The 56,750-nt window shown below is 60.4% G+C and carries 53 protein-coding genes (1 of these 53 running past the window's edge); 24 read left to right on the top strand and 29 right to left on the bottom strand.

Annotated elements, in window-relative coordinates; translation table 11 throughout:
• The 4 genes from VWZ87_RS00820 to tviB all read left to right on the top strand — a co-directional run.
• Window positions 1–878, top strand: the 3' portion of a protein-coding gene (locus tag VWZ87_RS00820) for a pyridoxal phosphate-dependent aminotransferase (RefSeq protein ID WP_416535355.1). The gene continues 310 nt to the left of window position 1, outside the view; 878 of the gene's 1,188 nt are visible here — the last part of the coding sequence; its start codon lies off the left edge, out of view; it ends in the stop codon at window positions 876–878.
• The gene (locus VWZ87_RS00815; RefSeq protein ID WP_416535354.1) at window positions 875–2,530 is read left to right on the top strand and encodes a 5-guanidino-2-oxopentanoate decarboxylase; all 1,656 of its coding nucleotides are present in this window, start codon (window positions 875–877) and stop codon (window positions 2,528–2,530) included. Before VWZ87_RS00820 ends, VWZ87_RS00815 begins: the two co-directional genes overlap by 4 nt.
• Window positions 2,531–2,533: 3 nt before the next feature.
• On the top strand, window positions 2,534–3,316 hold the full coding sequence (locus VWZ87_RS00810) for a dimethylarginine dimethylaminohydrolase family protein (RefSeq protein WP_416535353.1): 783 nt from the start codon (window positions 2,534–2,536) through the stop codon (window positions 3,314–3,316).
• A 122-nt stretch (window positions 3,317–3,438) separates the two neighbouring features.
• On the top strand, window positions 3,439–4,710 hold the full coding sequence (gene tviB / locus VWZ87_RS00805; protein WP_416535352.1) for a Vi polysaccharide biosynthesis UDP-N-acetylglucosamine C-6 dehydrogenase TviB: 1,272 nt from the start codon (window positions 3,439–3,441) through the stop codon (window positions 4,708–4,710).
• 25 nt (window positions 4,711–4,735) lie between these two features.
• On the opposite strand, the gene VWZ87_RS00800 is transcribed toward tviB, so the two are convergent.
• Both VWZ87_RS00800 and VWZ87_RS00795 read right to left on the bottom strand, forming a co-directional pair.
• Entirely contained in the window at window positions 4,736–5,644 is a 909-nt protein-coding gene (locus VWZ87_RS00800) for a MurR/RpiR family transcriptional regulator (protein WP_416535351.1), read from the bottom strand.
• 106 nt (window positions 5,645–5,750) lie between these two features.
• Window positions 5,751–9,611, bottom strand: coding sequence for a PEP/pyruvate-binding domain-containing protein (locus tag VWZ87_RS00795; protein ID WP_416535509.1), 3,861 nt, complete (start codon window positions 9,609–9,611; stop codon window positions 5,751–5,753).
• A 392-nt stretch (window positions 9,612–10,003) separates the two neighbouring features.
• Here VWZ87_RS00795 and VWZ87_RS00790 point away from each other — a divergent pair, with 392 nt between their 5' ends.
• Together VWZ87_RS00790 and VWZ87_RS00785 are read left to right on the top strand one after the other, a co-directional pair.
• Window positions 10,004–10,885, top strand: a complete 882-nt coding sequence (locus VWZ87_RS00790; protein WP_416535350.1) for a PhnD/SsuA/transferrin family substrate-binding protein — start codon at window positions 10,004–10,006, stop codon at window positions 10,883–10,885.
• A 20-nt stretch (window positions 10,886–10,905) separates the two neighbouring features.
• Window positions 10,906–13,188 carry a response regulator gene (locus tag VWZ87_RS00785; protein WP_340547729.1) on the top strand — a complete coding sequence of 761 codons (2,283 nt, stop codon included), beginning with the start codon at window positions 10,906–10,908 and terminating at the stop codon, window positions 13,186–13,188.
• A 148-nt stretch (window positions 13,189–13,336) separates the two neighbouring features.
• On the opposite strand, the gene VWZ87_RS00780 is transcribed toward VWZ87_RS00785, so the two are convergent.
• Genes VWZ87_RS00780 through VWZ87_RS00770 form a run of 3 tightly spaced genes read right to left on the bottom strand, consistent with a single transcriptional unit; the run spans window position 13,337 to window position 15,389 of the window.
• Complete coding sequence (locus VWZ87_RS00780) at window positions 13,337–14,134, bottom strand: metal ABC transporter permease (RefSeq protein WP_340547728.1); 798 nt, start codon at window positions 14,132–14,134, stop codon at window positions 13,337–13,339.
• Complete coding sequence (locus VWZ87_RS00775; RefSeq protein ID WP_340547727.1) at window positions 14,131–14,910, bottom strand: metal ABC transporter ATP-binding protein; 780 nt, start codon at window positions 14,908–14,910, stop codon at window positions 14,131–14,133. The genes VWZ87_RS00780 and VWZ87_RS00775 overlap by 4 nt, the downstream gene beginning before the upstream one ends.
• Window positions 14,907–15,389, bottom strand: coding sequence for a Fur family transcriptional regulator (locus VWZ87_RS00770; protein WP_340547726.1), 483 nt, complete (start codon window positions 15,387–15,389; stop codon window positions 14,907–14,909). Before VWZ87_RS00770 ends, VWZ87_RS00775 begins: the two co-directional genes overlap by 4 nt.
• A 96-nt stretch (window positions 15,390–15,485) precedes the next feature.
• Here VWZ87_RS00770 and VWZ87_RS00765 point away from each other — a divergent pair, with 96 nt between their 5' ends.
• Window positions 15,486–16,490 (top strand): zinc ABC transporter substrate-binding protein, encoded by a 1,005-nt coding sequence (locus VWZ87_RS00765; RefSeq protein ID WP_340547725.1) that lies wholly within the window; start codon window positions 15,486–15,488, stop codon window positions 16,488–16,490.
• On the opposite strand, the gene VWZ87_RS00760 is transcribed toward VWZ87_RS00765, so the two are convergent.
• The 7 genes from VWZ87_RS00760 to VWZ87_RS00730 form a co-directional block, all read right to left on the bottom strand.
• A complete protein-coding gene (locus VWZ87_RS00760) occupies window positions 16,484–17,785 on the bottom strand; it encodes an NAD(P)/FAD-dependent oxidoreductase (RefSeq protein ID WP_416535349.1) in 1,302 nt (433 codons plus the stop codon). The genes VWZ87_RS00765 and VWZ87_RS00760 overlap by 7 nt on opposite strands.
• A 171-nt stretch (window positions 17,786–17,956) precedes the next feature.
• Window positions 17,957–19,075: a molybdenum ABC transporter ATP-binding protein gene (gene modC, locus VWZ87_RS00755; RefSeq protein WP_416535348.1), complete on the bottom strand. Its 1,119-nt coding sequence runs from the start codon at window positions 19,073–19,075 to the stop codon at window positions 17,957–17,959.
• Window positions 19,069–19,767, bottom strand: a complete 699-nt coding sequence (modB, locus tag VWZ87_RS00750; RefSeq protein ID WP_416535347.1) for a molybdate ABC transporter permease subunit — start codon at window positions 19,765–19,767, stop codon at window positions 19,069–19,071. The genes modC and modB overlap by 7 nt, the downstream gene beginning before the upstream one ends.
• Before the next feature lie 9 nt (window positions 19,768–19,776).
• Window positions 19,777–20,592 carry a molybdate ABC transporter substrate-binding protein gene (gene modA, locus VWZ87_RS00745; RefSeq protein ID WP_416535346.1) on the bottom strand — a complete coding sequence of 272 codons (816 nt, stop codon included), beginning with the start codon at window positions 20,590–20,592 and terminating at the stop codon, window positions 19,777–19,779.
• A gap of 187 nt (window positions 20,593–20,779) precedes the next feature.
• A complete protein-coding gene (locus VWZ87_RS00740) occupies window positions 20,780–21,334 on the bottom strand; it encodes a chemotaxis protein CheD (RefSeq protein WP_340547720.1) in 555 nt (184 codons plus the stop codon).
• A 24-nt stretch (window positions 21,335–21,358) separates the two neighbouring features.
• Window positions 21,359–22,297 carry a CheB methylesterase domain-containing protein gene (locus VWZ87_RS00735; RefSeq protein ID WP_340547745.1) on the bottom strand — a complete coding sequence of 313 codons (939 nt, stop codon included), beginning with the start codon at window positions 22,295–22,297 and terminating at the stop codon, window positions 21,359–21,361.
• Window positions 22,298–22,453: 156 nt separating this feature from the next.
• Window positions 22,454–24,886 (bottom strand): methyl-accepting chemotaxis protein, encoded by a 2,433-nt coding sequence (locus tag VWZ87_RS00730; protein WP_416584201.1) that lies wholly within the window; start codon window positions 24,884–24,886, stop codon window positions 22,454–22,456.
• Between the two features lie 389 nt (window positions 24,887–25,275).
• On the opposite strand from VWZ87_RS00730, the gene VWZ87_RS00725 reads away from it, so the two are divergent.
• Genes VWZ87_RS00725 through VWZ87_RS00695 form a run of 7 tightly spaced genes read left to right on the top strand, consistent with a single transcriptional unit; the run spans window position 25,276 to window position 30,168 of the window.
• Window positions 25,276–25,563, top strand: coding sequence for an STAS domain-containing protein (locus VWZ87_RS00725; protein WP_340547718.1), 288 nt, complete (start codon window positions 25,276–25,278; stop codon window positions 25,561–25,563).
• Entirely contained in the window at window positions 25,560–25,934 is a 375-nt protein-coding gene (locus VWZ87_RS00720) for a response regulator (protein ID WP_340547717.1), read from the top strand. Before VWZ87_RS00725 ends, VWZ87_RS00720 begins: the two co-directional genes overlap by 4 nt.
• 1 nt (window position 25,935) lies before the next feature.
• On the top strand, window positions 25,936–28,071 hold the full coding sequence (locus tag VWZ87_RS00715) for a chemotaxis protein CheA (protein WP_416535507.1): 2,136 nt from the start codon (window positions 25,936–25,938) through the stop codon (window positions 28,069–28,071).
• The gene (locus tag VWZ87_RS00710; protein WP_340547715.1) at window positions 28,055–28,543 is read left to right on the top strand and encodes a chemotaxis protein CheW; all 489 of its coding nucleotides are present in this window, start codon (window positions 28,055–28,057) and stop codon (window positions 28,541–28,543) included. Before VWZ87_RS00715 ends, VWZ87_RS00710 begins: the two co-directional genes overlap by 17 nt.
• Window positions 28,540–29,403 carry a CheR family methyltransferase gene (locus VWZ87_RS00705; protein ID WP_340547714.1) on the top strand — a complete coding sequence of 288 codons (864 nt, stop codon included), beginning with the start codon at window positions 28,540–28,542 and terminating at the stop codon, window positions 29,401–29,403. Before VWZ87_RS00710 ends, VWZ87_RS00705 begins: the two co-directional genes overlap by 4 nt.
• Before the next feature lie 37 nt (window positions 29,404–29,440).
• Window positions 29,441–29,827, top strand: a complete 387-nt coding sequence (locus tag VWZ87_RS00700) for a response regulator (RefSeq protein WP_340547713.1) — start codon at window positions 29,441–29,443, stop codon at window positions 29,825–29,827.
• Window positions 29,828–29,862: 35 nt separating this feature from the next.
• Complete coding sequence (locus VWZ87_RS00695) at window positions 29,863–30,168, top strand: hypothetical protein (protein ID WP_340547712.1); 306 nt, start codon at window positions 29,863–29,865, stop codon at window positions 30,166–30,168.
• Between the two features lie 93 nt (window positions 30,169–30,261).
• Here VWZ87_RS00695 and VWZ87_RS00690 read toward each other — a convergent pair whose 3' ends face one another.
• The 9 genes from VWZ87_RS00690 to VWZ87_RS00650 form a co-directional block, all read right to left on the bottom strand.
• Window positions 30,262–31,650 (bottom strand): PepSY-associated TM helix domain-containing protein, encoded by a 1,389-nt coding sequence (locus tag VWZ87_RS00690; RefSeq protein ID WP_416535506.1) that lies wholly within the window; start codon window positions 31,648–31,650, stop codon window positions 30,262–30,264.
• 59 nt (window positions 31,651–31,709) lie between these two features.
• Window positions 31,710–32,090: a DUF2946 family protein gene (locus VWZ87_RS00685; protein WP_416535505.1), complete on the bottom strand. Its 381-nt coding sequence runs from the start codon at window positions 32,088–32,090 to the stop codon at window positions 31,710–31,712.
• Between the two features lie 115 nt (window positions 32,091–32,205).
• The gene (locus VWZ87_RS00680) at window positions 32,206–33,429 is read right to left on the bottom strand and encodes an NnrS family protein (protein WP_416535504.1); all 1,224 of its coding nucleotides are present in this window, start codon (window positions 33,427–33,429) and stop codon (window positions 32,206–32,208) included.
• A 32-nt stretch (window positions 33,430–33,461) separates the two neighbouring features.
• A complete protein-coding gene (locus VWZ87_RS00675) occupies window positions 33,462–33,632 on the bottom strand; it encodes an NnrT protein (protein WP_416535503.1) in 171 nt (56 codons plus the stop codon).
• Between the two features lie 65 nt (window positions 33,633–33,697).
• Window positions 33,698–33,880 (bottom strand): protein NnrT, encoded by a 183-nt coding sequence (locus VWZ87_RS00670; RefSeq protein WP_416535502.1) that lies wholly within the window; start codon window positions 33,878–33,880, stop codon window positions 33,698–33,700.
• Window position 33,881: 1 nt separating this feature from the next.
• A complete protein-coding gene (locus VWZ87_RS00665; protein ID WP_416535501.1) occupies window positions 33,882–35,819 on the bottom strand; it encodes a nitric oxide reductase activation protein NorD in 1,938 nt (645 codons plus the stop codon).
• 4 nt (window positions 35,820–35,823) lie between these two features.
• Entirely contained in the window at window positions 35,824–36,618 is a 795-nt protein-coding gene (locus tag VWZ87_RS00660) for a CbbQ/NirQ/NorQ/GpvN family protein (RefSeq protein WP_416535500.1), read from the bottom strand.
• Window positions 36,619–36,620: 2 nt separating this feature from the next.
• The gene (locus VWZ87_RS00655) at window positions 36,621–37,979 is read right to left on the bottom strand and encodes a cbb3-type cytochrome c oxidase subunit I (protein ID WP_340547704.1); all 1,359 of its coding nucleotides are present in this window, start codon (window positions 37,977–37,979) and stop codon (window positions 36,621–36,623) included.
• A gap of 12 nt (window positions 37,980–37,991) precedes the next feature.
• Window positions 37,992–38,444 (bottom strand): c-type cytochrome, encoded by a 453-nt coding sequence (locus VWZ87_RS00650; RefSeq protein WP_340547703.1) that lies wholly within the window; start codon window positions 38,442–38,444, stop codon window positions 37,992–37,994.
• Here VWZ87_RS00650 and VWZ87_RS00645 point away from each other — a divergent pair.
• Window positions 38,443–38,802, top strand: a complete 360-nt coding sequence (locus VWZ87_RS00645; RefSeq protein ID WP_416535499.1) for a DUF1858 domain-containing protein — start codon at window positions 38,443–38,445, stop codon at window positions 38,800–38,802. The genes VWZ87_RS00650 and VWZ87_RS00645 overlap by 2 nt on opposite strands.
• Window positions 38,803–38,857: 55 nt before the next feature.
• On the opposite strand, the gene VWZ87_RS00640 is transcribed toward VWZ87_RS00645, so the two are convergent.
• A complete protein-coding gene (locus tag VWZ87_RS00640) occupies window positions 38,858–39,547 on the bottom strand; it encodes a Crp/Fnr family transcriptional regulator (RefSeq protein WP_416535498.1) in 690 nt (229 codons plus the stop codon).
• A gap of 296 nt (window positions 39,548–39,843) precedes the next feature.
• Between VWZ87_RS00640 and nirK the strand changes: the two genes are divergently transcribed.
• The gene (gene nirK / locus VWZ87_RS00635; protein ID WP_340547701.1) at window positions 39,844–41,067 is read left to right on the top strand and encodes a copper-containing nitrite reductase; all 1,224 of its coding nucleotides are present in this window, start codon (window positions 39,844–39,846) and stop codon (window positions 41,065–41,067) included.
• Between the two features lie 38 nt (window positions 41,068–41,105).
• Window positions 41,106–41,864, top strand: a complete 759-nt coding sequence (locus tag VWZ87_RS00630; protein WP_416535497.1) for a formylglycine-generating enzyme family protein — start codon at window positions 41,106–41,108, stop codon at window positions 41,862–41,864.
• A gap of 2 nt (window positions 41,865–41,866) precedes the next feature.
• Here VWZ87_RS00630 and VWZ87_RS00625 read toward each other — a convergent pair whose 3' ends face one another.
• Together VWZ87_RS00625 and VWZ87_RS00620 are read right to left on the bottom strand one after the other, a co-directional pair.
• On the bottom strand, window positions 41,867–42,475 hold the full coding sequence (locus tag VWZ87_RS00625) for a TetR/AcrR family transcriptional regulator (protein ID WP_416535496.1): 609 nt from the start codon (window positions 42,473–42,475) through the stop codon (window positions 41,867–41,869).
• Window positions 42,476–42,572: 97 nt separating this feature from the next.
• Window positions 42,573–43,580, bottom strand: a complete 1,008-nt coding sequence (locus VWZ87_RS00620; protein ID WP_416535495.1) for an AraC family transcriptional regulator — start codon at window positions 43,578–43,580, stop codon at window positions 42,573–42,575.
• Between the two features lie 155 nt (window positions 43,581–43,735).
• Here VWZ87_RS00620 and VWZ87_RS00615 point away from each other — a divergent pair, with 155 nt between their 5' ends.
• Together VWZ87_RS00615 and VWZ87_RS00610 are read left to right on the top strand one after the other, a co-directional pair.
• Window positions 43,736–44,176 carry a cupin domain-containing protein gene (locus VWZ87_RS00615; protein WP_416535494.1) on the top strand — a complete coding sequence of 147 codons (441 nt, stop codon included), beginning with the start codon at window positions 43,736–43,738 and terminating at the stop codon, window positions 44,174–44,176.
• Between the two features lie 131 nt (window positions 44,177–44,307).
• On the top strand, window positions 44,308–45,816 hold the full coding sequence (locus VWZ87_RS00610) for a flavin-containing monooxygenase (protein ID WP_416535493.1): 1,509 nt from the start codon (window positions 44,308–44,310) through the stop codon (window positions 45,814–45,816).
• A gap of 55 nt (window positions 45,817–45,871) precedes the next feature.
• Here VWZ87_RS00610 and VWZ87_RS00605 read toward each other — a convergent pair whose 3' ends face one another.
• Window positions 45,872–46,456, bottom strand: coding sequence for an MOSC domain-containing protein (locus tag VWZ87_RS00605; RefSeq protein ID WP_416536902.1), 585 nt, complete (start codon window positions 46,454–46,456; stop codon window positions 45,872–45,874).
• A gap of 103 nt (window positions 46,457–46,559) precedes the next feature.
• Complete coding sequence (locus tag VWZ87_RS00600) at window positions 46,560–47,117, bottom strand: MarR family winged helix-turn-helix transcriptional regulator (protein ID WP_416535491.1); 558 nt, start codon at window positions 47,115–47,117, stop codon at window positions 46,560–46,562.
• Window positions 47,118–47,200: 83 nt separating this feature from the next.
• On the opposite strand from VWZ87_RS00600, the gene VWZ87_RS00595 reads away from it, so the two are divergent.
• The 5 genes from VWZ87_RS00595 to VWZ87_RS00575 all read left to right on the top strand — a co-directional run bounded on the left by VWZ87_RS00595 (window position 47,201) and on the right by VWZ87_RS00575 (window position 53,180).
• Window positions 47,201–47,968, top strand: a complete 768-nt coding sequence (locus VWZ87_RS00595) for a hypothetical protein (protein WP_416535490.1) — start codon at window positions 47,201–47,203, stop codon at window positions 47,966–47,968.
• A gap of 243 nt (window positions 47,969–48,211) precedes the next feature.
• Window positions 48,212–49,117 carry a LysR substrate-binding domain-containing protein gene (locus VWZ87_RS00590; protein WP_416535489.1) on the top strand — a complete coding sequence of 302 codons (906 nt, stop codon included), beginning with the start codon at window positions 48,212–48,214 and terminating at the stop codon, window positions 49,115–49,117.
• Window positions 49,118–49,206: 89 nt separating this feature from the next.
• A complete protein-coding gene (locus VWZ87_RS00585; RefSeq protein WP_416535488.1) occupies window positions 49,207–50,361 on the top strand; it encodes an aromatic ring-hydroxylating oxygenase subunit alpha in 1,155 nt (384 codons plus the stop codon).
• 15 nt (window positions 50,362–50,376) lie between these two features.
• A complete protein-coding gene (locus VWZ87_RS00580) occupies window positions 50,377–50,616 on the top strand; it encodes a hypothetical protein (RefSeq protein ID WP_416535487.1) in 240 nt (79 codons plus the stop codon).
• A gap of 143 nt (window positions 50,617–50,759) precedes the next feature.
• Window positions 50,760–53,180 carry a GcvT family protein gene (locus tag VWZ87_RS00575; RefSeq protein ID WP_416535486.1) on the top strand — a complete coding sequence of 807 codons (2,421 nt, stop codon included), beginning with the start codon at window positions 50,760–50,762 and terminating at the stop codon, window positions 53,178–53,180.
• 71 nt (window positions 53,181–53,251) lie between these two features.
• Here the strand turns inward: VWZ87_RS00575 and VWZ87_RS00570 are convergent, their stop codons facing one another.
• The 3 genes from VWZ87_RS00570 to VWZ87_RS00560 all read right to left on the bottom strand — a co-directional run bounded on the left by VWZ87_RS00570 (window position 53,252) and on the right by VWZ87_RS00560 (window position 56,661).
• Entirely contained in the window at window positions 53,252–54,259 is a 1,008-nt protein-coding gene (locus tag VWZ87_RS00570) for an Ldh family oxidoreductase (RefSeq protein ID WP_416535485.1), read from the bottom strand.
• Window positions 54,260–54,322: 63 nt separating this feature from the next.
• Entirely contained in the window at window positions 54,323–54,973 is a 651-nt protein-coding gene (locus tag VWZ87_RS00565; protein ID WP_416535484.1) for a DUF3726 domain-containing protein, read from the bottom strand.
• Complete coding sequence (locus VWZ87_RS00560; RefSeq protein WP_416535483.1) at window positions 54,970–56,661, bottom strand: hypothetical protein; 1,692 nt, start codon at window positions 56,659–56,661, stop codon at window positions 54,970–54,972. Before VWZ87_RS00560 ends, VWZ87_RS00565 begins: the two co-directional genes overlap by 4 nt.
• Window positions 56,662–56,750: the final 89 nt, after the last annotated feature.

The raw sequence follows: 56,750 nt of genomic DNA, 5'->3' as shown, positions 1-56,750 counted from the left end.
CGCTTTATGCGGTGCTGATGGGTGTGGCCCAGCACGGGGACGAGGTTCTGGTCGGCGATCCGATGTATGCCACCTACGAAGGAGTAATCCGGGCAAGCGGTGCCGATATGGTGCCCGTAGCGCTTCGGGCCGAGCATGGTTTTCGGATGCAGGCCGATGATATCGCCGAGAAAATCACGCCGCGCAGTCGCGCTATTCTGCTGACGACACCGCATAATCCGACCGGGTCAATTCTGACTGTTGAGGACCTTGATGCGATTGGACGACTGGCCGAGGCGCATGATCTATGGATCATCTCTGATGAGGTCTACGAACAGCTGGTGTTTGAAGCGGCGGAGTTTGTCTCGCCGCTGGCGCGGGCGGCCTTCTCGGAGCGGGTGATCGTTGTCTCCTCGATTTCCAAATCCCATGCCGCACCCGGATTCCGCAGTGGCTGGTGCATTGCCAGTAAAGCCTTCTGCGACGGCTTGCTGCCGCTGTCGGAAACAATGCTGTTTGGTAACCAGCCCTTCATCGCGGATATGACCGAGCAGGCCGTGCGCGACGGATCACCGGTGGCGGCGGGGATGCGCAGGCGATTTGCCATACGTGCGGCGAAACTGGCAGAGCGGCTGCACCGCGACACGGCATTGCAGGTTCACAGCCCGCAGGCAGGTATGTTTGCGATGATTGACGTCTCGGCCACCGGTATGGATGGCGATGCCTATGCGCAGGATCTGCTCAGACGGGGTGGGGTTGCGGTGATGCCGGGATCCTCTTTTGGTGACAGTCTGCGGAGCTGGGTCCGGGTGGCGTTGACGATTGAGGATGAGGCATTTGACCGCGCGCTGACGCGGATCGTCGATCATGCCAGCCAGCGATCGGCGGAGGTGGCATGAGCAGGCCCGCCCAAGACGCGGCACCGCACACCGTCGGCGAAGCGCTGGTTGAGGCGCTGGCAACACGGGGCGTGCGCCATGTTTTCGGCATTCCCGGTGTGCATACGGTAGAGCTTTACCGTGGGCTGGCGCTCTCGGACCTGCGCCATATCACACCGCGTCACGAGCAGGGGGCCGGGTTCATGGCCGATGGCTATGCGCGGGTTTCCGGCCGACCGGGTGTGGCCTTTGTGATCACCGGACCGGGGCTGACCAATACGCTGACGCCGATGGCGCAGGCGCGGGCGGATTCGGTGCCGATGCTGGTGATATCCGGGGTCAACGCGAGCGGCTCTCTCGGTCAGGGGCTGGGCCATCTGCACGAGCTGCCGGATCAACATGCGCTGGCGCAGCTGGTTGCGCTGAGGTCCGAGCATGTGGCGGCGCCGGAGGGTCTGGCGCGGGCGCTCGATCAGGTTTTTGCACCGGTTGACGGCAGCGCGTTGTCACGCCCGGGTCCGACCCATCTGCAGGTTCCGCTGGATGTTGCAGGGGCGGCGGCGGTCCAAACCGGCCAGTCGTCGGCAACTGATGTGAACAGGGCAGGGCCGTCCGCCGCGGATCTGGCCGCAATCAAGCAGCGCCTGTCGACAGCACAGCGCCCGGTGATCCTGGCAGGCGGAGGCGCGCGGTTCTGCGCCGATCAGTTGCGCCAGCTGGCGCAGCATCTGGGCGCGCCGGTGATCCAGACCGTTAATGCGCGTGGGGTGCTGTTTGATCATCCGCTGTCGGTGCCCGCAAGCCCCAGCCTCGCCTCGGTGCGGGGGCTGATCGAGACGGCGGATATGGTGCTGGCGCTGGGAACCGAGCTGGGGCCGACCGATTACGATATGTATGCCAGCGGAGTGATGCCACAGATGCCGGGGTTGATACGGGTTGATCTCTGCGCTGAGCAGCTGGCCCGACACCCGGCTGAGCTGGCGATCCATGCGGATGTGGCGGATGTTCTTTCTGCGGTTCTCGCCGATCTGCCGTCAGTTGCCAGCCCCTCCGGCGACTGGGGCCTCACACAGGCGGGTCTGACCCGCGCGGCAGCCTGGGAGGAAATCGGCGAGGGTTACCGCGCGCAGGTCGAGGTGCTGAATGCGCTGCGCGCAGCAGTTCCGGGGGCAATCATCGTTGGCGATTCTGCGCAACCGATCTATGCGGGCAATCTCTACTACGATCATGACCGCCCAGGGGGCTGGTTCAATGCGGCCACCGGCTATGGTGCGCTTGGTTATGGCATTCCGGCCGCGATCGGCGCCGCCGTTGCGGCACCGCAGACGCCGGTTATCTGTATCGTCGGCGATGGTGGCGCACAGTTTTCCCTGCCCGAGATCATGACAGCCGTGGATGAAGCCTTGCCGATCACGTTCATCGTCTGGAACAACCACGGCTATCAGGAAATTGCCCGGTCAATGCAGGAGGTGGGCGTGGCTGTGGTGGGCTGTGATCCGACACCGCCGGATTTCGCTGCGGCGGCGCGGTCCTTCGGGATCTTGCATCGGGCGGTTTCCGCCGATCCGCAAGAGGTTGCCGCGGCCATCAAAGACCGCGCCGCGCAGGCAGGCCCCAGCATCATCGAGATCATCACGCCCAAATACGTGCCGACACAGGCTACAAAGGACTGAGACATGACAAACCCAACATATGAATTCTCCCGCGCCATCACCCGCCGTCCCGCGTCCAGTATCACCGACGGCCTGCGGGCCGAGGATATCGGTACGCCCGATCTGGACCGGATGCTGGCCGCTCATGCCGATTATGTTGCCGCACTGAAAAGCACGGGCGCCGAGGTGATCGAGCTGCCGCCGCTCGAGGCCTTTCCCGATGCGGTGTTTGTTGAGGACACCGCCCTCTGCCTGCCCAAGGGCGCGGTTCTGATGCGCCCCGGCGCGCCGTCACGTCTGGGGGAGGTGGCCGAGATGGCACCGACCCTGCGGCAATGCTACGGCGAGCTGCGCGAAATCAACGGCCCCGGCTTTATCGAAGGCGGCGACATTCTTGTGACGGACCGCGAAATCCTTGTCGGTCGTTCAGCGCGGACCGATGCGGCCGGCGTGGTGGAACTGGCAGAGATCGTGTCTGACTGGGGCCACAGCCTGCGCGAGGTTTTCACGCCAGAGGGCGTGCTGCATTTCAAGACCGACTGTTCGCTGATGGATGGTGAGACCATCCTTGCCACCAAACGGCTGGACGCATCGGGCTGTTTTGAGGGCTACCGCGTGCTGCATGTCGCCGAGGGCGAAGAGGCTGCGGCCAATGCCATCCGCTACAACAATCTGGTGATCATGGCGGCAGGTTTCCCGCGCACCGCCGAGATGCTGGATCGCGAAGGCTATGAGGTTGTTCAGATCAGCAATACCGAGTGCGCCAAGCTGGATGGCGGCATGTCCTGCCTGTCGCTGCGCTTCTGAACTGGCCCAAAGAGTGGATCTCTCCCGGTTTCGGGAGGGATCTGGCCAGATGAGGTTGAAACCTGGCGCCGCCGCCCCTTATGAAAGGCAATCGGGCAGACAAAGACCATTGAGGCGGCGGTATGAGCGGGACAGAACGGATTTGCGTGATCGGGCTTGGCTATGTCGGTCTGCCGCTGGCGGTGGAATTTGGCCGATCGCGCCCGGTAGTGGGCTTTGACATCAGCGACGACCGGATTGCGGCGCTGCGCTCAGGGCAGGACAATACCCGCGAGATCAGCGCCGAGGCGCTGGCGGCTGCGTCGCATCTGACATTGACCAGCGACCCGGCAGAGATTGCCGATTGCACGATCTTTATCGTCACCGTTCCAACACCGATCGACAGCAGCCGTCGCCCGGATCTGACGCCACTGCTGCGGGCGTCTGAAACGGTTGGTGGCGTGCTCAAACCCGGCGATCTGGTGATCTATGAATCCACGGTCTATCCCGGCGCCACCGAGGAGGACTGCGTCCCGGTTCTGGAGCGCGTGTCCGGGCTGAAATTCAATCGCGATTTCTTTGCAGGCTACAGCCCCGAGCGGATCAATCCCGGCGATAAGACGCGGCGTCTGCCGGATATCGTCAAGGTGACCTCCGGCTCAACGCCTGAAATTGCGGCGCGTGTCGATGCGCTCTACCGTGAGATCGTGACGGCGGGCACCCACCAGGCCGAGAGCATCCGCGTCGCCGAAGCGGCCAAGGTGATCGAGAACAGCCAGCGCGATATCAACATCGCTCTGATCAATGAGCTGGCCAAGATTTTCAACCGCATGGATATTGATACCGAAGCAGTGCTGCGTGCTGCCGGAACCAAGTGGAACTTCCTTAACTTTCGTCCGGGTCTGGTCGGGGGCCATTGTATCGGGGTCGACCCCTATTACCTGACCCACAAGGCAGAGCAGCTGGGCTATCACCCCGAGATCCTGTTGGCAGGGCGGCGGCTGAATGACGGCATGGGAGCCTATGTGGCGAGCCAGATGGTCAAATCCATGCTGAAACGCAAGATGGCCATTGCCGATGCGCGGGTCCTTGTGATGGGGTTGACCTTCAAGGAAAACTGCCCCGATCTGCGCAATACACGGGTAATCGACGTGGTGCGCTGCCTTGAGGAATACGGTCTGACGGTGGATGTGCATGACCCCCATGCCGATCCAGATGAGGCGCGGCAGGAATACGGCGTCAATCTGGTGACAACTCCGCAGCCAGGGGCCTATGACGGTTTGGTTCTGGCGGTGGCCCATCAGGAATTCCGCGATATGGGGGCCGCGCAGATCCGGGCCTTGGGTCGGGACCATGCGCTGCTGTACGATCTGAAGTATGTGCTGACGCCGGACCAGTCCGACCTGCGGCTCTGACCGGCCGATCAGGCTCTGAAGCGGGCTATTTCGGGACCTTTGGCAATTTGCCGCCGCGCCAATAGGCGCCGGTGTCTTCCCGCAGGGTCTCGTAGGTGCGGAACCTGTCCTGCGCCGCCTCTCCTCCGGCATCGACCAGATGGGTCAGCAGACAATCAAGCACTGCCATCGCGCCGCCATAGCCACCAAAAGGATGCAGCGTATTGTCGGCCACCAGCAGCAGGTGGTCGGGCTGCAATCCGGGCGCGATTACCTCGCTATCTGAGATGAGGATCAGCGTCGCGCCTTTGTTGCGCGCCTGTCTCAGCGCCTGCAGCGTCTCCGATGAATATGGCGCGAAGGTCATGGCAATCAGGCAGTCCCCGGCGCCGATATCCATCAGCTCGTCCACGGCGGTGCTCATGTGGCGCGGCGCCAGATCAAGCCCCGGCAAGGCCATTCGTCCGACGTAGTGGAAGTAATAGGCCAATGCGTAACTGGCGCGGGTTGCAGTAACATAGCATCGTCGCGCCGAGGTCAGCGCCGCAACGATGGCCGCAGTGCGCCCGGGGGTCATCAGGCGCAGCGAGCGGGCGACGATGTTCACCTCATTGCGGGCGATGCGACCGTGGCGGGTGGTTTCGGGAGCCTGTTCCAGCCGATCGAGCCAGCCAAGGCCCAATCCGCCCTCACGCTCGGTTGTCAGCGCGGCCCGAAAGGGCGCGCGCAACGCCTCGAAACTGTCAAATCCAAGATGTGCGGCCAGTCGCACCAGAGAATTCGCGCTGACCCCTGCCTTGGTCGCCGAGACACGGATCGGATCAAGACCAAAGTCGCCGGGGGTGTCGATGATGTATTTCGCCGCCGCCGAGAGGGCGGGGGGCAGGCTGTCGATCTCGGTCTTCAGCTGGTCGAGCAGGCGATGGGTCTGTCGGGGATCAAGATGCTGGTCCATGGCCACAGTTCAGACCGTTTGCGCGAAAAGATGCAAGATGGAACATATGTTCTGCCCCTGCCTTTGAGACCGGAAGGGTCAGGCAGGGGCAAAAACGGATGGTGGATCAGGCCGAGACCTGTTGCAGATCCGGCGTCTCGCTCGGGTTGATTGAGCCGTCCTCGCCAACCATGATCAGCTCACCATGGGACAGCTGGTCGAGCCCCTTGCAGGCCACCAGCATCAGGATGTTCTTTTCCCGCGCGACAATCGCCATATGGCTAAGCCAGCCGCCCACCTCACTGAGGACAGCGCCGGAGCGCTGGACATAAGGAAGCCAGGCCGGGTTGATCATGCGACATGCCAGGATGTCGCCGTCCTGAAACCCGTCAAAGACCTCCGGGCCGATGGCGGTTTCGTCTTCAACCCAGAATACGCGGGCCTCCACGGTGCCGCTGCCGGCGACACAGGTGCCGCCCAGATGCCCATCAGCGGACCCCGCCTGCACGCCGAGCGAGAGCAGCTCGCAGTCACGCAGGGTGAGGCTGACATCGGTTGGCGCCGAGGCCTTGCGCAGATCTTCGACGTGTTTGCGGCTGGCGGCGTGCTCTTTCAGCAGCTCAGGTTGGGTCCAGTCGCCGGTCATGATCTCTTCCATGGTCAGGTAGAAGATCAGATCCTCCAGCTCGGTGTCGATCCCCAGGGCCAGCAACGCCCGGCGCAGCTCCGCCAGAACCCGCAGTGCCTCGTGTTTGGCCTGTTCCTTGAGGTCCTGATAGGCGATCGCAAGCTCTAGCGTGTCGCGCAGATCTTCCGGCAGGTTTGCCGGAGTGGCCACGGTGCCGCTGATCGGCTCAACCGAACTGTCGAGCAGGGAGGCCAGCAGGCCGGGCGCTTCGCTATAGCGGGGTGCCGACAGTTCGTAATCAAAGATCGAGCGATGCCCCATCAGCAACTGCGCATGGGTTTCTGCATTGGCACCGGTACAGGAGGCCAGTAGGCTGGACGGGGCGTGGGGCAGTTCGGCGTGCATCAGGTGGGCGCGCAGGGCCGGATCGCCTGCGGCGGCGGCGCTGGCTTCGCCCATGGTAAAGCCAGCGACAATATTCACCTTCTCCGCCTCGACATAGATGTCGGTGACAAAGAGATCGCGCAGGGTCGCAATCGCCTCAAGCTGTTTCTGGCGGGGCAGGGCGGTGTAGTCCACAGCCTGCCAGAACGCCAGCTGATCGGTGAGCTGGGGCAGCACCTCCTCGCGCATGCGGGTGATCATCGGGCGGGCCTGCCTGCGCAGCTGCTTGGCCTTGGCGGCGGTCAGTTTCAGCGTCATCTGCTCTTTTAGGCCGACATCGACGTAGGTCTTGCCAAAGAGGTTCACCAGATGACCCGCCCGGCCTTCCGGCAGGTTATAGGGGACGCTCAAGGCGCGGCAGGCCAGATCGACGCTGCCGCCCGGCGCCCAGAGGCTGCCCATCAGCGAGAAAGACAGCGGGGTCGGGCGCGGCAGCACTTCGGACATCTCATCCTGTTCCAGCAGCGGCTTGTCCGGATCCACCCCGGCGTAATGGTCCAGCAGATCGCGCCATTCCTGAAGCCGGATCCGCTCAGCTTCGGTTCCAAGCGACAGGGTGGTAATGTCGCGGCTTTGCACGATCTGGAACTGGCCGTTTGCATAGGCCCATTCCACATCCTGCGGGCAGCCAAAGGTCTCCTCGATCTGGCGGCCAAGCGCCAGCAGCGGCGCCATGTCCAGCGTCTGGTCCTGATCTTCCGCCGCAGGCAAGCCCGAATAGCGGCCAAAGCGTAAAGACGTCGGGGTGACGCGGCCAGAGACCAGATCCTCGCCGCAGCCTTCGACCCATTCGATCATGCACATGCCGGGGGCCATCGGATCCTGGGTGAAGAGAACGCCGGCGTAGTCTGCCTGCACCATTTCCTGCACTACGATGTTGCCCTGATCGGTGCTGTCGCCCTCGCCCGAATAGCTGGCGGCGCGCTCGGACGAGAAGCTGGTCACAACTTCATCCAAGGCGGCGCGCATGGTCTCCGCGGTGACGTCCAGCACGGATTCGAACACTCCAGCAAAACTCTGGTCAGCGCCATCTTCGTTGCTGGCCGAGGAGCGCACGGCGACCGGCTTGCCGCCAGCCAGCCGATAAACATATGCGGCAAATGCGTCTTTTCGGGCGTCGGGCATCTCGCGATAATCGTGAATTGCATCGGAGCGCAAGACTACGCCGCCCGGCACCGGTAGCCCTGCGTTTTTGAGAATGGACAGGCGCAGCGCCTTATTGCCGGCGTGCTCCAGCTCCTCGGTGTAGCCCATTGGGATCACACCGCGCGGCAGTTTGGCGAGGCGGCGCTTGTGGGCGCGCAGCGACAGCGCCTCAGCCAGTTTGCGGTGCATGCCGGTGACATAGGCGCGCTGCATCAGCAAGAGCGTCAGGCTGAAGCAGAGATAGGCATTGGCGGCGCCCGAGAGGCTGAACACCATGGCAAAGAGCGCGGGCATGCCCAGCACCATCCACAGGGTTTTCTGGCGCTTGGTCTTGGCCACGGCCCACAGCAGATAGACGGCGGCGAGCGCGCAGAACAGCACCGGCATGATGAACAGAGGATCGGGCGCTCCGAGATCCGCCATCCACAGGAACGGGGTCTGAAGGCTGGCGCTGGCCTCTTGCGCGGCGGAGACGCCCAGCATCATCACCGGCAGGAAAAGCAGCGCGGTGAGGTTCTTCATCGGCGTCAGGCCCTTGTCCTTGTAGAACGCCTGCACCGCGCGCGCCTTGCGCACCGGGTCATGGGCCAGTTCTTCCTTCAGCGCCTTCATCTCATCGGCGGTCTCACTGGTGGTGATCTGGTCGCGTTCAGATTTCAACGCCACTGGCAGGATCATGATCCGGGTGATCAGGGAGAGGGCGAGCAGACCCAGCAGGATATGGCTGCGCTCATGCACCCAGAGTAGCGCGGCGGCCAGCGCCGAGATCGCCTTGCCCCAGAGGCCGCTTTGCTGATCGGCAAGCCAGGCCTGCACATGCGGCTTCGGCTTGGGGGTGACAAAATACTCCCATGGCAGGGTGTAGCGGCCACGGAAATCGAACCCCTTCTGCGACAGCTCCAGCCCCAGAACCTGGCTCATGAAACAGCTGCGACGGTCGTAGCAGGCCGCCAGCGTTGGTTTGGTCGGATCAAGTTCACTGATGCGCTGCATCAGATCGGCGGTTGTCATCTTGCGGATCGGAATGTTCACCGCGCCGGGAAGGTGGCCCGCCTCAAAATCCCCGGGGTAGCGGGTATCGACGATCTGCAGGTCCTCGGTGTTCATCAACTCGGTGAAATTCGCAGTGTTGAGCAGCACATCACGACCGGGATATTCCGGAATGGCACGCAGGTCAGAGAGGGATTTCACGTCCTTGTCAGAGAACGCGCGCCCTTCGACAATCCATTTCTCGATGCCGCCGGCGATGAAGCTGCAGTCGATGCCCATCGCCGCCAGCTTGGCACAGGTTTCCGAGCTGCGGTTGCCGTTATGGCAGAACAGCACGACCTTCTGGCCGGGTTTGACCGGCTGGCTCTCGACGAAGTCCGGAAAACGGATATGGGTCGCGCCGGGCAGGGTGCCCATCGCATTTTCGCCGGTTTCGCGGATGTCGTAGAACAATGTGTTGCCATCCTCCAACGCGGCGGCGGCGTCGGCTGTCGACATCGCAAGCGGATGATCTGACTGGCGCGCAAAACTTGTCTCTTTCAGCGCCGCGTCCTTGATCTTGGTTCCGTCAAACTGCGCCGGCCGCATGAGCGTTGCCTGCAGGCGCGCCTGCTCCGCCGCCCGCTGGCTGCTGAACTGCCAGTAATTCATAACGGCCAGTGTCAGCGCCGCCAGCACCAGACCGGTGATCAATCGGACCGGGTAACGTGTTGCCACCGCAGAGCTCTTCGGCTTCAGACCAAGCTTCGCCGCAACCACCGCGCCGAGACCCGACATCATCGCGATCGCCACGGCCAGCACCTGCGACAGGGATGATACCGATCCGATCACCAGTTCCGGTGAGGGAATGGCCCAGGCAGCAGCGGGGGCGAACCCGGAAAAAAGGGCGGCCGCAAGCAATAGGCGGGGAACGGGTCTGCGGGAAATTATGTGGTTTTTGATCACGGGAGGTCCTGCCGGGCTTCTGCCCGATCTTCAAATTTATGATGAATTTTATAAAAGAGCGCTGAAATCGTTACTGAAACGTTAATATTCATGCCACGCTCTGAGGCGAGCCGTAAAATTATTTATACTATTTCAGGGCCACTTAACCAAATTTTCTCACTATTCAGGGTAAACAGATGCGCGAGACCACCGATCGGGCAGCGCCTGGATTCAGACTGGAGACGATGATGCATACCGCTTCGAAACATCATAATAAGCCAGCCGGCATGGGCCGCCTGTGGTTGGTATTCTGTGTCTGTCTGATGGCGCTGCTGGCGCCGATGACAGCACGCGCCGAAATAACCCTGACTTTTGGGACCTATGCTGCGGATAAACCGACGGTAACGGTTAAGAAATACCGCCCCTTCCTGACGTTCCTGTCGAACCGTCTGGGCGAGGTGCTGGGCGAAAAAGTTGTCATTCGGATGACAGTTGCCAAGGAATATCAAGAGGGTATCGACCAGCTCGCTAATGGCGAGGTGGATTTCGCGCGTTTCGGTCCGGCCTCTTATGTGCATGTGATGAAACAGAACCCCGACATCAGGATTGTTGCCATGGAATCCAAGAAGGGGCGCAAGCGTTTTAAGGGTGTGATCGTCGTGCATCGCGACAGCACCATCACTCAACTGTCGGATCTTGCGGGGCTCAGCTTTGCCTTCGGGGATGAGCTGTCGACGATCGGGCGCTACCTCGCCCAGAGCCAGCTGCTTGAGGCCGGGATCGACAGCGGTGATCTGCATACCTATGAGTACCTCGGCCGCCACGATCTGGTGGGGGAGGCGGTTGGCGCCGGAAAATTCACGGCAGGTGCCCTGAAAGAGAGCACCTACAAGAAACTGATCGCCAAAGGGGTGCCGATTCGGATCTTGGCGAGCTTTGATAATGTGACAAAACCCTGGCTTGCATCCTCGACCCTCTCCGAGGAGGTGCTGCTGGCCATGCGGGAGATCATGCTGTCGTCAGAAAATGAAGAGATCGTGCGCCGAGTGTCCAAAAACGGCTTTCTTCAGGGGGCCGACTCCGACTACGACCTGATCCGCGATGCGATGGAGCAGAGCCAGGCATTTTAGCGTCGTCACCGAGGTCTCCCATGAAACGTACGGGCATACTCTTTCAGATCGTCTTGTCATTGTCGCTGGCTGCCCTGCTGGTGGCGGTGGCGATCGGCGATGTTGCGCGTCGCTACGAGACCCGCAACCTGCAGGACCAATTGAAAGAGCAGGCTGAGCTGACCATCTCGTTGCTGAGCGGGCTGATGCTTGAATCGATCATCGTCGAAGATGTGCCGGTGCTGGAAACCGGATTGACCGAGGCGATTACCCGCAATCCCAAACTCCTGAAGATCCAGATCCAGGATAGCGCGGGTACTCCGATCGCGGAGGCGGGCCGTACGGATCAGGTGGGGCCGGATGACTTTGTGATGTATGACCGCCCGATCACGCTCGACGGGTTCGATTTTGGCAATATGGTTGTTCACTGGTCTACCCGTGAGGGGCAGGCAATGGTTCAGCACAAGGTCAGCCAGACCATCATGTGGACGGTGGTGGCCGTGGCAGTGCTGTCCATTCTGGTGCTGATATTGGTGAGCGTGCTGGCATTGCGCCCATTGCAGATCATTCACCAGCGCATGTCGGATGCGATCGCCGGCTTGTCGAACCGGCAGGCCCGGCTGCCCTGGTTTGCCTCGCGCGAGTTTCGGGCCTTGGATTTCTCTGTCGGTGTGCTTGAGGATACCTTTGAAGAGCGGGACGAGCGTGAGTACGCATTGGATGAGGCGCGGAAATCGGCTGATATCGCCAACCGGGCCAAATCCGAATTCCTGGCCAATATGTCCCATGAAATCCGCACTCCGATGAATGGCGTCATCGGCATGGCGGAACTGATCCTGGAGACGGATCTGGACGAAGACCAGACCATGTATGCCGAGACGATTGCCAAGTCTGGCTCGGCGCTGCTGACGATCATCAACGACATTCTGAATTTTTCGAAGATCGAGGCGGGCAAGATGGAGCTGGACCGCGCGCCCTTCAACTTGCAGACCGCAATTGAGGACGTCGTGACACTGTTGTCGCCCAAAGCCGCGGAGAAGAATGTCGAGGTGACACTTCGCTATGATCCGAACCTGCCGGAATGTTACGACGGCGACGTTGGTCGTATCCGCCAGATCCTGACCAATGTGGCGGGTAACGCGGTGAAGTTCACCGGCAGCGGCTATGTGTATATCGAGGTCTCAGGCGAGTCTGAGGATGGCTACACGGATCTGCGTATTTCGGTCACCGATACCGGCACCGGCATACCGGAGGACCGGCTGGACCTGATTTTCAATGCCTTTGAGCAGGCCGACGGAGCCGCGACCCGCAATTATGAGGGCACCGGACTGGGCCTTGCGATATCCACGCGCTTGCTTGCGCTGATGGGCGGGCGGATCTCTGTACGGTCGGAACTGGGCAAGGGCTCGGTGTTCACCATTGAGCTGCCACTGCGGATCCGGCCCAACCAGCCGAAGCCTGCTCAGGATGAGCGGGATTTCAAGGGGCTGCGGGCACTGGTTGTTGATGATCTGGAACTCAACAGGATTATTCTGACTGAGCGGTTGGCGACCTGGGGGGTGAAAAGCATCGCCGCCGGATCGGCCCATCAGGCGCTGGAGATTCTGCTGGATGCACGCCACGACGGTGTGCGTTTCGACGTCATTCTGCAAGATTTCCAGATGCCCGGGATGGATGGGAAAGAGTTGGCAGAGCGGATCCGAGATATCCCGGAATATCGCGATCTGCCGATCGTTATCCTGTCCTCGGTTGAAAATACGCTGGATCGGGCAGCACGCGAACATCTGGGTCGCTGCGAAGTTGCGCTGAAGCCACTGCGTGCAGCGCAGCTCCAGTCGGTTATGAGTCGGGTGCTCGAGATACCCGCCGATGCACCTCAGGACACGGTTCAGCCACCGGTCGCGGATGATATGGAGGCCATACCGCAGGTGAAACTGCTGCTGGCGGAGGACAATCGAACCAACCAGCTCGTCGTATCACGCATGTTGAAGGCGGCTCCCATCGAAGTCTTGATCGCCGCGAATGGTGAGGAGGCGGTGACCATGTTTGCGGAACACCAGCCGGATATCGTGCTGATGGATATGATGATGCCGGTCAAAGACGGGATAGATGCGACGGCTGAAATCCGTCAGCTCGAACGAGAGCAGGGGATGCGCCGCTGTCCGGTCGTCGCGTTGACGGCAAATGCCCTGCAGTCCCACCGCGAGGAATGCCTTGCCGCAGGCATGGATGACTTCCTGAGCAAACCGATCAACAAGAAGGCCCTGCTTGGAGCGGTAAGCAAATGGGTGGAATGCGGCCCGTTGCTGAAGACCGGAACCTGACGCCACCTGATGGCACCGGGCGCCAGCCGACAGAACCGCCGCGATCAGGCAATAACCCCATGGTTGACGGCGACCGATTGCTGATCCGGCCTGCGGTGTTTGCTGATGAGGGTTTCCTGGCGCATCTTCCTGGTGCTGCGGCGTTGCCTCAGGCTCGGCTGAAGAGCTGCTTGAGGCTCGACAGGGCAAACAGGCTCGCGGCGAGGCAGACAATTGTCGGCCCGGTGGGCGTGTCGAACATGAACGCCAGTTGCAATCCGCCCAACGCCGAGATCGCGCCCGTGATGGCTGCAATCACCGTCATGCGTTCCGGTGTCGCGGCAAACGGGCGCGCGGTGGCGGCCGGGATAATCAGCATGGCTGCAATCAGCAGAACTCCGACAACCTTGATCGCTACGGCGACCACAACCGCCAGCGCCAGGGTCAGCACCAGTTGTTCGCGGCGCGGATCAATGCCTGCGGCGTAGGCCAGATCCGGGTTCAAGGTCGCGGTCAGCAGGGCGGACCAACGCCACCATAACAGGGCCACAACAAGGATCGCGCCGCCCCAGATGATCATGAGATCCTGACCATTGACCGCAAGGATATCGCCGAAGAGATAGGCCATCAGATCCAGCCGTACACCATGCAGGAAAGAGACGGCCACAAGACCAAATGCCAGCGATGAATGAGCGAGCACCCCGAGCAGCGTGTCAACGGCATAGCCCCGACCGCTGAGGGTTGAGACAACCGTCGCCATGATCAGGGCCATGGCAAGGACGCCGACAAAAATCGACGTGTCGAAGCTGAGCGCAATTGCGATGCCGAGGATGGACGCGTGGGCCGTGGCATCACCAAAATACGCCATCCGTCGCCAGACCACGAAACAGCCCAAAGGGGCCGCCGCAAGGGCAACACCTACGCCTGCAAAAGCGGCGCGGATCAGAAAGCTGTCGAAGATTGTCATGACTGTTGTCTCACCAGATCGGGCGTTGCAGGTTGCGGGTCATGCGCGTGATCATGACCGCAGCTGTGATCATGGGAATGATTGTGTTCGTGCCGGTATAGCGCCAGAGCGCCCTGTGTGCCGGTGCCGAACAGCGCCCGGTATTCCGGGGCGGAGGCGACATGCGCAGGCGCGCCTTCGCAACAGATATGACCGTTGAGGCAGATCACCCGGTCCGATGCGGCCATAACCACGTGTAATTCGTGACTGACCATCAGAATGGCGCAGCCCAGATCGCGGCGCAGCTGTTCAATCTGCTGGTAGAAGGCGGCTGATCCGGGCTGGTCCAGCCCCTGCGTGGCCTCATCAAGGATCAACAGCTGTGGATCGCACAGCAGGGCGCGCGCCAGCAGAACTCGCTGGAACTGACCTCCCGAAAGACCGGTCATCTGGCGTTTCATCAGCTGCCCGGCGCCCGCTTGCTCCAGCGCTGTTCGTGCTGCGGCGTCGGTCACGGGGCTGGGCAGGCTCAGGAAGCGGCGCACTGTCAGCGGGAGCGTCGGGTCGATATGCAGTTTTTGCGGCACATAGCCGATCCGAAGTCCCGGTGCCTTTGACACGGTGCCGCGGGTGGGACTCAGCGCGCCGATGATGGTGCGCAAAAAGGTCGATTTGCCGGAACCATTGGGGCCAACGATCGTGACAATCTCTCCGGGGTTAATGGCAAAGTCGACGTTGTGCAGCACGGGGTTTGCATTGTGGCGTACGGTGACGCCGTCCAGATTGACCAGTGTCATTGCGCGTCGTCCTGCTGGCATTTGGGGCACAGGCCCTCGGCCTCCATCACCGTCCGTTCGATCAGGAATCCTGCCTCGCGGGCGGCAGTTCCCAGACGACCGTTGGTGGTTTGCGAGGGGGCTTCGGCAACCGCGTTGCAGGTGCGGCAGATCATGAAGACCGGCGCGTGATCGTCGCCGGGATGGCTACAGGCCACAAAGGCGTTGAGTCGTTCGATCTTGTGCACAAAGCCGTTCTTCACCAGAAAATCCAAGGCGCGATAGGCGATTGGTGGCTGTGATCCAAGCCCTTCGTCGCGCAGGATGTCGAGCAGATCATAGGCGCCCATGGCGCGATGGGCCTGGAGCAGGATTTCCAGCACGCGGCGGCGTACCGGGGTGAATTGCAGGCCATGTGCACGGCAATGGGCATCTGCAACGGCGATACCGTCGTTTATGCAATGGCTGTGGTCGTGCGCATGAAATCCGATGGGGTCCATCTGAGGCTCCGTTGGGCGGTCTCTCTTTCGGGGTTGATATGTTATGTTATGACGTTTATCAACCGCCGTAATGTTATACAATTACATGAGGCCATCATGGGACATCTCCGCTATCTTGCAATTGCCGCAACTGTCTGTACCACAGCGACGACAGCTCTCGCCGAGGTTCCGACGGTCGCGGCTGATATCACGCCAGTCCATGGCCTCGTCTCGCGGGTGATGCAGGGGGTTGGCGCCCCTGAGCTTGTGGTGCCGCCCGGCGCTTCGCCGCATAGCCACGCGATGCGCCCCTCGGAAGCGCGGGCATTGGATCAGGCGAATCTGGTGTTCTGGGTTGGCCCGAGGCTGACCCCATGGTTGGAGGGGCCTATCGCGACGCTGGCCTCTGACGCCACGGTTATCTCCCTGCTTGAGGCTGACACAACGCGGCAGCTGACGGTGCGTGACACAGTTCAGTTCGGGCGCGGTGATCACGATGAGCACGCAGAAGAACACTCCGATGACCATCATGAGGGGCATGGGGATGACCACAATGATGCCCATCACGATGAGGAGGGGCACGACGATCACGGCCACAGGCACGAGCCGGGAAGCCTGGATCCGCATGCCTGGTTGATGGCGGAGAACGGCAGCGCCTGGTTGCAGGTCATCGCCGAGGCCCTGGCTGACGCCGATCCCGACAATGAAGCGCTATACCTGCGGAACGCCGCAGAGGGGCAGGCTGAAATTGCGGCGGCGACCGCTGAAATCTCCGCCAAACTGACCCCGGTTGCGGGCAAGCCGTTTGTGGTTTTTCACGATGCTTATCAGTATTTTGAAACCGGGTTCGGTGTTCAGGCCGCCGGTGCGATCTCGCTCAGCGATGCCTCTGATCCAAGCCCGGCGCGGATCGCGGAGATTCGCGCGACGGTCCAAGAGATGAAAGTGCAATGTGTGCTGTCAGAGCCGCAGTTTAACCCGGGCCTGGTCGCGACGGTTCTGGACGGTACGGAGGCGCGCACAGCTGTTGTTGATCCACTGGGTGTAACGCTGGATCTTGGCCCGGATTTCTATCCGAAGCTTCTGACATCTGTCGGGGCGGCCATCGCCAGCTGCTACTGATCAGCAGCTGGCGATCTTGAGCCCGAGCGTTCGGCCAACAGATGGATCAGCGTGGCCCCTGTTTCGTAATAGGCGCCACGCAAACCTGCGAAGGGCAACCGGTGATGGTGGCTCAATGGGACTGGCAGCTGAGATGGGTCTTCACCAATCAGCGCGTCTGCCATGCGTCTGCCAAAGAGCGTGCCGGGACCGATGCCCCGGCCCGAATATCCAAAACAGGCAAACCCTTGACCAAGATCTATAATCTTGGGGATGTACTCCGTTGTCATGGCGATTTTGCCTGCCCATTGCGTCTCGAGCGGGTAGTCTGCAAGAGCAGGGAACATGCGCGCCAGTTTGCGCCGCAACCAGTTGCTGTGCACACGGCCGGCTGGGTGTGAGAGTTCCCCCATGCCGCCGATGATCAGCCTCCCCGCACGGTCGCGGCGCCAGGAAGACATGATCAGACCCGTGTCCCAGCAGCCTTCGCCCTGCGGCAGGATCTCGTTGGCCAAATCATCGGGCAGCGGCGCTGTTGCAGCCTGAAAATAGCTGACCGGAATAGACGCCGGTGCTGCGTAGCCCGCGATGGGTTGCGGATAGGCATTGGTCGCCATGATCAGATGTCTGGCGCGCACCGTGCCACCGGGCGTTGCGACGAGCCAGCCAGTGGCGTGACGGTCAAGAGTCACGACCGGAGACTGGGCGTGCAGACGGGCCCCCTGGGCCATCGCGGCGCGGGCCAATCCGATGGCATAGGCCAGCGGTTGAATCGTGCCGGCACGGGGGTCGAACAACGCGCCATGGACCGCGTTGCTGCCGACCCGAGCAATTGCTTCGCTGCGCGACAGCAATCTGACCGGAGCGCCAATCGCAGCCAGCTGTCGGTGGCGATTGTGAAGATCCTTCAACCCAGAGGGCGCATGGGCGCAATGCAATGTTCCATTATGGACCGGTTCACAGTCGATCTGATGGGTCTTGATCAGATCAAAGACAGCTGCGGGCGCTGCTGCCAGCAGCTCCGAAAGCCGCGCGCCAGCCACAGTTCCCAATGCGGCGTTGATCTCTTCTGGCGGCAGCCAGAGACCGGCGTTGACCAGCCCGACATTCCGCCCGGATCCGCCTGCGCCAAAGCTATCGGCCTCCAGCAGGCAGACATCAGCACCCATCTCTGCCGCGCGCAAAGCGGCGGAGCAGCCGGTGTAGCCGCCGCCGATGACAACGAGATCGGCCGAAACCTCGCCGGTCAAAGCGGGGGCCGAGAGCACCTCGCGGGTGGTTTCCTGCCAGAGGCTGCGACCCGGCTCGTGCGTCATGACCGACGGCCTTTAGCCTCGGGAGACGTCGTCTCGATTGTCTGGTGCTGCACTTGCGCCTCCCTCCTTGGCGTGACGGGTGTCGGACACCGTTTGCTGATGGCCTGTCACCCTTCGGGCATACCGCAGCGACTGGCCTCTGCCGAGAGAAATCAGCAGAGCGCACACGGTTTACCGTGAGATTTCATGCGGCATATGTTTGCCCCTGTGCGCACCGCCCACGTCCTCGGGTGCAACGGACACGGATTTAACGATAGCATGGCACTGTGTCCCAACAGCGAGGTTCAGCGCAACGGCAGATCGTCGGGTGACCCGCGCCAACAGGGCGCCGGCGGGCGTCTGCAATGATATCATAATACCCGGTCCCCCGCCGCTGCGCAGGGCGGTGATCCGGCCCGGAAGAATGTTCAGCGCAGACAGGCCGATGGGGCGCTCACGCGAGAGGATCACCTCGTGTGCCGATATTCGCACACGCACGGTTTGACCCGGCGGATGTGGCACCTGCGGCAGGAACAGCGCAATGCCACCGGCATTCAGTTCGCTCAGCCCATCTGGATGGTGCTGCTCAACGACGGCCTGAAGGATAGCGCCCGCGCCGCGCACGCCGGTCGGCATGATGGCCGGATCAGCGAGGACAACATCGGCAGGACCAACGCGACTGCATTTTCCATCCTGCAGGGCGACCACTGTCGTTGCCAGGCGGGCAACCTCGGCAACGGAATGAGTCACATAGAGTATCGGCACCGAAAATTCGTCGCGCAGCCGCTCAAGATAGGGCAGGATCTCTGCCTTTCGCGCCTCGTCCAACGCGGCAAGAGGCTCATCCGCCAGTATCATGTCCGGTGCGGCCAGCAATGCACGGCCGATGGCCACGCGCTGTTTCTCGCCCCCGGAGAGACGTGTCGGGTGGCGTTTCAGCAGCCCGCCCAGCCCTAGCATGTCGACCACGGTGTCAAATGGCGCTGCCTTACGGTTCTTGCCGATAAACCGTTGACCGTAAGAGAGGTTTTTTGCCACCGTCATATGCGGGAAGAGCCGGGCATCCTGAAAGATATAACCGATGCGGCGTCGATGAGGCGGGATGTTGATGTCAGCACTGGTGTCCAGAACAATGCGATCCTTTACGCGGATCTTGCCAGTGGCCGGTTTCAAAAGGCCTGCGACCGCGTTGGTGACGGTGGTTTTCCCGGCGCCGGAGCGGCCAAACAGGACGGTCACCCCGGCCGGCGCTGCAAAATCGACATCAACGGCAAGTTGCCCCAGTTGATGGGTAAGCTTGACCTCTAGCATGTGGCGCCCCGCACACGTTTTGCCACCCGTCGCGCTAGCCATTCGGAGGCCAGCAAAGCTGCCATGGCGATGACAACGGAGACGATCACCAGACGCAGCGCGGCATTTTCACCGTCAGGAACCTGCAGGAAGGCGTAGATCGCCGAGGGAATGGTCCGCGTCTGGCCGGGGATGTTGGAGACGAAGGTGATTGTTGCTCCAAACTCGCCCATCGCCTTGGCAAAGCCAAGCACAGCACCCGCAAGCACGCCGGGCAGGATCAGGGGCAGAGTGATGGTCACGAAAACCCAGAACCGCGATGCGCCAAGCGTTGCAGCGGCCTGTTCCAATCTTGGATCTACGGCCTCCAGCGACAGGCGCATGGCGCGCACCATCAGCGGGAACCCCATGATCGCGGCGGCGAGCGCAGCGCCGGTCCAGCGAAAGGCAAATGTGATCCCGACCGCATTCAAGGCCGTGCCGACCGGGCTGGGGCCACTGAACACAATCAACAGAATGTAGCCGGTCACCACCGGTGGCAGGATCAGGGGCAGATGGACCACCCCGTTCAGCAGGGCCTTGCCCCGAAACTGCCCGCGCGCCAGCGCCAGCGCCACCATCAGCCCCAGAGGAAGCGACAGCAGGGTTGCCCAGAACGACACTTTCAAGGACAGGGCGACAGCCTGCCATTCCTCGGGACCAAGCCACTGCATGTCGAAGGATCACTCCACTAGAACGGTGAAACCTTGCCCGACAAAGATGTCTTTCGCAATCGGGCTGCTTAAGAAAGTGAGGAAATCCATGGCCTTCTGCCCATTGTGGGTTGCCGCGGCAGGGTAGACTATCGGCCCGTGGCTGTCTGCGGGGAACCGGTCAACGACGGTAACGTCGCTCACTCCGATAATATCGGAGCCGTAGACGATGCCAAGCCCGGCCGCTCCACGGCGGACAAGCGCCAGGGCTGCCCGAACATTGTCTGTCTGGGCAATATGTGGGTGCAATTGATCCCAGAGCCCGAGGTGCTGCAACGCGGATTTGCCGTAGATGCCTGCTGGCACTGCATCAACCAACGCCATCGCCAGCGGGCGATCCTGCACCTGTTCCAGAAGCCCTGACCCGTCGTTCAGTGACAGCGCGTCACTCTTTTGTTGTGCGGCGGCGGGTGCAATCAGGAGCAGAGAGTTGCCGAGCAGATCGAACCGGGTATCCGCAGCAATCAGGTCTTGGCTCTGGGCCCAGTCCATCCAGGCTGCGTTGGCAGAAATGAAGACATCCGCCGGTGCACCATATTGCAGCTGCCGGGCCAGAAGGGAGGACCCGGCCAGGGACAGATCAACGGCGATGCCGGTTTGCTCCTCATAGACCTGCGATATCTGCTCCAACGCGGTTTTGAGACTGGCTGCGCCAAAGATGGTCAACCGATCGGCCAATGCTGCCCGGGGCAGCACGAAGGTGAGGGCAAGGGCAAGGCAAGCAACGCACCGAATTATCCACGATCCCAGACCCTTGGGCAGGGTGAACTGCTGGTTGTGTTGCACGGTAGATCCTGTCGTCGGATGACACATTGGATCATAGCGGCTCATCCGGGCAGGCTGCAAGGCGCAAGAGGGTTGGTAAAGCCTCAACCCATGACCAAAAAGAAGGGCCCGAAACTAGCGGACCCTTCCTGAAATTTCTGGCGATTGCGGACACGGGACACAGGCGTGTTGCCCGTCCCTTTCTGCCTTAGAACAGCGTCACTGCGCCAACATCTGCCGCAGGCTTGGCAGCCGGTGCCGGACGTGCCGCGACCCGTTCCTGTTCGCCCAGACGCCGATCATCCTTCACCTGTGTCTGCTGTGCAGCACCCGAAACAGCGTGGAAGCGGACCCGTCGTGCCGAGGTTCCACCGACGCTGGAGGAGACAACAGCGATGCCCTCATCCCTCAGAAAGCGCTGGACAAAATCCGCATTTGAGGCCCCGATATCGGAGAGGTTGGCCGACATCTTGGCGCCGCCAAAGACCTTTGCCTTCAGGTTTTCGCGGCGAGCGCCCTTTTTCATGATGCCGTTGATCAGCAGTTCCATCGCGTGGATCCCGTAGCGGGCATTGACGCTATCGCTGGCCGTCGAGGAGGCCAGCAGGAAATGGTTCATGCCGCCGACGCCCACTTGGTCATCGTAGATACATGCCGCGATACAGGACCCAAGCACGGTAGAGAAGACCACGGTTGGTGATGTCGATACGCGATACTCGCCCTGTAGGACGGTCACCGTGGTGGAGTTAGCAAATACGCTCAAGGTGATTTCCTTCCCAGTTATCTGTCAGGTCTTGCAAGCCTGAATCAATGTTCCGGCCATTCGCGCAAGCGAGACCTGTTGCTGCGCGGCGCCCATTTCCCAAGCGACACGTGGCATCCCGTAGACGACGCTGCTTTTTTCGTCCTGAGCAAAGGTTTTCGCCCCAGCTTTGCGCAGTTCAAGCAGCCCTTGCGCCCCATCTTGGCCCATACCGGTTAAGATTGTCGCAACAACGCTCTTTGCCATCGGGACTGCGGACATAAAAAGCGCATCAACCGAAGGCATGTGACCCGAAATCGGCGGGCCTTCCTTGAAGCGTGTGCGATAGGGTTTGCGAGGGGTGAGCCCCATGTGGCGGGGCTGCCCTGCGGCCACATATACATGGCCGGGCGACAAGTTCATATTGTCATCCGCAGACAGCACCTTTGCCGGACAAATGCGATCCAGAAGCGAGACCAGCCCGCGCCCAAAATTCTTGCCGGTGTGCTGAACAATCAATGTTGGCGGACAGTTCAGCGGAAATCCGACCAATACGCTGCGCAGGGCTTCGACACCGCCGGTGGATGAACCGATGAGGATGATCTTGTCGCTGCCGGGGCCTGCGGCAGCGGCAGTGCCCTTTTGCATGGGAGAGGCTTGATCCCGTCGCGGGGCCTTGACCATCATGTCGAAGTAGCGGGCAAAATCACGCGGATTGTCGGATTTTGTGAGTTCGAAGATCCCGGCACCCACATCGAGCAGGGGGGATGAGCTGCGCGCAGGCGTCGATGTCTGGCTGTCCATCACAGATACCCAACGGATATCCAGCGCAGAGAACAGGGCCAGCATCATTTCGAATTCGGGCAGTTTGGTGAACCCATCTTCGACAAAGGCGAATGTGGGTTGCCCGGCTTCCGCCTGATTATAGGCCATCATCAGATTATTGGCCAAGAGCACTTGGAGGCCAGGATAGGTGGCCTCCATGTGGTGTTGTATGGTCTGCGCAAAACGCCGGTCCGTGGTGATGATCAATAGGCTCTGTGACAATGCTCATTCCGCTTGTTGCGTTCGGACAAGGGCCGAAGTGTTTCAGATGTAGGGGCGCCCGGTCCAACTACGGTCCGGGCGCCTTCCGCAGGATCAGAAATCCTGCCAGATGTCCCTGGCCGCGTTGCCATTGGTGCTGGCAGCTGCCGGTGCCGGTTGCGGTGTGACCGCCTCCATATCCCAGTCGTCGCCATGGGCGCTGGGGGCAGAGGGCGCCTCGTCAGGAGCTTCGTCAAACGCCATGGTTTGCGGCTTCTGCATCGCTCCGGTCTGGCCTTCAGTCGATTTTGGCATGGGGGCTGTATTGCCGCGGGATTGAGCTGCGCCCGCCGCGACCCGGAAATGGGCGACCAGCTGGGCCAGCTTGGTGGCATCGGCATTGAGCATATGCCCGGCGGCAGTGGCCTCTTCGACCATGGCGGCGTTCTGCTGGGTGACCTGGTCAAGCTGGGTCACGCCGGTGTTGATCTCATGCAGACCGGTCGACTGTTCGCTGGCACCGGTTGCGATGCCCGAAACCAGTTTCGAGATATGCCCGACCCGCTCCACGATGCTTTGCAGCGCGTCGCCGGTTTTGCCCACCAGATCAACGCCCCGCTCCACCTGTTTGGTGCTGTCGCCGATCAGCGTCTTGATCTCCATCGCCGCATCCGAGGACCGCTGCGCCAGGGCGCGCACCTCGCTGGCGACCACGGCAAAGCCCTTGCCCGCCTCGCCGGCCCGCGCGGCCTCGACACCGGCGTTCAGCGCCAGGAGGTTGGTCTGGAAGGCGATGTCGTCAATCACCCCGATGATCTGCGAAATATGGGTCGAGGACTGCTCGATCTCGGTCATTGCGGAGACGGCGCTCTGCACCACGGTGCCACTGGTTTCGGCCTCCTGTTTGGCTTCCTGCATGATGCTTTCGACACTGCGGGCGCCTTCGGCGGCGGATTTCACGCTGGCCGTCATCTCGTCCAGGGCGGCGGCGGTTTCTTCCAGCGTGGCGGCCTGGCTTTCGGTGCGGTTGGACAGGTCGTCGGAGGCCTGGCTGATCTCATTGGCGCCGTTGCGGATGCTTTCGGCGGTGTCGATCACCTGGGTCACAGTGGCGCTCAGCGTTTCCGCGGTGCGGTTGAAATTCTCCCGCAGCTTCTCGTGATGCGCCGGGAACGGATCGCTGATCGGCTGGGAGAAATCGCCACCGGCAAGACGCACCAGGCCGGAGCTCAGCTGTTCGACGACTATTTCCTGTTGCCGCTGCAGTTCCGCGCGCTCCAGTTCCGCCGAGCGAGCCTGTTTCAGATCATCCTGCAGGCTGATCAACTGCTTGCCGATATCGCCGATTTCATCGTTTTGATTCGCTTCCGGGATCGGTGATTCGAGATTCCCGGAGGCAACCTCTTCGATTCGACCGCAGATCCGGTTGATCGGTTTGGTGATCGAGCGCGCAAACAGCCAGCCGAATACAGACATACCTGCGGCACAGGCCAGCGAGATCAACAGCAGACGATTGCGATCGCGGTTTACGGGGGCAAACAGCTCTGCGCGGTCCTGTTCGGCCACGATCGCCCAGTTGGCCTGCGGCAGGCCTACGGGCTCAGAGTAGGCGACTACAGCACTGCCGGTCACACCAGTTGTGTTGGCATAGAACCCTGAATTGCCAGCGAGGGCGTCAGACAGGTGCTCGGCTGTGTCCAGTTCGTCAAGAACCTTGTGATGGTCGTCATGGCGCGACTTGGTGCGGACCTTCATATCCTGACCGACGATGAACACATTCAGCGTTTCGGTCATCTCGCTTGCCGGGTTTACGATATTCGTCAGCATCTCGACGGGCACTTGCAACGCCAGGACACCCTGAAGTTTGCCTGCACCATCGAACACTGGAGTCGCAACAAATGCGGCCGGATCGCCGTTGCTGGGCGCATAGCCTTCGAGATCGGCAAAGATCACGGTTCCCGCCGATGCCTTGATGGCCGAGCGGAATGCCTTGCCCAGACCTGATGCGGCATAGGCGCCATCAACCAGATTAGAGGCATAGTCCGCTTCCTTCGTCACGGAATAAACGATGTCGCCTGCCGGGTTGATCAAGAAGACGTCGTAATACCCCTTGTTCTGCAGAACGGCAGTCAGTGACGGATGAAAACGGGCATGGTGCATGTGATAGGGCGAATCGCCGACCCCCCGGTTAAGGAGGTGTTTTTCGCCGGCTTTGTTCGGGTTGGCGTCAACATAGGCGTTCCGCAGAACCTTCTGTGCGTCACCTTCGATCCCGTCCCAGGTCATGGTGAACCACTCCAGCGCGGTGGCCGTCGACGGAATGGTGGCCAAGGTCGACGCATCCGCCTCGATACCCTCCATCAGCGCACGCAGGGCAACACGGCGATCCTCTGTCATCGCGTGGAATTGTTGTTCGGCGTGTTTCATCGCCGCATTTTGCAGCGCAACCGAGCTGATCGTGACGAAAGCCGCCGTTATCAGCACACCGAACCCCACAATGAAGAGGGGCAACTTATACGCCAGACGCAAGGTGGGAATAATTTTCATCGGACACTCCATTCACAGGCACAAGAAGAGGATGGTGGCCTCTGCTTTCCCTTCTTGATGCCTGCTAGGAGTTAATTTCGAGCTTACGAGCGGTTGGTTTTTCACGGCAATTTCCCGGTAAAACTCCACAGCCGGGGCACCGCCGGAGTCCGTATAATTATATTACCCTACGCTGCTGCTGTTTTTGTGGCGGTACGCCCGGCGGAAAAATTCAGACGATTTGCAGCCGGTAAAATTTTGCGAAATTGCAGTTGGTTTTTACCGCCAAATCCTCGCTAATTCCGGGCCCCGGGGCGCCGGTCCGGCAATCAAATATTAAGGCCCGGCGTCTACTCCTACCGTATCGACTTGAAACCTGTCGCCGAATACGGGGGTGCGAATCGCTGACCATGACGACGGAAACGCAAAAACACATCTTGGACCTGCCCAATGCCTTCTCGGATCTTGATCCGCTGATTTCATTCTTGCGCGGGGCGCGCACTCAGGCAGTGGAGATTGATTGCAGCAGTGTGGCGGTCATGCCGTCACGCTGTCTGCAGCTTCTGCTGAGCGCAGAACAGCAATGGCGATCGGAGGGGCTGGGGTTCTCAGTCTCTAAGATCACTGAAGGGTGCCGGAAATCGCTCACTCTTTTGGGGCTCGAGCCCAACCGATTTGAAGACGAGGAAACAGCATGAAGACGAAAGTTCTGGCAATCGACGATTCCCGCACGATCCGGAATCTCCTGGCCGCCGCTCTTGAAGAGGCCGGTTTTGAATACCATTGCGCGGTGGATGGCCGCGAAGGTGTGGACATGTATGCCGACGTGGCTCCGGATGTGGTGATTACCGACATCAACATGCCAAACCTCGACGGGTTCGGCGTCATCGAAGAGCTGCGCGGGGAAGGCATCAATTCCAAGGTTCCAATCCTGGTCCTGACCACCGAGAGCGCGCCCGAACTGAAGGCCCGCGCCCGCGGTGCCGGCGCGACCGGATGGATCACCAAACCATTCGACGACGCATCCCTGATTTTCGCGCTGAAACGCGTCACCGGGGCCGCAGCCTAAGATGGCCGGGTCGATACAGGACACATTCTTCGAGGAGTGCGAAGAGCTCCTCGAAGCAATGGATGAGGGTTTGACCGCTATCGAAGGAGGCGATCATGACCCTGAGGTGGTCAATGCTGTCTTCCGGGCGGTTCATTCGATCAAAGGGGGGGCGGGCGCATTTGGCTTGGATGAGCTGGTGGCCTTTGCCCATAAATTCGAAACCGTCTTTGACGAAGTGCGGGCCAACCGGCTTGGTCTTGATACCAAGCTGATCCAGCTGTTGCTGCGCTCCAGCGATCATCTCTCTGATCTCGTTTCGACCGCGCGCGATGGTGGCAGCACCGATGAGGCCCATCACGATGTGCTCATCGCGGCTCTCGAGGAATATATTGATGAGGATGAAGAAGAGGTGGTTTTCCAGCCCATGGGGTTGGGCGGTGCCTTTGAGATGTCGCCAATCGAGGTGGAGAAAGAGCGGGTTTACTCGATCCGTTTCCATCCATTGAAAGACATGTACGGGACCGGTAACGAGCCTTACTTCCTGTTCCAGACGCTAGCTGATCTGGGCACGCTGGAGGTGGCGCTTGACGAGAGCGAGTTGCCAGGTTTCGATGCTCTGGATACCGACGAGAGCTATCTTATCTGGGCCTTGACGCTCACCACAACAGAGCCAAAGTCTGCAATCGAGTCTGTGTTTGAATTTGTCGAAGGGCTGTGCGAGCTGTCCATCGAATCCGACATGGATGAAGAAGACGAGGCCAATGCTCTGGCTGCACTGGAGGCTGCATTTGGTGCCGCTCCAGAGGAAGGCGGTGATCAGGTGGCTGCCCCTTTTGAACCGCCGGTCTCAGCTCCAGAACCGGAGGCTGTGGCGGCCCCGGTGGCCGCGAAAGCGGCTGCGCCAAAAGCTGAGGCCGCGAAGTCCGAGCAGCGTGGGCCAAATCCAACGCTGCGGGTCGACCTGGAACGCGTCGATCGTCTGATCAACGCCGTCGGCGAATTGATCATTAACCATTCGATGTTGGCACAGCAAATTGCCAACCTTGATGTTGCGGATCTGCGGGACGTCGAGACCGAACTGGAGGGCTTTAAAAATCTTGCCCGCGATATCCAGGAAGGTGTCATGTCTATTCGCGCGCAACCCGTCAAACCGCTGTTTCAGCGTATGGCGCGGATTGTTCGTGAGGCCTCAGCCGCAACTGGAAAAACGGCTAAGCTGATCACCGAGGGTGAGAATACCGAGGTCGACAAGACGGTCATCGAGCGACTCTCCGATCCGTTGACCCATATCTTGCGGAACGCGGTCGATCACGGTGTCGAAAAGCCCGACGATCGCGAAGCTGCGGGTAAGAGCCGCAGTGGCGAGATCCGTCTGTCAGCCTCTCACCGGTCCGGTAGTGTCTGTATCGAGATCAAGGACGATGGTGCCGGCGTTAATCGCCCGCGGGTGAAGCAGATCGCGATCGACAAAGGTCTCATTCCAGAGAATGCGGACCTGACCGACAGCGAGATCGACAACCTTTTGTTCTTGCCTGGTTTCTCCACAGCCAAGGAGATTTCCAATCTCTCCGGGCGTGGTGTTGGCATGGATGTGGTCAAAAACGCTGTCACGGCTTTGGGCGGGCGGATCAATATTGCCTCTACCCCGGGCAAGGGGTCGGTCTTCACCATCATCCTGCCGCTGACACTTGCAGTCATGGATGGAATGGTTGTTTCGGTCGCCGACCAAACGATGGTTGTCCCGATCACGTCCATTGTCGAAACAATGCGCGGCAGTGATGACATGGTCAACAATCTGGGGGCCGATGGCACGCTGCTGTCGATCAGGGGTAACTTCGTCCCTGTTTGCGATGTGGGCGGGGCGCTTGGATTGTCCAAGGCCGACCAGGATCAGCCACCGGGCGTCTATCTTCTGGTAGAAACGGAGACTGGTCAGCGCAGTGCCTTGGCCGTGGACGATATTCACGATCAACGCCAGGTGGTCATCAAAAGCCTCGATGGCGTTTGCGGGAATATTCCCGGCGTCGCCGCTGCCACCATTCTTGGTGACGGTAAGATCGCTATGATCCTTGATCCTGAAAGTATTCTTGCGGCTTCGCCTTCTGCAGCCGCTTTCGACACAGAGCGGAGAATAAGCAATGCAATCGCAAGCTGAAGCCAAATATGAAGATTCAGAAGTCAAACACGCCCAGCACAGCGAATTTGTCAGTTTCACCGTTGCTGGTCAGGCGTTCTGTCTGAAAATCACGCAGATCCGGGAAATCCGTCGCTGGTCTCCGGTGACGATCCTGCCTCATGCGCCCGCAGATGTCTTGGGCGTGATGAACCTACGCGGCGCGGTGATCCCGATCTACGATCTGTCCGCGCGATTTGGGCTGCAGCAGACCGAAGCGAGCGAGCGAAACGTCGTGATCGTTGTCTCGGTGCACGGCAAGCCGGTTGGTCTGCTGGCAGAGTCCGTATCGGAGATCATCTCGATCAACCCGGATGATATCCAGGACACCCCGCCGGTGGATAGTCGCAACACGATGGACTACATCCAAGGGATTATTTCGCACGATGAAACCATGGTGCGGATCATCAATCTGGATGCGGTCATCACTGTACCGGAACAGGTGATCTCGTGACCATTGCCAATCCCATTGATTCTCGTGCGGATGGTTTCACCCTGTCTGATCAGGATTTCGAAGCCATCGCCGATTTCGCGCACAAGCACTTTGGGCTGGCCATGTCCAGCAGCAAGAAACCCTTGGTTTCTTCTCGCTTGGCGCGGCGGTTGCGCAAGCTCAACTATACCGATTTCAAATCCTACCTGAAGGAGTTGAACGGACCAAATGCGGATGTGGAGCGCAGCGAGCTGCTGTCTCTGCTGACGACAAATGTGACGCAGTTCTTTCGAGAGCCGCATCACTTTGACACTTTGCGCGACGACGTGCTGCCGCCGCTCCTGGAAAAGGCGCGTCGCGGAGATCGGGTGCGAATCTGGTCGGCAGGGTGTTCGAACGGGCAGGAACCCTACACCATCGCGATGGTGCTCAAGGAACTATGCCCGGATGTTGAGAAACTGGATGTTAAAATCCTTGGCACCGATATCGATCCTGTTGTTGTCCGCAAGGCGTCGTCGGCACGCTACTCTGCTGAAGAGCTGTCGCAGATCCCGCAGAAATACAGCGGCTACTATAAGATCGAAGGGCAAGATGGTGCGATCCGCGAAGATCTGCGTGCCCTGCTGACATTTGGTGTGCTCAACCTGATCGAACCCTTTCCGTTCAAAGGAAAGTTTGACGCCATCTTCTGTCGAAACGTGGCCATCTACTTCGACACCCCGACCCAGCAAAAGGTCTGGCACGCCTTTCAGCGCAGTCTCAATCCGGGAGGCTATCTGTTTATCGGCCACTCGGAACGTATGTCCGGCCCTGCGGCATCGGCGCTGCAGACCGTCGGGATCACCACTTACTTAAACTCTCCTGCCGGTGGGAACACCTGAGCAGTCCGGCAAAAAAAGAGAAAATGAGGAACTAAAAATGAGCTTGAAAGACTCTCTGCGTGTGATGGTCGTTGACGATATGTCTACCAGCCGAGGCATCCTGACCCAATGTCTGGACGAGCTTGGCGTGAGTAACTACATGGTTGAAAACAACGGGCAATCTGCGTTTCAGAAGCTCGTGACCAATCCGGTTCACCTGGTGCTGTCCGACTACAACATGCCGGGCATGGATGGGCTTGGCCTGCTGAAAGCGCTGCGTGAGCACCGCGTGACACAACGTGTAGGCTTTATCCTCGTCACGGGCAAACCGACACCGGAGATCGTTGAAGTCGGTCGTCGCCTGGCGATGAATAACATCATTCGCAAGCCGTTCACCGTTGCCACTATGAAGCAGGCAATCGAGCAAGTGGTTGGCCGCCTATGAACATGCAGTCGACACCACCGCCAAAGGGTCACACGGTGAGTGATCTTTGCGATGTGTCACGCGCGGAAATGCAGCGGTTGCAAACGCAGGTGCAGGCGCTTGAAGATACGGTGCTTACAATCTTTGAGCGTGGGACGCCTCCAACCCGCGAAGAGCGGCAATCTCTGCAGGATTTCGATCTTGTCGTGCAGACGCTTGCGGCCCTGGGAAAGTTCTATGCGGAACTACAGAAGCTTGCGAAGGAAACCGGCGGTATCAATCTCAACGATAGCAGCGCCGTGGTGACATTGCACAAACTGCGTGACCGGCTCCGCGATCCGGCCAGCGCATCTCAGAAGTGAGACCCTCTGCACCGCCCATCGGGCGGTGCAGTCATATCTTGGGTCGTGCGCATGCCTGGTCGCTGGCGTATCTGCCGCATGTTTCGACTGATGTTATGTCAGGCGGTGGCGTAGCGCGGGCAGGCGCGTCAGGATCAACCCGTCCAGCATCAGCAGCGCCAGAAGAGCCAGCCCCGCCATCGGAAAGGCAATGCATACGGCAATTCCGACCAGTCCTGCGCCTTTCCAGAGAGGCAGCTCCTTGGGCATCGGCGGGGCGGAGAGGCGGCCTGATTTGGCAGGACGACGCTTCCACCAGAGCACCACGGCACTGGCACATAGAAACAGGATGGAGAGGCAAACCAGCGTATTTGCCAGAACGCTCCACAGCCCCAACGTTCCCATATGGAGGGCAATCCCGACGGCCATCGCCTTTCCGGGCCAAGAATAATCGGCAAACCGGACATCCGCCAGAATCTTGCCGGTGTAGCGGTCGACATGGACAGTCCGGTCAGAGGTGGGGTTGATACTGTCGGTGCTCATGGAATCGCGGCTTAGGGTCCAGACACCGGTATCGCCGCGTGCAATGCTGAGCTGATATCGTCCGCCAAATCCGATCTGGCGCGCCAGGGCGTCAACGCTGTCGATGTCGACAGTTGCACCGATAACACCGCTGATGCCCGCAGTTCCCCCTGAAGCTGGCATCGGCGTCTGCTCTAGTGCCCAAGGAACCTCGCGGCGGGTGTGGTCCATGCTGGCATGGGTATCGCCGGACAGGGGGACGTTGTCCCATTTCTCCGCCGGAAACTGGCTCCAGGCCTGAACCAGTTTCCCACCCCAGAGACCGGCCCAGGCAAGGCCTGAAACCAGAAACAGTGCAAGGAAAAGCGAAATCCCGAAACCGACCACCCCGTGCAGAGATCTCCACGTCGTCCGGCCGCGTCCCCGGCTCGGCAGCAATGCGTGGCGCCAGCCCAGATTTCGGGGCCACCACATGTATAGGCCGGTCGCGATCAGCAGCATGGTCAGAGAGGCAGCGGTTTCCAGGATGCGGTCGCCAGTGACGCCGAGCATCAGATCGCTATGCAGACTGTCGGCGAAATCATACCATCCGCTGCGGCGCGGGAAGGTTTCGATGACCGTGGCCGTATAGGGGTCGACCGCAACCATCACTGCGTCACCGTCGTGATCGATGCGAAAGAGCGCGGCGAGGTCGGCCCCTCGGGGGGCCACGTATGTTTTCAAGATGCCATCAGGCAGGATTGCCTGCGCGGCATCGGCCTGCGCCGAAAGTGGCAGGGCGTGGGCTTGGGCAGTGACGGGGGTACGTTCGCCATCGCGCCCGTCAACCCAGGCGATCCACAGCATGGCCAGCCCGGTTAGCGCGAGTGTTGCGAGAAACGGAATGACGAACAGACCGGTGTAGAAATGCCACCGCCAGGCAGCAAAATAGAGTTTCTGCGTGCGGCCCTGCGGCTGCACGGGGGAATGGGGCAGGGTCATAGGTTGGCTCCAGGCCTTTTTTCGCTGCCGGCGTGGCAGCGCATAGTTTGCAATTGACGTCAGAGAAGGAAGGTCAATGGCGCTGGAGGAGCCCGGGTGCGATGTGCCAGACCACGCGGGCGGTCTCGGCGCAGCGGTTTGACGACGGCTGCGCGTGTTCTCGGACGCTGTACCAAGCTCAGGCCGGGCGTTTCTGGATGGCTCGGCATCAGGGCCGCAGCGGTCAGTCGGCAGGCTTCACATTTTGCACGAGCACCGTGATCTGGGTCCGTGCTGTCACCACAGAGATCGCTTAATGTGCCGCCTGCGGCGACAAAGGCGGCATAGTCCGGCGAGTGAACGGTGCGGTCATAGCGATGTGCAAATCCGGTGCCGACCATGGCCAGCACCAGTGCTAGCATCATGGCCAGCCGTGGCAGGATATGTACCGCGAATCGCATGTGTAGTGTGTTACTTCGACGGCGGCGTGATGGCGAGTGATTCTGCTATATTACCTAAGCTTTTGTGAGCAAAATCATTGCACTAGGTTGGTACAGTCCCGACGATGGTGTCGCGCTAGGTGTCCGTCGCCGGTCGTCGGGTGGAGACCAGGGCCCGTCCGAAGAGCAATGCGAAGCCGAAGAAGGCGATGCACCACGCGATTGCCGAGATCAGATAGAGCTCATGCGCGATATCGGACCCGCTGTTCGCCACAAGCCGCGCGAAGGTGGCTATGATGATCGCCAACAGGAGCAGTCGGGTGCCTGCTCCTGCGACCAGTGGGCGGCCGGTATGTCCGCGCGTGGCGCGGATCATGACGGCCAGCGTCATTATGCCAATAGCCCCGGCCATCCACAGATGCTGGGCGGATGCGGGATCCAGCGGCAACCGCAGCAGCCGGATCGAGGCCATCAGGAGGGCGCCGATGGGGATCAATGCATAAGCCAGGTGCAGAATGCCCAGCAGTGGCTCCGCTCCTGTGTGATGTCCCTGCCAGCGGACCAGTCGCAGCATCTGCGCAACACCAAAGATGGCCAGCGCCGCTGCGGCTGCGATGTGATCTGGTACAGCAACCCATATGGCCAAGGTCGGCAGGCTGAGTGCCAATGCGATTTTGTCCAGAGATTGCATTGGATCCGCAGGGCGCACATCAGCCCCCTGTTTGACCAACCAGTTCCGGGTGAAACTAGGGATGATACGTCCGCCGATCAGGCAGATCATTCCAATCGCGTTGGCCAGTCCCAGACGCAGCCCCAACCCCTGTGCGGGATAGCCGCCCGCAGCCGTTTCCAGATGCAGCAGAAGCAGCGCCAATGCGTGTATAGCCAGCAATAGAAGGATGACGAGGTTGCGCCAGTTCTTTCCTGCGATGATCTCGCGCAGGACCACGGCGCCAAGCATGAGTGGAAAACTCACATCGACCAGAGTGACGGTCCAGACCGGAAGAAATGCGCCACATAGCGTCACGAGACGTCCCGCCATCCACAACAGAACCAGTGCCAGCAGCGGTCCTCCGGTGAGCGGAGCGCGACCGGTCCAATTTGGCACGGCGGTAAGCAGAAAGCCCGCGAGAACGGCGCTGAGGTAACCAAAGAGAAAAGACTTCGCGTGCCAGGATACAGGATCAAGCCTGAGCGGTAGGGTCAGCGTGCCGCCGAGCAGCCCGATCCAGGCGATCATCGCCAGTCCTGCCCAAAGCGTCGCAAGCAGGAAAAACGGCCGGAAACCATAGGAGAGTATCGGCGGAGTGCGCAATGTCGTTGTGGTATTTCCGGCATCTGCCTTGGTGGTCACGGCCATGGGTCAGCTCCGCTGGTATTCGGGTAACAGGTTCAAGATTGCGGCACTTCGGCGCTGTCCATAAGGCGTCGGATATGTCCGGCAAAGGCGTAGGTGGCGGGCAGGGCGATTACCGCACCTATGATGATCGACGGGGATATGCCCAGAACGGGCAGACCCAGCCAGCTGGTGATCAGAGCAGCGAAATATACGTTCAGTGCCATCGCACCGGCGCCAAACGGGTAGAGTGTGACGGCTATGCGCAAGCGCGACCAACCGGCTCGCGCAGTCATCGCCGCATCACCAGCATGTGCACCGCCGCAAGCGCCATAACCAAGGCGATGCAGGCCAGTGCAAACCAGAATTCGGCAGTTGCCGATTGCGCCTGCGGAACAGGCCGGTCAAAGCCCTTGGCCATGGCGGGCGAAGCGACGGTCGCGGCGCAGGATAGGATGAGCAAGATACGGCGCATGTCAGGTCTCCTGTGTGAGTGTTCGGTAAATGTCGGGCAGCGCGCGGGTCAGCCGTGTGGGATCCGACAGCAGTGAAAACCCGCCGCGTCCGAAAATTCGGGCAAACCAGTCCTGACCGTCTTCGTCGATGATGATGCCGTGCAGGCGCTGGCCTGCGCGCCGGGCTGTCCGAACGGCCATGCGGCTGTCTTCTATGCCATGCTGGCCTTCGTAATGGTCCAGATCGTTGGGTTTGCCATCTGTGAGGATAATCAGCAGTTTACGGCTGGAGGACTCCTTTGCCAACTGCGCGCTGACGTGGCGGATTGCGGCGCCAAGCCGTGTATAATGGCCCGGTTGCAACGCGCCGATATTGGCGGTGACGTCCTCAGACATCGGCGTGTCGAACCCCTTGCAGCGGGTCAGGAAAACGCGATCGCGGCGGAGCGAGGAGAACCCCCAGATCGCCAATCGGTCGCCGGCCACGTCGATCCCGAACGCCAGCGCCGCCATGGCATTACGCGCAATCTCAATCACGCTGCTGTCCGCAATTGCGGCCTCTGTGGAACGCGATGTGTCGATCAGAAAGGCGACCGATAAATCCCGCTGTTGCTGGCGTGTGTTCTGCCAGAGCCGGTCACTGCCGCGCCCTGTTGCGGCCAGCTCGGCGCGGGCGCTGATCACCGCATCGAGATCCAGCTCGGCGCCGTCGATCTGGCGCGGTTGCAGGATCCGGCGTGGACGCAGGGCCTCGAACTGGCGACGGACGCTGCGGATCTGGCGCGGATTGGGGCGGAAGGGACGTGTGGTGTCAGGCTGCGCTGCGGCCTCCAGCACGCGGCAATGATCCGACATCTCGCTTTGGCTACGATGGTTCCATTCGGGATAGGTGAATTCAGCGCTCAGCCGTTCGTGTTCGGCATCTGCGGGCGACAGGTCCAAATGCAGTCGAAGCCGCGAGGCAAGGCGACGGTCGTGTTTGGTCAGAGTTATCAGATCCTGATCCTCGGCGGCCTTCTGGGCATTGTCCGGATCGTCGTCATCAACGCTGCGGTTGATATTCATGGATTCGACCCAGGACAGGATTGATTCAAATCGGTGCAGGATGAAGCTGTCCTTGCGACGGGCCTGCTCCTGGTCTGCACGCACGCCGAGCTTGCGTTGGCTCATGGTGGCGGCGGCCAGTGGCGTCCTTTGGTCATCAGGATCGGCCGCAGCCGAGGCGGAACTCTCGGGGGAGGAATAGCGCAGCCAGATCGGCACCGGAGCGAAGGGCATGTATCTTTGGGACCTGCTGCTGTCTCTTGAGGGAGTGAATTCGCCCCAGTCGGCCGCCATGGCCCAAGGATCCAACGACAAGGCGGCGACGATCTGCTCTGCCACTGCGCGTTCGGCCGTATGCAACGGTCGTGATTGGCGTTGTGTCACACATAGAGCGGCCATCCGGAGATAGGCGGGCCGCAGGCCCGGACAATGTTGGGCAGCCCGCCTGCTGGCGGCAATGTTGGCCCGGATCCGGGCCATGTCCAGCGCCTGCGCAGGCATGTCGGCGCGCGGGTGCAGTTCTGCTGGATCGGTTGCCGCCGCCAGCGCAACAAGCCAGAAATAGGCGGCCCGGTTCAGATCGTAGCTGGGAAAGCAGGCGATCACCGGCGGCAGGGCCAGCCGGGTGCCGTCATAGCAGGGGATATATTCACGCAGCCGGTCAGCGGCGATCCGATGGCCGAAGGAGCGACGATGCTGCGCGACGGTAGCGGGGGTTTCGACCAATTCCACAGAAGCAGATCCCCCCAAGGCGCGAAACAGGACGGAAAGGCTGCGTCGCAGGTCCTGCAACCGGCAGGCCGCAGCAGATAGCATTTCACCATCCGTTGCGACCTCACCGGCGAGATTGCTGGCCATATCGTGCCAGAGGTTGCCAACAGTTTCCTCCGGCTCCATCAGGTCGAGCAATTTCATGGCGCTACCCGTAGATCGTGGCGATCAGATCGCGCAGCGCTTGTTTGATATCCTCTTCATCGGTGAGGGGCTCGATGATCGCGGCGTCCAGTGCCGCTTCTATCGCCATGCCGCTTTGGATCAGGCTGGCGGTGTAGATCAGCAGCCGGGTCGAGACACCTTCCTCAAGATCCATGCCCGACAGCGACCGGATGTGCCCGGCCAGCCGGACCAGAGGCTGAACACGGGACGGATCCAGGCCGCTTTCCTGCACAACGATGGCGATTTCCGCCTGCGGGTGCGGGAAGTCGAAGCTGGCTGAGAGAAAGCGCTGACGTGTTGAGGGTTTGAGACGCTTTAGCACGTTCTGGTAGCCCGGATTGTAGGAGGCGACCAGCATGAAGCCTGGCGGCGCCACCAGCTCTTCTCCGGTGCGGTCGATCATCAGCCTGCGGCGGTTGTCTGTCAGAGGGTGCAGCACAACTGTCACATCCTTGCGCGCCTCGACGACCTCATCGAGATAGCAGATCCCGCCTTCTCGGACAGCCCGGGTCAGTGGTCCGTCGACCCATTGGGTGTCACCGCCCTTCAGCAGGTAGCGGCCAATCAGGTCGGCGGCCGAGAGGTCATCGTGGCAGGCCACAGTGTATAGCGGACGGCCGAGCCGGGCGGCCATATGTTCGACGAAACGTGTTTTGCCGCAGCCGGTTGGCCCCTTTAGCAGAAGGGGGAGACCCTGGCTGTATGCGGTTTCGAACAGGGTGCATTCGCCTGCAATTTCAGAGTAGTGCGGGATCGCGCAGGGGGTTTGCATATTCATGGCTATTCTCCTGCGATGGTGCTGGTCTCATGGACCGGGCCCGGTGCGATCAGCTCGTCCCGACGCACCACGAGCAGCGCATAGATGAACAGGAGGGCGCCAATCACAACGGCGGCCCCGGCGCCAAACCGCATCAGGTAGAAAATCGCCAAACTATCCTGAACATCCATGTAGTAGTCGCCAATGACGCGCTGCATATGGGTCTGGATGGTGCCAGCAAAGGTGAGGACGAAGGTCATGAAGGCCATGCCGCCGGTCATCAGCCAGAAGCTCGCCATGTTCAGGACCTGGTTATAGGGTGCCCGTCCACGCAGCATCGGCATGGCATAGGTGAAGACCGCGAGATTCAGCGCCACATAGGCCCCGTAGAAGGACAGATGCCCATGTGCAGCAGTGATCTGAGTGCCGTGGCTGTAGAAGTTGACACCATGTAGGGTATGAAGGAACCCCCAGACACCGGCGCCAAAGAACGCCACGGTGCTCGATCCCAGCGACCACAGAAGCGCGGCCTTGTTGGGGTGGTTCTTGCGCCCCTTCCAGACCATCACAAAGGCAAAGGACATCATCAGGAAGAAGGGGATCACCTCAAAGGTGGAGAAGATCGAGCCGATCCACTGCCAGTAGCCGGGCAGGCCAATCCAGTAGAAGTGATGTCCGGTGCCGAGAATGCCCGAGAACAGCGCAGTGGCAACGATGACATAGAGCCATTTTTCGACCACTTCACGGTCCACGCCCGTCAGCTTGAGCAGCAGGAAGGCCAGAATCGCCGCCATAACCAATTCCCAGGTCGCTTCGACCCAGAGATGGACGACGAACCACCAGTACATTTTGTCGAGGGACAGGTTCTCGGGGTTGATAAAGGCAAAGACCCAGAGCAGCGACAGCAGCCACAGGCCCATCAGGAGAACGTTGGTAATTGCGGTTTTCTTGCCCGCCAGCACGGTCATCGACACATTGAACAGGAAGATCAGCGCGGCCACGAGGATGCCGAATTTCACCCAGAGCGGTTGCTCCAGAAATTCGCGCCCTCCGTGGATGCCCACCAGATAGGAGCCAACAGCGCCAAGTGTGCCGATCATCAGGATGGCAAGTTGCAGATAGGCAAGTTTGACCGAGAAGATCTCCCGTTCGGATTCCTCAGGGATCAGGAAATAGGCAGCGCCAAAGAACCCAAGCAACAGCCAGACGATCAGCGCGTTGGTGTGGATCATGCGAATGATGTTGAACGGCAGAAGCTCGGACAGGAAATTGGGGGCGACATAGATCCAGCCTGCCAATAGCCCGCCGATCACCTGAATTCCGAACAGCGCCAGAGCGCAGATGAAATAGGCCTGAGCGACCTTCTGAGATTGATATTTCATTGTGTCTCTCCCTTAGCCCGCGTCATTGGGCGGCCAGCCCTGAGTGTCGGTCTGATCGGCCCATCGCAGAAATTCGGCCAGGCCCCGGATCTCTTCGTCGGTGAGTTGGAAATACGGCATCTGACGGCGACCCTCGACACCGCTGGGCTGGCTCTCCATCCAGTTCTTCAGTGTCTCGAAGGCCTCTTCCGGTTCGTCCTGAACGCCCCAGCGGGTCATGACATTGCCGACTTCGGGGGCAAAATAGGCACCTTCGCCGTGCAGCGTGTGACAGTTGATGCAGGAGTGACGCTCCCAGACACGTTTGCCGAGGCTGACCTCTTCGGTCAGGGGCATTCCTGCGGTCGAGGTGGTCACGACGTAGCGGTGGCTGTGCACGGTCATGCCAATAAACACGACGACGAAGAAGATTGACCCTCCGTAGAACACATTGCGCGCCCGCGACTTGGTCAGAAATTCAGCCATGGCTTGGCCCTTTCCGGCAGTTGCTGATCATCCGGTGATAGCGCGCGGCGCAGCGGCAAAGGTTGCGCAAGCGCAAGGTTCGGCGCGATTGCGGCTGTTAGCGTGTTATCGAAGAGAGGACAGGCTTGTGAAATTGCCACCAAAACTGGATGACCCTGACCTGCCGCTTGACGTGCTGCTGACCACCTGGCCGGAAACACTGCGGGTTTTCATGGATCATGGCATGTTGTGCGTCGGCTGCATGGTCAGCCCATTTCATTCGGTTGCAGAGGCCTGCGCCGAATATCACCTTAACGAGGATATGTTTCGCCTCGAACTGGCTGAGGCAGTTCGCTTGGCTCGCGGCGACCGGGGTTAAGTCGGTTCCTGCGGCCAGCGATGACGCTAGGCAGGCAAGCCGACCCGCCGCGCGATCAGGGATCGCTGAGCAGCATCAGTCGATGCGGATCACAGATTGTGATCTTCTTGCGTTTGCTGCTGACCATGCCGTCTTTTTCCCAGGCACTCAGCAGGCGGCTGACCGTGTGCAGCGTGGTGCCGGTCAGTTCAGATACATCCTGGCGGGTGATCGGAAATCCGATCTCGATGCCCTCGGCCACCTTGACACCGGATTGATTGATCAGCCGCAGCAGCGCACGGGCGATGCGCTGTTCGACATGCTGGGTCGACATTTCCATGATGCGGGTGTTCATCTCACCCACCCGGGCGCCGACAGTTTTATATGTCTCAGTTGCAAAGCCCGGGTAGTCAGCGGTGAAGCTGTTCCACAGCGAGGTCGGCCATGACAGGATCAGCGCCTCACTGGCGGTCACAGCCGTTGCAGGGTAGCGGTCCTGTCCCAATGCCTTGGCGATACCGAAGAGCTGCCCGGATGGGATGTGGAGAGAGGTGACCTGATCGCCGTCGCTGGTGATCCTGACGACGCGGATGGTGCCGTCCAGAAGCAGGTAGAAGCGATCAGCAGGCGCCCCTTCTTCAAAGATGGTCTCTCCGGGTCCGAGGCCGCGGCTGCTTGCCTGATCAAGAATTCTGCGGATCTGGATATCCTCCAGCTGCGAGAAGGGCGGCAGCGGTCGAAGCAGGCTTTCATGTAGGTGGCGCACGGCATCTCCGAACAAGGAACTGGTTCATCCTATCGCGATATCGCGGTGATGGTCACCCATGTCTTTAGTCTGTTGCCGCTCTCGCAGCCAAAAAGCCGCGCCGTCTTTGCGCTGCCGCAAAGTTCTGTCGGGTGTGACGAGCTAGATTAATCGCGACACCAAGACCTGCGGGATGCGCTGTCTTCCGGCTGCATCGGCGCAGGAAAGGACGCCTCCGCCCCTGAGCGGCCGGAGACCCCTATTCCACTCACAACGCCCGCCGATTTTGGGCTGATCGAATGATAAGGAGAGTGACAATGACCAAACGCTTCAATCCCGGACTTGCACCCACAAGCCGTCGCAACGTTTTGCGTGGGACAGTTCTGGCGAGTGCTGCGGCCCTGACCGGCGGACTGGCATCCGCGGCGAATGGTGCAGCTCGTCGGGCCGCTGTTCCGCCACTGCGCGGCGCGGCGCCACGGTTCATTCAGGCCGAAGCACAGGCTCAGGCCGAGGCGGCGCCGGTTGATCTCTCCGGCTATACCCGCGTCAAACAGGAACTGGTTGCACCTCCCTTTGCCCCCAAGCACGAGCAGGTCGCAACCGGTGGTCCGAAAATCGTCGAGATCGAGTTGATCACAGAAGAACGACTGATGGTTGTGGATGAGGATACCGGCGCCGAAATCTGGGCGTTGACCTACAACGGGTCGGTCCCCGGTCCGCTGATTATCGTGCATGAAGGCGACTACGTCGAACTCACTTTGCGCAATCCGACCGATAGCCAGATGGAGCACAATATCGACTTCCATGCCTCGACAGGGGCGTTGGGCGGAGGCGGTCTGACCCATGTCTTCCCCGGCGAAGAAACCGTCTTGCGCTGGAAGGCAACCAAGGCCGGCTGCTTCACCTATCACTGTGCGCCGGGCGGCGCGATGATCCCCTATCATGTCACGCATGGTATGAATGGTGCCATTATGGTGCTGCCGCGCGATGGTCTGAAAGACGGTGAGGGTAACCCGCTGCGCTATGACAGTATCGCCTATATCGGCGAGCAGGATTACTATCTGCCGATGGATGAAAACGGCGATTACCGGACCTACGATTTGGCCGGTGACGACTACGCCGACAGTATCGAAGCGATGCGCACTCTGGTGCCGACCCATTCCGTGTTCAATGGTGCGGTTGGCGCGCTGACGGGTGAAAACGCCCTGCGGGCCAAAGTCGGTGAGACCGTTCTGATGATCCACAATCAGGCCAATCGCGACTCGCGTCCGCACCTGATTGGTGGGCATGGTAACTATGTGTGGGAAACAGGGTCGTTCACAGATGCGCCGCTGACTGGCATCGAGAGCTGGTTCGTGCGCGGCGGAAGTGCCATGGCGGCGATGTATACCTTCGAACAACCCGGCGTTTATGCCTATGTGAACCACAATCTGATCGAGGCGGTTCTACTGGGCGCCACAGCGCATTTTGTGGTCGATGGGGCCTGGAACAATGCGCTGATGGAACAGGTGGTTGCTCCCCGTAGCTTTGAAACCTGAACGGCTGCGCCACCAGCGCTTGCAGAAGGAAAGCCCACATGACTGCCGCCATTTCGCACGATACCGGGAACCGGATAGCCCTGCTGGGTCTTGGCCTGGCTGTGGCGGCAGCGCTGATCTGGGCGCTTGGACAATATCTCCCTCGCGGGCCCATCGGGTCGGCGGGGGAGAGTGTCCATCCAGAGCTGGTTCTGGCCGCCATGGAGCCAGATGCTGGGCGCGGACTTTATGTCATGAGACATGAAGTCACCGTCGCCGAGTGGAACCGCTGTCACGCAGATGGGATGTGCAGCCTAAAGCTGCGCACTCGCGCCAATCAGGATGCAAAGACAATGCCTGCAACGGGAGTGAGCCATGTTGACGTGAGCCAGTATCTGGCGTGGATCAATGCGCGCAGTGATGGCGGCTATCGCCTGCCAAGTGTTGCGGAATGGGCCTATCTCGCGGAGCCGGTACTCCCAGCCGAGCCTGAACCGATCTTTAGCGATCCCGATCTTAGCTGGGCTTCGGCCTATCTCCTTGGTGAGCAGCGCAGCCGGACGCTGCGCCCCCAGGGCAGTTATGCAACTTCGCCTGATGGTGTTGTCGATCTGGATGGCAATGTATGGGAATGGACGCAGGACTGCTATGCCGGAGAGTCCGGGGCCAGCCTCGATCGTTGTCCGGCTTATTTCGTTGCGGGCGAGCATCTGGCGGCAGTTCCGTTTCTTGTCCGCGATCCCGCTCGTGGGGGCTGTGCAGTAGGGTCACCCCCGGCGCATCTGGGCGTGAGACTTGTCCGTGATACGCCCATCTGAGGTTATTCTGCCCTAACTGCCGCAGTGATGAATCCTTGCAGGTTTGCGCGCATACGCCGGATCGGAACCCTGTCCAGGACACTGCGATAGGCGCTGCCTTCGATCAGATCGACAATCATCTGCGCCGTGCCCTCCGGATCGAGATCGCGGCGCATGTCACCTGTGGACATACCGCGTTCGATTACCTTGGCGAGGGCCGCAACCAGCGCGTTTCGATTGTCCAGAAACAACCGAGCGATATCGGGTTTGCGGATGGCCTCGCTGGTGATCTCCAGACCCAGAATAACGTTTTCAGGCACTGCGAGATATTTGGCATAGGATTTTACAAAACTGTCGAGCAGTTTAAGCGGCGGGCGCGCTTGGGTGAGCGCGTCGATAAACGGCGAGAGTTCCTGTCGTTCCAGCGCAGCGATTTCGACCAGCACATCATGTTTGCCGGGGAAATGATTATAGAGATTACCGAGGCTGACGCCGGCGCGCGTCGCGATATCGCGGACACCGGTCTGGTGATAGCCGGTTTCGAGAAAACATCTGACTGCCGCCTCAAGGATCTGCTGCCGCCGTTTGGCGGTGGTCTCGGTCCGGGTGAGTTTGGGCTTGCCGTCTGACATCAGTGTCCTGAGGTGAATGCTCTGTCGCGCAGCTGTGCGGGTCTGCGGTCTGCGGAGAGATGTAGCCCCCGCGCAACAGGCTGACAAGGTCGAGGCCCTAAGGGGTGTATTGCCGCCGCGCGGTTTGGCTGGGCGAATGCCCGAACCGTCCCTTGTAGTCGCGCGCAAAACGGCCCAGGTGGGAAAACCCGTTGGAAAATGCAGCGGTGGTGACGTCGGGTGTGTCGCGCTGCGCCATCAGTTGATAGTGGGCCGCATCCAGTCGCGCGTTGCGCAGTACCCGCATCGGGCTCTGCCCAAAAGCGCGGCGAAAGCCCTTTTGAAGGGTGCGGACATTCATGCCCGCATGTTCCGCAATGTCGGTCAGCTGTATTGGGTTGCTGAGATTGGCGTGGATGAAGTCCATCGCCGCGCGAACGCCGGGTGGCCCGGAACCGTGGTCAGCCCGTTCAATGATGTGGGAGATATTGCTGGGCAGCCGCGTCAATAGCTCTCGCGCCAGATCCTGTTCCACCCGGATATCCGAACCACGCAAACGCCCCTGGAACAAAATGCCGACTTCTGCCGCCTGAACGCAGGCACAGACCATCTGCCGCAGCCGCCGCCCGCCAGGAGCAAGCAGATCGACGCGGCTGGCAAAACGGATTGGCCCCGGCAGTTCCGCTCCGATCAGTTGCCGCGCAACCGTTTCAAGGTAATTCCGGTCGATCTGAAGCAGCAGCTTGCGGCAATCGGCGCTCCACCGCATCAAAGCGTCCCGATCGGGATTGAGCACCGTTGCAGTGGTTGCGTCGGCCAGGATCTCGGCGCCGCGATGCCGGACGCTGGCCTGGCCGCAAAGCGGGATCTGCAACAGGTAGAACGAGTCCAACATACCGGGGTCAATAGTCACCTCGGCGCCGTAGTGCAGGTAATTGATCGAGCAGTGACGCCCGGCTGCGTGATTATGGCGGACCGCGAGATCCTGATGCCGTTTGGCGAAATCCAGCCGGTGATCGCAGAATTTCTGCCCCACCCGGTGGCGTGCCTCGTCCAGATCCCCGGTGCGCAGCAGCGGATGATTGCTCAAATGCTCAACTGTGTCCGGGTTGGCTGGGATGGCCATCTTGCCTCCAGATCAGAGGACTGCAGCTTAGATTGCCCCGGAGATATTTCAAGCCTCAACCATCCTGCCATCAATTGGGTTCGTTTTCTGGATAATCGAATGTGCGACGCTGGTGCAGTCTGGCGGCATTAGATCAATTTCAGGGAGGAGACGTCATGGAAAAAGGGATCACCAAGGCCAAAGACGGTATTCGCGGCATGTCCTGGACAGTTGTCGGGCAGACCTATGTGCCCAAGTTGCTCAGCACCGATGCCTTCATATGGGATGCGGTTCTGCCGGCCGACACCTTTGTACCGCCGCATATCCATCCAACCCAGGATGAATGGATCAGTGTCCTGTCGGGGGAGCTTGAGGTGGAATTCTCGGGCGATGTGCATAAGGCGGGGCCGGGGGATACAGTGCGTATGCCCAAGGGCGAAGCACATGCGATATTCAACCGCTCCGGTGCTGAGGCGCATTGTATTTTCGGCGTCGCGCCCGCGCGCAAACTGTTTGACCTGTTCATTGAGCTGGACGGTGTGACCGACCCGGGGGAGCTGGTGCGTCTCTCTGCGCTGCATGAGGTCGATTTTCTGCCACCCCCGGCTGACGCATGAGCAATCCGGAGCGCGGGTGGGGCGGTGCCACCGTCCAACCCCGTTCTGGCAGGAAACACACCGGCCTGCTGGGAGGCAGGTGAGGGACAGAACGGTTCATCGCAGATTGGATCGAGAGGGGAGAACAGGATATGACAACACGCAAAACAGTTGCGGTTATCGGCGGCGGTGTCAGTGGTCTGGCTGCGGCCAAAGCCTTTGATGAACGCGGCCACCGGGTGATCGGTTATGAACGCAGCCATGATTTCGGCGGTGTCTGGGAGCTGTCGCGGTCATACCCGGATGTGCAGACACAGTCGCCGAAGGATCTATATTGCTACACCGATCATCCGATGCCCGCAGATTACCCGGAATGGCCGAAAGGTCCGCAGGTTCATGCCTATCTGCATTCTTACGCGCAGAAACACCGGCTGGCGCGACTGTTCCGGCTCAACACTTCCGTTACGGTGATGGAGCGGCGTCAGGATGGGCAGCCCGGCTGGACCCTGACACTGGAGGCCGCCGGGAAGAGTTGGCAACAGGATTTCGATTTTGTTGCGGTCTGTACGGGTCAGTTTTCGGAAAAGAACATCATCACCCATCCCGGTCAGGACGCATTCATCGCCCGTGGCGGACAGGTGATACATTCATCTGATTATACGGATCCCGGCATGATTGTGGGCAAACATGTGGTGGTGCTGGGCGGCTCTAAATCGGCCACCGATATTGCTGTCAATGCGGCCAAGAGTGGGGCGAGATCTGTTCGGCTGGTCTATCGGGAGAATGTCTGGCGGGTGCCCTATTATGTCGGCGGCATCAACTTCAAGAAGCTGCTATATATGCGGGCGCAGGAGCAGCAGTTCAATCAATGGGGTAAGTCGCCTTTTCAACGCGGTATCGCCGCGCTGCTGAAGCCTCTGGTCTGGGCCAATTTTCGCGGTTTGGAGACCCTGCTGAAGCTGCAACTGGGTCTGAAGAAGCACAATATGGTCCCCACCACGCCGATTGAAAAAGAGGTGTCCTGCTCGGTCCCGATTGTGACTCCAGGTCTGTTTGAGGCGTTGAACGATGGCAGTATCAAGCCCGTTATCGGCACGTTTGAGAGCTATCAGGAGGAAGGTTTGCGGCTGAGTACCGGCGAGGTGGTGCCATGTGATGTGGCGGTGCTGGCGGTTGGCTGGAAGCTGGGTGTACCCTATCTGGCGCAGGAGTATCGTGACAAGCTGATCGAAGACGATGGGCAGTATCGCGTTTATCGCCTGTCGGTGAACCCGGATCTGCCCGATATGGGGTTTGTCGGTTTCAACTCCAGCTTTTGCACGGTCCTGTCGGCCGAGATGATTGCCAATTGGCTGGTTCGCTATGCCGATGGCAAACTGGCTCACCAGCCCAGCCGGGCGGAGATGGAGCAGAATATCGAGATGATGCTGGACTGGCGCCGCCGGGAGCGACCTGCGGCGCAGGTCTATGGCGGTCTGTGCTCAGCACCGTTTCATTTCAAACACTTCGACGAGCTTTTGGCCGACATGGGAGCACAACAGCGCAAGCGCAAGAATCCCTTGGTCGAGCAATTCTCGCCCCCGGATGCGGCGGCTTATGGGCAGTTTCTGGCCTCGGCCCCGCAGTATCAGGCCGGCCAACGCTGCCAGATCGGGAAATAGGCTGGCGTCGAGGCGGCGATCATGGCTGCGTCCTGGACGCCGGGTTTCACAGCGCCTAAGCCTGCACGCCGCCCAGTCGGGCGCTGGTGTCTTCGCCCGCGTCGCCGCCTGCCATTCGCGCAAAGGCGGCGCGCCAGCCTGCGGCGAGATCAGCGAGATCGGCCAGGCTGGCGGCCTCTCCGGCTGTGATCTTGCGAGTCAGCCTCGCATGGGTCACGCGGTGTACGGTCCATTCGGGATGGCGCCGTTCGATAAGCCTGATCTCGTCGTGCCTCTGTGCCGCCCCCGGCTCAAGGACGCGGTAGTACCATCCGGTGCGGCCGGTCTTCTGGAACAGGTAGGGCATCCGCTTGTTCTGAGTATAGAGGCCGAGTTTCCAGCAGGGCTGTCTGCCCTGGCTGATCTGAACGACAGCACTTCCCAGTCGCAGGATGTCTCCGATGCAGAGGGTGTCCTCAGTCAGCCCGTAACTGGCGATGTTTTCTCCAAAAGCTGCCGGAACCGCTGTCGGAGGCAGCTCTGCCTCGTCCTGCCACAGGCGGTAGTGCTCGCTGGCGTAGTGGTGGATTGCCTTGTCCGCTCCACCATGCACCGTCAGATCGGCCTGCGAGTCGCCGGTGAAGCCGTTGATGTCGATCATCTGAGATCCGGCGACTGGGGGCTTGTGAATGGCGGTTGGCGGTTTGTCGGCCCATGGGCTGTGGACAGCGCCATGAAAAATGCCCGCGATCGGGGCGGATAGGTCAGGTGGTGTCATCTGAAAGCGCCTTATGTTCAACACATATTAAATCTCGATCGCCGGGCTGCAGCGGAAGCTGCAACAGGGTGCAATACCCATCGGCAGGGCCTGCGTCGTGATAGGCGCAGGTCCTGCACAGGCCAAAGGGGCGCCCGCCACGGGTTTCCAAAGCCGCACGCAGGGTCGCGCTGAGCGCCTCTTCCAACGCGGCGGTTTCCGCGTCCTGCATTGTGGTCAATGCGCCGCGGATGACCGAAGGCGCTTCGGCCAGTGCCTGCCCCTCAGCTGTCACGCCGTAAGAAATCGAACGCTGATCGCCAGTTTTTGGCTCTTCGCGCACGAACCCTTTTCGGGCGAGTGTCTTGAGCGTTTGCGACATGGTGCCGCGTGTGGTGCCCAGATAATCGGCCACATGCGAGGGCGCCCGTGAGTAGCGATTGGCGCGCGCTAGGTAGTCCAGCGCCGCTGTTTGGGCCGGATTCAGGCTGTCAGACCATCCCCCGGCGGCGTCGAGACGGGCCAGGCGATTGATGAGCGCGCGGATGCGGTGGTGTGATGTCATGAACAATTGGTATCGACTCGAAATCAAAACTGCAATAACTCTTATTTGGTAGCGAGTCGCTACGAAATAAGATGGAGACGAAAATGACACGATTTCTAGTGACGGCTGCGATCCTGGGCCTCGGTGCGGCGGGCGCGACCGGCGCGACCGGCGCGTTCGCCGATGGCGATCATGCCGTGCATCAGCAGGGCGCTATTATCTCGGCATCCGATGCGGGGAAGACGGCATCCTTTGATATTCTTGCGGCTCATGCGCACCGCAAAGGGAACACTGTCACCTTCCACATGACGACAAATGGCAGCGCTGGCGCGGATACGCCCGAAGCAGTCGGTTCGGTCGGCGGGGCTGAGGTTTTCTCCTATGTTTGGCCGACCTCGCTTGACCCGGCTGCCGTCGGGTTTGAGGCAGGCAGCGGAATACTCGCGCTGGCTGCAACCAGTCACCCGGACTTTGACGACACGCCATTGGTGGATGAAAACAACGACGGCGATACCGGCAACGATGGTCTCCTGTGGCACAGTCATTGGGTGGTTCTGACCCCGACCGAAGCCTGCGGGCCGGGCGCGTTGGCGGTGCGTGACATTCCAGAAGGCGCTACCCCGCAGCTGCCGGCCACCTGGCCGGGGCTTCCGATCTATCTGGATAGCCCGGGATTTACGCCCCTGTTCAACGGGCCGGAAGTGACCGTGACGGTCGGATTTCGCAGCGATGTGACTCTGGCTGATGTGGCGTATGATGGTGTTACGTCGGCCCTGCGCGTCAATGCAAATGTGCATGCGCCGTTGCTCTGCGTGGTGGATGTTTTCGATATTGCGTCGGGCGACCTGAGTCTGTCGGGAAAAATCAACTGAACGCAAATGGCGCGGCACATGTGCCGCGCTACCTCATGCTCATGAACTATCGGTGCTGGGATCGTGATTTGAGGCGTTTCAATAGATTTCGGAACGGTTGCCCTGGCCGATGTTGGATCGGCAGGGGCCGGAGGTGATGAATACGATCTCTCACCAACGCATTTGGATTTGCCATTCAATTCGAAAACCACTCATATTCAGGTGAACTGACTTAACCCCTGGCCCCACGAATGGCGGCGCATCATGTCCAGACGACACTACGACCTGCCGCCGCTAACCACATTGGCGGCCTTTGAAACCGCAGCCCGGCACCTGAGCTTCAAAAATGCGGCGCAGGAACTGTCTGTGACACCCGGAGCGGTCAGCCACCAGATCAAGGCTCTCGAAGGCGAGCTGGGTGTGGCGTTGTTCCAGCGGAAACATCGCGGTGTCGAGCTGACGCGCGAAGGTCAGGCGCTGTTTGAGACTCTGGCCACATCGTTCCGGCAGATCTCGCGGCAATTGTCTAAGACCCGTCAGATGGGCGAGGAAGATGCCGTGACCGTCGGATCGACGACGGCGGTCGCAGCCCTTTGGCTGTCGCCGGTGATCATCCGATTTTGGCGTGATCATCCGGATTTGAACATTCACCAGATCACCCAGGATCGACCATTTCACGACACGCGGGAGTTCGATTTCTTTATCAGGTATGGGCGTGATCCCGACGCTACGCTGGCCCATACGGCGATCTATCGGGATCGACTTGTCCCGGTTGCCCGGCCGGATATCGCCGAAGGACTGGCGGGCTCATCGCTACAGGATCTGGCAGCGCAGCGGCTGATCCATCTGCACAACGTCAGTCAGAGCTGGACCACCTGGGCCGACTGGTTCCACGAGTTGGGTCATCGGGGCGACATTTCGGTTGGCACCCGCGTGACCAGCTATTCAGTGGCGTTGCAAATTGCCCGTAAGGGGGCGGGCGTAGCGCTTGGCTGGAAGCGGCTTATCCAGCCGATGCTCGACAGCAAGAAGCTTGCCATTGTCGGCAATCAGAGCGTCCCGGCACCGCAAGAGTTCTATCTGGTGGGTCTGCCGGATGATGAACTGTCGCCGAATGCCCGCAAGTTGAAAGCTTGGATCCTGTCGGAAGCAAGCCGCAGTTCGGTTTAGTCAGGCTCATTCATGAATGAGGTTTTCCCCTATTGAGCGGAATTGATCCGATCCTCCAATAGGGAAAAGCTCACGCCATGGAGAGTTCGATGAACACGCATACCCCCCTGTCGTCCGTGCTGACCGAGGTAAACACGGCAAACGGCCTGCCAAATGAACACTATGTTGACCCCCGCGTCTTCGATGAGGAAAAGCGCGCGGTTCTTTTTGCCAATTGGTCAGGAATTGGGTTTGGCAAGGATATTCCGGAACCAGGCGATGCCAAACCGGTCGACTTTCTTGGTATGCCGCTGCTGCTGGTGCGCGACCGAAACGGTGACATCGGCGTGTTTCAAAACACCTGCCGCCACCGGGGTATGATCCTGGTGGACAAGCCACAGAAAATCCGCGGGGCGATACGTTGCCCCTATCACAGCTGGTGCTACGGGCTCGACGGGGCATTGCGTGCGACCCCGCATATCGGTGGTCCCGGGCAGAGTACCCATGACGATGTCGACATCAGCAAGCTTGGCCTGATCCGCGTCCGGGCGCATATCTGGCGAGACGTGATTTTTGTGAATGTCGATGGAGAGGCGCCCGAGTTCGCCGAAGCCCATGCCGCATTGCTGGACCGCTGGCGCGAATTTGAGACACCGATTTACCACGGTGGCGAAGGGTCATCGCTGAAGCTGGAGGTGGCAACCAACTGGAAGCTGGCGGTCGAAAACTACTGCGAGAGCTATCATCTGCCGTGGGTTCACCCCGGGCTTAACAGCTATTCGCGGTTGGAAGACCACTACAACATTGAAGAGCGGGGAAAATACTCGGGTCAGGGCACGCTGGTCTATCGCCAACTGACCGACGAAGCCGGTGCGAAACTGCCGGATTTCGACGGGCTGAGTGATCAATGGGATGAGGGTGCGGAATATGTCGCGGTCTATCCCAACGTTCTGTTGGGGGTGCAGCGTGACCATAGTTTCGCGATTGTTCTGGAGCCGAAGGACTGCGGGCATACGGTCGAGCATATCGAGCTCTACTATGCCAGAAGCGAGCGGGACACGCCGGAACTTGATGGTTTGCGTGCCTCTAATGCGCAGCTGTGGAAGACCGTCTTCGAGGAAGATATCTTTGTGGTGGAGGGCATGCAGAAGGGGCGTCACGGCGTGTTGTTCGATGGCGGCCGGTTCTCTCCGGTGATGGATGGGCCAACTCATAACTTCCATCACTGGGTGGCGACCGAGGTTCAGAAAGGTCGTGCAAAATGAGCGGGTTCCTGAGTCATGGAACGCGATGAGCTTGATCGCGCCCTGTTGCAGGCGCATGCCGCAGATGATGGCGCGGCTCTCGTGCGGCTCTATTCACTCGCCGCCGATTATGCAGAGGCGGCCGACGATATCGACAGGGCCTGTTTTTACCTCACGCATGCCTTTGTCTTTGCTCTGGAACTCGGCGCGCCCGAAGCCGATCCGCTGAATGCGCGGCTTGCGGCACGGGGGCGCGTGCAGCGCCTCAGCTTCTGACATGTCACAGACGGGTATTTGTGCTGAAAAACCGGCTGGTATGGTGACCTGTGCGACCGGCCACAGGCACCAAGCGGTTCAACCGATAGCGGAGGCAGTGTGGATCGCTGCTCCGTTAAGATAGGCTCTTGAAGGGAGCAAAGATGCGTAGAGAAGCACAGGCAGTTGTCATCGGTGGAGGGGTTATTGGGTGTTCAATCCTCTACCACCTGACCAAACTGGGATGGTCAGATGTGGTGCTGCTGGAGCGGAACGAGTTGACGTCCGGGTCCACTTGGCACGCGGCGGCAAATATCCACGGGTTGCATGACAGCACCAATATCAGCCGTATCCAGCACTATACGATGTCTCTCTACAAGGAACTGGAAGCTGAGACCGGACAGAGCTGTGGCGTGTTTCAGCCTGGGTCCCTCTATTTGGCGCAGACAGTGGAACGTGAACACCAGCTGAGGTTGCAGGCCGCAAAGGCCAAGCTCTATGGGATGAATTTTTACGAGATCAGCATCGAGGAGGCCAGGCGCCTGAACCCGCTGGTCAATTACGATGGCATCCGCTGTGTTATGTATGAACCCGATGGTGGCAATGTGGATCCCTCTGGCGTGACGAATGCCTATGCCGTCGGGGCGCGCCAGCGGGGCGCCGAAATCCATCGTTTCACCCCTGTGACGGCGACCGAGCAGCAAGACGATGGCAGCTGGATTGTTAAGACGCCCAAAGGAGATATCCGCACGCCTTGGGTGGTGAATGCGGCAGGGCTCTGGGGCCGCGAGGTCGCGGCGCTGGCGGGGATCGAGCTGCCGTTGCAGCCAACTGAGCATCAGTATTTCGTTACCGAAACCATGGCGGCCGTGGCCGCGCATGGGACCCGCCTGCCATCCGTCAGTGACCGGGACGGTGAATATTATCTGCGGCAAGAAGGGCAGGGGCTGCTGGTTGGCGCCTATGAAAAGGATATGAAGTTGTGGGCCGAGGAGGGCACGCCGCTCGACTTTGCACATGATCTCTTTCCAGATGATCTGGAGCGGATCGAAGAGAACATGATGAACGCCATCGAACGCCTGCCTGCGGTTGGTGACGCTGGCATCAAGCGTGTCATCAACGGTCCGATGATCTGGTCGCCGGACGCCAATGTCCTGATGGGGCCGGTGCCCGAAATTGATGGATATTTCTGCTGCAATGGCATTATTCCGGGTTTCTCGCAGTCCGGCGGTATGGGGCTGATGGCGGCGCAATGGATCATCGAGGGTGAGACCCAATATGATATGTTCGCCTGGGACATGGCGCGGTTTGGCAGTTGGGCGACCAAAGATTTCACCAAGGCGCGGGTGCGGGATCAATATGCCCATCGCTTTGCCATCCATTTTCCCAATGAAGAACGCAGCGCTGGTCGCCCGGCACGGACGCGGCCGATATATGAGCAACAGGCGGAAATGGGCGCGGTCTTTGGCCTCAACGCCGGTTGGGAACATCCCCTCTGGTTTGCAGAAACGCCCGGCGCCAAGGATACCAATGGGTTCACCCGTCAGAACTGGTGGGGACCCGTTGGCGATGAGTGCAGAATGTTGCGGTCCCGTGCGGGCATTATCGACATATCCAACTTTGCCAAATACCGGTGTGCGGGGCCCGGGGCCGAAGAATGGCTGAACGCGGTCTTTGCCAATGCGATGCCAAATGCGGTGGGACGGTCCTGCCTCACGCCGCTGATTTCGAAACGCGGTGGGATTGCCGGGGATTTCACGGTGACCCGTGTTTCTGAGGATGAGTTCTGGATCATCGGATCCGGCATGGCCGAGCGCTATCACAAGCGATTCTTCAAGGAGGTGCCGCTGCCAGAAGGCACTATGTTCGTGTCGCTGACAGACGAGATCTGCGGTTTCAATGTCGCGGGGCCGAAATCACGTGAGATGCTGCAACGCCTGACAAATACCTCCCTCTCGACCGATGAGTTTCCGTTCATGCGTTCGGCTTGGATTGATCTTGCCGGGATTCAGGTGCTTGCACTACGGGTTTCTTTCACCGGCGATCTGGGATGGGAGCTGCATTGCAGGCGCGAAGATCAGCCGCGTCTCTACTCGGCGCTCCTGGCTGCTGGTGAGGAGTTCGGCGCAGGTCCTGTCGGGAGTCGGGCGTTGATGTCCTTGCGGATCGAAAAAGGTTACGGCTCTTGGAGCCGGGAATATAGCCCGGAATACTGGCCGCAGGAGGTCGGGCTGGACCGGCTTTGCAAGTTGCAAAAAGACTTCCTGAACAAAGCTGCCGCAGAAAAGGTCCTCGAGAACCCGGCACGTGAACGGATGGTTCTGCTGCATCTGGATGAGGCCCGAACGGCAGCTTCCAATGCCGATGCGACCGGCGGAGAGCCTATTTTCAAGGATGGTAAGGGGATCGGCCGCGTAACCTCGGGCGCCTATGGATACAGCGTGGGCATGTCGCTGGCGCTTGGCTTTGTTCGAGAGGCAATGCCCGGTGATGCGGTGGAGGTCATGGTCCTGGGGCGTCCACACCGGGCGGTCATTTTGGAGCGACCGCCGTTCGACGCAGATGGTGCCATTCTGCGGGGCTAGCGTTCAGGAGAACGAATAAAGGAGGCCATATGACCTCCTTTATCGTGGTGTCTTGTGTTCCTCGCGACGGATCAGAGAAGGTCGCGGACCTTCTCCAGCAGTGCGGCGTTCACGGCGACGCCTTCAGACGCGGCGCGTGTGCGGCAGCCACGACGACCATCGCCCGGCAGCCGTGCGCCATCCTGATCATGGATTGATGCGATCAGGTCGGTCAGCCGGTCGTGGAATGCGCCGCCCGAGGTCGCTGCCGGATCGATCGCAATGAAGAACTGGCCGGTTTTTGGTGGCCCACCCGCGGTGCCAGAGAAGGGACTGGCGACGGAGCCGAGGGTCGCGCCGGTCATGGCAGCCGCCATCAGTTCAACAGTCAAGGCGATGCCGACGCCCTTGTATCCGCCGGAAGGAACCATTGACCCCTTGAGCCCGGCCTCGGGATTGGTGGTTGGTTGCCCGTCAGCATCCAGCACCCAGCCTTCGGGGACCGCTTTGCCCTCCCGGGCGTGTTTCATCACTTCGCTCTTGGCAATTGTGCTGGCGGACTGGTCGATCAGCAGCGCGGCATTCCCGTCTGCGTCGGGGGCCGCGATCGAGAAGGGGTTGGTGCCGACAACCGGCTTCGCACCGCCGGAGGGCGCGATCGAGGCGGGCGCATTGGTGAAACCGACGCCAAGCAATCCTGCCTGCGCCAGCCGTTGCGTGTGAACTCCGAGGACACCGCAGTTGTAGGAGTTGTTCACCGCCAGAACCGCAACCCCCATCTCGCGGGCCAGCGGGATCAGTTTTTCAAAGCCGAGATCAATGGCGCTATGGGCAAAACCGGTCTCTGCGTCCACGGTGACAACCGCCGGGCGGGGCTGATCCACAACCGGCTTTGCCTGACCATCCACCTTTCCACATTCGACATGCTGGGCATAGATCGGGATATAGGCCAGCCCGTGCGAGGCGACGCCATCGGCTTCGGTCATGGCGGTTGCAACAGCAAGGGGGCGGGCGTTGGCTTCGGAGGTGCCGGCCTTGACCAACACGCGGAAGGCCAGGTCTTCGATTTCGGCAAGGGTCAGGGTTTCGGTTGCGGTCATATCGGGCTTTCTGTTTTTCAGTCTTCGGGTCAATGCCGGGCTGACCGGCAGTCGATGGGTGGATCAGTCGTTGTCGCTGAGGCCGGCCCCGGCGCCGCGCAGGCGGCTTTCCTCGGTCGCCGGGGCAAAGGTGCGATGGGCAAACTTGCCCAGCTGGTCCCAGCTTGCGTTGGAGACGCTTGCGCGCATCACCGGTTCTTGCTGGCCGGTCATCTCCGCGGGGGCGGAGAATACCATCCGTTCCGCCAGCCGGCTGTGCAGCGCCTCGCTGGAGCCCTGCACGCAGAGCCGCTTGCCGTCGGTGGCCAGGCGCGCGCCCTGCCATTCGGCGGCAACCGGTCGGCCCAGTCGCAAGGCCGCGCCGCCCATGAAGGGCACCGCCAGCAAGGGAAAATTGACGTTTTCCATCGTGATCTTGCCGCGCTCCAGTAGGCGCACGGCACAATCGCTGAGTGCTGCACCGGCGATCAAGGGACTCATCCGGCGGGCAGGGGCGTGCCAGACCTCGGCCCGCAGCGAAACGGGCGATACGTCAATCGAGGGAATGCGATCATTCATCGTCAGCAGATCTGCCAGCATCTCGGTGCCGGGAAACCCAAAAGACGAAAGCCAGCGCGTGCCCTTGGCGGCCTCTTCTGCCAATCCCCAGGACAGGCCTGCGCCACGGGCGGCGCGCTTGCTCATGGCCTCGATTTCATTCAACGAATGGCTCATGCCAGCCCCTCTTCCAGTTCGGGGAATACCCAGAATTCCGCGTTCTCAACGGTGAGTTCGGTGGGCAGCGGAGCATTGCCATACATGCAAATCCGCACCCAACGATCTGACCGGGGATCAAATTTCGTCGCGCCAAAGAATGCCAGCTTGCAGCGCAGCATATCGATCGGCAGGACCTGATCGGAAATCGTGTTGTCACGGATTTCCGCGTAGGGCGCGCGGCCGACGATCTGAACACGGCGCAGAACATGGCGGTGTTCGGAATGGCGCAACAGGAAATCTGCAACCTGCGCCTCGTCTGGCCAGTGGGCCAGAGCCTGATACAACATCGCGGCATCTCGTCCCGGTGCCAGCGGCTGCTCATATTCTTCGATGGGCTCCTCAAAGCGCTCACCCAGACGGGGTTCGAGCTTTTCCTCCGAAACATACCAGGCGCGTGCCTTGTTCTCTGGGGCCTGCCAGTTTGTGTCGATGGCCCAAGCGTATACGTCCCGCAGGATCTTGCGAAGATCGCCAATGGTCATAGCACCCGCAATGCGAAAGGTTGCGGTGTTATCTGCTGACATATCTTCGGCGAAGCCATCGACAAGCCCGCCGTAGGGCTCCAGCATCAGCGACGCGATCCATTCCTGACCCTCGAGCGAGAGCGTCTCTTCGGCCCAGCGGTAGAGGGCATCCCAGGGCTTCGGACCGGCTAGCGTCTGGATTTCCAGGTAGCTGGTCACCTGATCAGCGTCGGCGCGCAGCGCGCTCAGTTTCTGGATCTGAATCGGATGCTGTGACTGCCAATCGGCGATTGTCAGCTTGCTGCGGGCCACCAGAGAGCGGAACACAGCGATATCGTCCGGATGCGCTTCCTCGATATTGCGCACCGCCTGGATCGCCTTTTCGCGCGCCGCGACCCAGTTGTTGAACAGCACCGGGTGGTTGAGCAGAAACGGCGCCATTCCAAGGCCGGTGGAATTGCCGATCCCCATGGACCGGGCCAGATCCGGAGCCAGTTTTGCGGCGGTGGTGCCCTCAGCCTTGGCGCGACAATCGGCCATATGCTGGACCAGATCGGTGACAAACCAGCGGGTCAGGTAGACCGATAGCATCTCAACCTGGAACGGCGCACGGAATTCGGGGCGTTCCGCGATCATCTCGCGGTCAGCCGCACCCAGTTTGCCGGACCCGTAGACCGCCGTTGTCCGCATCAGATAGCCGACGGCGTCGATCTGCTCTGCGGAGGGCTGCTGGCCAGAGGCCAATGCGCTGACCACATGTTCCCAGAGGCGCACCGACCGGTTGGCACGGGATACAGAAAGCTCCGACCCGGACACACGTCCGGCTTCCTGCACGGGGATATTATGTGACAGCCGCGCGATATCCGCGTCAGAAGGAATACCGTCAAATAGTGTGAAAGTGGCGTCCCAAGCCTCTGCAATCACTCGGTCGGAGCGTTTTTCAGGCGGCAGGTCGTGGGCAAAGGCGACCAGGGAATATGCACGCTCCGGCCCATATGCGGTGTAGACTGCATGGCCCTGACCGCTGTCGTCTATGTCGAATGCGGTCTGTTCAAATCGCCAGCGTTCGCGCGCCAGACGACGGGTCAGCACCCGCATGAATGACAGGCGCGACTGGTGCATAGAGCCAAGGCGTGCCAGACGCATGACGGTGTTCGGTTCACGGCAGAGAATGTCGGTCATTCGGATTGGCCTTTGTAATCAGGTCGTTAGTCGTATCCCGTATGATCTGAACAGGTCGGGCAGTTTGGATGGGTGGGCCGGGCGCCAGC

It is taken from the genome of Phaeobacter sp. JH20_37 (assembly GCF_048056015.1).
Classification (GTDB): Bacteria; Pseudomonadota; Alphaproteobacteria; order Rhodobacterales; family Rhodobacteraceae; genus Phaeobacter; species Phaeobacter bryozoorum.
The sequence above is the reverse complement of the archived record's forward strand: the minus strand, read 5'-3'. Positions and strand labels throughout refer to the sequence as shown.

Bases quoted from the DNA above. Each gene is read 5' to 3' on its own strand.
- VWZ87_RS00800 (WP_416535351.1), bottom strand. From the start codon at position 5,644: ATGGACCAGCATCTTGATCCCCGACAGACCCATCGCCTGCTCGACCAG.
- VWZ87_RS00585 (WP_416535488.1), top strand. From the start codon at position 49,207: ATGAACACGCATACCCCCCTGTCGTCCGTGCTGACCGAGGTAAACACG.
- modC (WP_416535348.1), bottom strand. From the start codon at position 19,075: ATGCTAGAGGTCAAGCTTACCCATCAACTGGGGCAACTTGCCGTTGAT.
- VWZ87_RS00590 (WP_416535489.1), top strand. From the start codon at position 48,212: ATGTCCAGACGACACTACGACCTGCCGCCGCTAACCACATTGGCGGCC.
- VWZ87_RS00630 (WP_416535497.1), top strand. From the start codon at position 41,106: ATGACTGCCGCCATTTCGCACGATACCGGGAACCGGATAGCCCTGCTG.
- VWZ87_RS00580 (WP_416535487.1), top strand. From the start codon at position 50,377: ATGGAACGCGATGAGCTTGATCGCGCCCTGTTGCAGGCGCATGCCGCA.
- VWZ87_RS00615 (WP_416535494.1), top strand. From the start codon at position 43,736: ATGGAAAAAGGGATCACCAAGGCCAAAGACGGTATTCGCGGCATGTCC.
- VWZ87_RS00700 (WP_340547713.1), top strand. From the start codon at position 29,441: ATGAGCTTGAAAGACTCTCTGCGTGTGATGGTCGTTGACGATATGTCT.
- VWZ87_RS00785 (WP_340547729.1), top strand. From the start codon at position 10,906: ATGAAACGTACGGGCATACTCTTTCAGATCGTCTTGTCATTGTCGCTG.
- VWZ87_RS00595 (WP_416535490.1), top strand. From the start codon at position 47,201: ATGACACGATTTCTAGTGACGGCTGCGATCCTGGGCCTCGGTGCGGCG.
- VWZ87_RS00725 (WP_340547718.1), top strand. From the start codon at position 25,276: ATGACGACGGAAACGCAAAAACACATCTTGGACCTGCCCAATGCCTTC.
- VWZ87_RS00650 (WP_340547703.1), bottom strand. From the start codon at position 38,444: ATGGCTGAATTTCTGACCAAGTCGCGGGCGCGCAATGTGTTCTACGGA.
- VWZ87_RS00775 (WP_340547727.1), bottom strand. From the start codon at position 14,910: ATGACACTGGTCAATCTGGACGGCGTCACCGTACGCCACAATGCAAAC.
- VWZ87_RS00620 (WP_416535495.1), bottom strand. From the start codon at position 43,580: ATGGCCATCCCAGCCAACCCGGACACAGTTGAGCATTTGAGCAATCAT.
- VWZ87_RS00710 (WP_340547715.1), top strand. From the start codon at position 28,055: ATGCAATCGCAAGCTGAAGCCAAATATGAAGATTCAGAAGTCAAACAC.
- VWZ87_RS00675 (WP_416535503.1), bottom strand. From the start codon at position 33,632: ATGGCACTGAACGTATATTTCGCTGCTCTGATCACCAGCTGGCTGGGT.
- VWZ87_RS00670 (WP_416535502.1), bottom strand. From the start codon at position 33,880: ATGCGCCGTATCTTGCTCATCCTATCCTGCGCCGCGACCGTCGCTTCG.
- VWZ87_RS00680 (WP_416535504.1), bottom strand. From the start codon at position 33,429: ATGGCCGTGACCACCAAGGCAGATGCCGGAAATACCACAACGACATTG.
- VWZ87_RS00565 (WP_416535484.1), bottom strand. From the start codon at position 54,973: ATGAGCCATTCGTTGAATGAAATCGAGGCCATGAGCAAGCGCGCCGCC.
- VWZ87_RS00685 (WP_416535505.1), bottom strand. From the start codon at position 32,090: ATGCGATTCGCGGTACATATCCTGCCACGGCTGGCCATGATGCTAGCA.
- tviB (WP_416535352.1), top strand. From the start codon at position 3,439: ATGAGCGGGACAGAACGGATTTGCGTGATCGGGCTTGGCTATGTCGGT.
- VWZ87_RS00765 (WP_340547725.1), top strand. From the start codon at position 15,486: ATGGGACATCTCCGCTATCTTGCAATTGCCGCAACTGTCTGTACCACA.
- VWZ87_RS00760 (WP_416535349.1), bottom strand. From the start codon at position 17,785: ATGACGCACGAGCCGGGTCGCAGCCTCTGGCAGGAAACCACCCGCGAG.
- VWZ87_RS00770 (WP_340547726.1), bottom strand. From the start codon at position 15,389: ATGGACCCCATCGGATTTCATGCGCACGACCACAGCCATTGCATAAAC.
- VWZ87_RS00815 (WP_416535354.1), top strand. From the start codon at position 875: ATGAGCAGGCCCGCCCAAGACGCGGCACCGCACACCGTCGGCGAAGCG.
- VWZ87_RS00795 (WP_416535509.1), bottom strand. From the start codon at position 9,611: ATGATGTCGGGTCTCGGCGCGGTGGTTGCGGCGAAGCTTGGTCTGAAG.
- VWZ87_RS00665 (WP_416535501.1), bottom strand. From the start codon at position 35,819: ATGAAATTGCTCGACCTGATGGAGCCGGAGGAAACTGTTGGCAACCTC.
- VWZ87_RS00690 (WP_416535506.1), bottom strand. From the start codon at position 31,650: ATGACCCTGCCCCATTCCCCCGTGCAGCCGCAGGGCCGCACGCAGAAA.
- nirK (WP_340547701.1), top strand. From the start codon at position 39,844: ATGACCAAACGCTTCAATCCCGGACTTGCACCCACAAGCCGTCGCAAC.
- VWZ87_RS00570 (WP_416535485.1), bottom strand. From the start codon at position 54,259: ATGACCGCAACCGAAACCCTGACCCTTGCCGAAATCGAAGACCTGGCC.
- modB (WP_416535347.1), bottom strand. From the start codon at position 19,767: ATGCAGTGGCTTGGTCCCGAGGAATGGCAGGCTGTCGCCCTGTCCTTG.
- VWZ87_RS00715 (WP_416535507.1), top strand. From the start codon at position 25,936: ATGGCCGGGTCGATACAGGACACATTCTTCGAGGAGTGCGAAGAGCTC.
- VWZ87_RS00655 (WP_340547704.1), bottom strand. From the start codon at position 37,979: ATGAAATATCAATCTCAGAAGGTCGCTCAGGCCTATTTCATCTGCGCT.
- VWZ87_RS00720 (WP_340547717.1), top strand. From the start codon at position 25,560: ATGAAGACGAAAGTTCTGGCAATCGACGATTCCCGCACGATCCGGAAT.
- VWZ87_RS00660 (WP_416535500.1), bottom strand. From the start codon at position 36,618: ATGAATATGCAAACCCCCTGCGCGATCCCGCACTACTCTGAAATTGCA.
- VWZ87_RS00600 (WP_416535491.1), bottom strand. From the start codon at position 47,117: ATGACATCACACCACCGCATCCGCGCGCTCATCAATCGCCTGGCCCGT.
- VWZ87_RS00645 (WP_416535499.1), top strand. From the start codon at position 38,443: ATGGCTTGGCCCTTTCCGGCAGTTGCTGATCATCCGGTGATAGCGCGC.
- VWZ87_RS00575 (WP_416535486.1), top strand. From the start codon at position 50,760: ATGCGTAGAGAAGCACAGGCAGTTGTCATCGGTGGAGGGGTTATTGGG.
- VWZ87_RS00605 (WP_416536902.1), bottom strand. From the start codon at position 46,456: ATGATCGACATCAACGGCTTCACCGGCGACTCGCAGGCCGATCTGACG.
- VWZ87_RS00810 (WP_416535353.1), top strand. From the start codon at position 2,534: ATGACAAACCCAACATATGAATTCTCCCGCGCCATCACCCGCCGTCCC.
- VWZ87_RS00790 (WP_416535350.1), top strand. From the start codon at position 10,004: ATGCATACCGCTTCGAAACATCATAATAAGCCAGCCGGCATGGGCCGC.
- VWZ87_RS00735 (WP_340547745.1), bottom strand. From the start codon at position 22,297: ATGGAGGCCACCTATCCTGGCCTCCAAGTGCTCTTGGCCAATAATCTG.
- VWZ87_RS00610 (WP_416535493.1), top strand. From the start codon at position 44,308: ATGACAACACGCAAAACAGTTGCGGTTATCGGCGGCGGTGTCAGTGGT.
- VWZ87_RS00560 (WP_416535483.1), bottom strand. From the start codon at position 56,661: ATGACCGACATTCTCTGCCGTGAACCGAACACCGTCATGCGTCTGGCA.
- VWZ87_RS00780 (WP_340547728.1), bottom strand. From the start codon at position 14,134: ATGACAATCTTCGACAGCTTTCTGATCCGCGCCGCTTTTGCAGGCGTA.
- VWZ87_RS00625 (WP_416535496.1), bottom strand. From the start codon at position 42,475: ATGTCAGACGGCAAGCCCAAACTCACCCGGACCGAGACCACCGCCAAA.
- VWZ87_RS00730 (WP_416584201.1), bottom strand. From the start codon at position 24,886: ATGAAAATTATTCCCACCTTGCGTCTGGCGTATAAGTTGCCCCTCTTC.